Consider the following 56,530-nt stretch of genomic DNA (forward strand, 5'->3'; position numbering starts at 1 on the left):
CTGGGCGGCGTCCGGGATCCGGGAGACGAAGCCGGAGTCCACCAGGCCGATCAGCATGATGAACAGGCCGATACCGATCGAGATCGCCTTGCGCAGACCGAACGGGACGGCGTTCATCACGCGCTCCCGCAGGCCCGTGGCGACCAGCAGCATCACCACGAAACCGGCCAGCACGACCATGCCCATGGCGTCCGGCCAGGACATCCGGGGGGCGAGCTGGAGCGCGACGACCGAGTTCACGCCCAGGCCGGCGGCGAGCGCGATCGGCACGTTGCCGATGACACCCATCAGCAGCGTGGTGAACGCCGCCGTCAGCGCCGTCGCGGTGACCAGCTGACCGTTGTCGAGCTGGTTGCCGTACATGTCCTTCGCGCTGCCCAGGATGATCGGGTTCAGCACGATGATGTAGGCCATCGCGAAGAAGGTGGCGAAGCCACCGCGAATCTCGCGCGGCAGGGTGCTGCCACGCTCGGAGATCTTGAAGAAACGGTCGAGGGCACCGTAGGCGGGCTTGGCTCCCGGCTCAGGGGCGGGGACCTTGGCGGGGGCCGAGGTGGACATGTATTTGGTGTTTCCTACGAAGAGAAGTGGCCAGACATAAACAGTTTCAGTATGAACATATGAGAGCGGGATCGGCCATCTCCGCGCGTAGATACGTCCACCTCGTAAGCTGTCCCCCATGGCGAAGTGGACACCGAAGCACGAGGCGCCGGAGCCCCTGGAGGGCCCCGTCGTCGCCACCATCACGGGCGGCACGATCCTCTGGTTCGTCCTCTTCCTGGTCCAGCTCCCGTTCTACGGCTGGTTCGACGACCACGGGCACCTGTGGTGGCTGTGGACCTGCCTGGCCGGCGGCGGACTCGGCCTGATCGGCATCTGGTACGTCCGCAAGCGGGACGCGGCGATCAAGCGCGGGGCCGCGGCACCGCAGTAGGGCTCACCTACAACCACGGCACCACTTCGCCCCGTTGTCCGTCCTCCCCAGGTCGGATCTTCCGCGCACTCGGCGGGTGAAGCCCCAAATCCGCACGTACCGTCGAAGGCATGACGCACATCGACGCGGGCACCGAAGTCGATCCCGGCCATCCCCTGCCCGCCCCGGTGAACACGGGCGGTCTGACCGCCGCGGAGGTGGCCGAGCGGGTCACCCGGGGGCAGGTCAACGACATCCCGGTGCGCAGCAGCCGGTCCACCGTCGAGATCGTCCGCGCCAACGTCTTCACCCGGTTCAACGCGATCATCGGCGTGCTCTGGCTGATCATGCTGATCGTCGCGCCGATCCAGGACAGCCTGTTCGGCTTCGTCATCCTCGCCAACACCGGTATCGGCATCGTCCAGGAGTGGCGGGCGAAGAAGACCCTGGACTCGCTCGCCGTCATCGGCGAGGCCCGCCCCACCGTCCGCCGTGACGGGGCCGCCACCGAGGTGACCACCGCGGAGATCGTGCTGGACGACCTGATCGAGATCGGGCCGGGCGACAAGGCCGTCGTGGACGGCGTGTGCGTCGAGGCCGACGGCCTGGAGATCGACGAGTCCCTGCTCACCGGCGAGGCCGACCCGGTCGTCAAACGGCCCGGGGACCAGGTCCTGTCCGGCTCCTTCGTGGTGGCGGGCGGCGGCGCCTTCCAGGCCACCAAGGTCGGCCGCGAGGCCTACGCCGCCCAGCTCGCCGAGGAGGCCTCCCGCTTCACCCTCGTCCACTCCGAGCTGCGCTCCGGCATCTCCACCATCCTCAAGTACGTGACCTGGATGATGATCCCGGCCGCGCTCGGCCTGGTCGCCACCCAGTTGTTCGTGAAGAACAAGGACCTCGACGACTCGATCGCCCGGACCGTCGGCGGCATCGTCCCGATGGTCCCGGAAGGCCTGGTGCTCCTCACCTCCGTCGCCTTCGCCATCGGCGTCATCCGGCTTGGCCGGAAACAGTGCCTCGTCCAGGAACTCCCGGCCATCGAGGGCCTCGCCCGCGTCGACGTCGTCTGCCTCGACAAGACCGGCACCCTCACCGAGGGCGGCATGGACGTGACGGAACTGCGGCCCCTGAACGGCAGCGATGAGGCGTACGTCCGCCAGGTGCTCGGCGCCCTCGGGGAGTCCGACCCCCGCCCCAACGCCTCCCTCCAGGCCATCATCGACGCCTACCCCGAGACCGACGGCTGGCGCTGCACCGAGTCCCTCCCCTTCTCCTCCGCCCGCAAGTACAGCGGCGCCTCCTTCAGCGAGGGCGACGGCGAATCCAGTACGTGGCTGCTGGGGGCGCCCGACGTACTGCTCGCCCCGGACGACCCCGCCCTCACCGAGACCGAGCGGCTCAACGAACAGGGCCTGCGCGTCCTCCTCCTCACCCGCGCCGGACGCGATCTGAGCGACCCCGAGGTGGCCGCGGGCGCCAAGCCGACCGCGCTGGTCGTCCTGGAGCAGCGGCTGCGGCCCGACGCGGCCGACACCCTGCGCTACTTCGCCGAGCAGAACGTCAGCGCCAAGGTCATCTCCGGCGACAACGCGGTCTCCGTGCGCGCGGTCGCGGGCAAGCTGGGGCTGGAGGGCAGGACGGTCGACGCCCGGCTGCTGCCGCGCGACACGGACGGCATGGCCGAGGCGCTCGACTCGGGCACGGTGTTCGGGCGGGTCACTCCGCAGCAGAAGCGGGACATGGTGGGGGCGCTCCAGTCCCACGGGCACACGGTCGCGATGACCGGGGACGGGGTGAACGACGTCCTCGCCCTGAAGGACGCCGACATCGGGGTGTCCATGGGCTCCGGCTCGGAGGCCACCCGGGCCGTCGCGCAGATCGTGCTGCTCAACAACAGCTTCGCCACACTGCCCTCGGTGGTCGCCGAGGGGCGGCGGGTGATCGGGAACATCACGCGGGTCGCCACGCTGTTCCTGGTGAAGACCGTGTACTCGGTGCTGCTGGCGGTGCTGGTGGTGTGCTGGCAGGTGGAGTACCCCTTCCTGCCGCGGCACTTGACCCTGCTCTCCACCCTGACCATCGGAGTCCCGGCCTTCTTCCTCGCCCTCGCGCCCAACAAGGAACGGGCGAAACCGCATTTCGTGCGGCGGGTGATGCGGTACTCGATCCCGGGTGGCGTGCTGGCCGCGGTCGCGACCTTCGTGACCTATCTGATCGCCCGTCACCACTACACGGGCGAGGGCGCCTTGGACGCCGAGACCAGCGCCGCGACCCTGACCCTGTTCCTGATCTCGATGTGGGTTCTGGCGATCATCGCGCGGCCGTACACATGGTGGCGGGTGGCGCTGGTCGCCTCGATGGGCCTGGGCTTCGTGCTCGTCCTGGTCGTGCCGTGGCTCCAGGAGTTCTTCGCCCTGAAGCTCGTGGGCGTCACGATGCCGTGGATCGCGGTGGGCATATCGGTGGTGGCGGCGGCCGCCCTGGAGTTCACGTGGAGATGGGTCGACCGCCGCTTTCCCGCGTGAGCGGGGAGAGCCGAGGGGTTTGCCCTACTGCACGTCTACGAAGTCGCCCTTGGCCGAGACGCCCGCGGTGCTCGTGATGCCCGCGTACGTGAAGCGGTAGTAGCCGTCCTTCGTGGCCGTGGTCGTCGTCTTCAGGGAACCGTCGGTGGCGGTCTTGATGCCCTTGACGTTGACGTAGGCCGAGCTGCCCGACTCGCGGTACTGAAGGGTGACCTTCTGGCCCGCGGGCAGGCCCACGTACTTGTTGCTCTCCCAGCTGGCGCGGGTCAGCTTGCCCTTGATCGTGAGGGTCTTGCCCGCCTTCACCGGCTCCGGCGTGGCGTCGACCGTCAGCTTGGCCAGGCGCTGGACCACCGTGCTGCCGAGGTCGCCCTGGTCGGCGTAACCGACCTTGGTGATGTCGTAGTTCTCGCCCAGCGGGTCCTGGCCGTTCTGCGCGAGCGCGAGGGCCGCGCCCTTCCAGCTGCCGGCGTCGGAGTTCAGCAGCTCACTCTCGGACGGGTAGGCGTCGATCTTGCCCGTGCAGGTGGCCGTGGTGGCCGAAGTGGCCGTGCAGGACGCCGGGTTGTTGCCGAACATCATGTTGTCCGGGGCCGTGTAAGAGCCCTTGTAGAGGTACGGGCCGGTGGCGAAGTCGTCGGCCTTGATGTCGATGTCCGCGGCGTGGGTCATCGTGTAGGTGACCGACGTCGAGTAGCGGCCGGTCGCACCGACCTTGAACGTCTTGGCGATCTTGAAGTCCGAGAACGTGACGTCCATGTCGTACGGGCCGTCCGCGCGCGTGCCCTCGCCGAACTGCGCGCGGATCTTCGCGACATCGGCCCGCTGGGCGGACGAGGCGTCGGCGGCCTGGGCGGCCGGCACGACGAAGGCGGACAGGGCCAGGGCGCCGGTCACGGCGGCCACGGTGGCGCGTATGCGCATGCTTTCCCCAAGTGGTCGTATGAGGAGCGCGAGTGCTCCAAGTGATCAGATGGAGCGAGCGGGGTTTCGGTTGCCCGGGGGACCTCCCGAAAACACGGACGCCCGGCCCCGGACGGCTTCCGGGACCGGACGTTCGGGCTGGATCAGTGCTTACTGCACGTCGACGAAGTCACCGGCGGCCGTGGCGGGCGCGGTGCTCGTGATGCCGTTGTAGACGAAGCGGTAGTAGCCGTCGACGGAGGCCGTGGTCGTGGTCTTCAGGGCACCGCCCGAGGTGGTCTTGATGCCCTTGACGTTGCTGTACGTCGTGGAGCCCTTCTTGCGGAACTGGAGGATCACGCTCTGGCCGCTGGGGATGCCGACGTACTCGTTGGTGTCCCAGCTGGCGCGGGTCAGCTTCCCGGTGACCGTGATGGTCTTGCCCTTCTTCACGGGCTCCGGGGAGGCGTTGACCGTCAGCTTGGCGAGGCGCTGGAGGTTGAAGGCGTTGGTGTTGTCCTTGACCGCGACACCGACGTTGTCCAGGTTCAGGTTCGGGTCCTCCGGGTCCTCACCGTTGAAGGCGACCGCGAAGGCGGCGGCCTTCCAGGCGCCCGCGTCCTCGTTCAGCAGCAAGAACGGGTCGACCGGGACGGTGGCCTTGCAGGAGGCGACGGTGGCGGAGGTGTCCGTGCAGGTCGCGTCGGTGCTGTCGAACCACCAGATGGAGTTCTCGAACGACGTGCCGCGGTAGAGCTCGACGGCCGCGACGAAGTCGGACGCGTGGATGTCGACGTCCGCGCCGTGCGTGAGGGTGAAGGAGACCGGCACGTTCACCGTGTTGCTGATGCCGACCACGATGTTCTTGCCGCTGTTGACCTTGACGTTCGAGAACGAGGCGTCGAGAGCGTAGGGGGTGCCGTCCTCGGCGGTGGCGTAGGCGGACTTGCCGGTGGCCGCGTGGGCGGCCTCGCTCGCGGCACTGCGCTCGGCGGGAACCCGCGAGTCGTCGGCCTGCGCGAGCGGCGCGGCGACGGCGGAGAGAACGAGGGCGCCGGAGACGGCGGCCACGGTGGCGCGAATACGCATGTGTTCCCCAGTTGGAGAGGGGCCCCGACGCTGGTCGTTCCCTACGGCTCGTCGTCGGCCGGGGCCCAAAGTGATCGTGGAGCCTGTTGGCTCGCATGATCAGATCCGTGACACGTGCGAATGGTTGTACGTCGTACGAAAATTCTGTGCGGAAGTTCCGCAGGCCCCGTGCGCCTCAGTCGAACCAGCGGTCCCGCGCCAGCTCCCGCGTCCGTGACGGATCCTCCAGCAGCGCCGCCACCTCGAACCGCCGCGGCCACTGCCCGGCCGCCCAGGCCAGGCCCGCCGCCACGCCCTCCAGGGTGGCCGCGTGCAGGACGCCGTCGTCGGTGAGCCGCCAGTCGATCTCCACGCCGTCCACGACGAGTTCCTCGTGCTCGACATAGGAGGACGGGGTCCGCGGGCCCAGCAGCACCCGGACCGACTCTGGTACGTCGTGCTCGGTGCCCTCGGAGTCGACGGACCCGGTGACGGACTCGCTCAGCCGCCGCACCTGGAACAGTTCGGCCAGTTCGGCGGCGCGCGAGGGCCGTACCGGCAGCAGTGCCACGCCCTCGGTGAAGGGCAGCAGGTCGGGCGAGTCGACGACCACCGCGTCGGCCGCGTCCACGACCTCCACCCGGCCGTCGACCACGGCCCGCAGCTCGTCCGGCAGGGTCACCTGCTCGGGGTCGAGGTCGGCCAGGGCACCGTAGAGGGCGTGCAGTTGGGCTCCGGTGACCTCGCGGTCGGGGTCGGCGAGCCGGTCCAGCAGCTCCGCCGCGCCGCCCGGCTCGTCGAGCAGCGCCGCCACCGACGTCCGCACGCCCAGCGCCCGCAGCACCTGTTCGTCGTCGAAGCCGGTCGCGTCGGCCTCGTCGTACAGGCCGCGCAGCAACGGGTCGCCGCCGGAGGCGAGGAGTCCGGCGGGGCGGCGGCCGTCGAGCACCGGGTGCCCGCGCAGCCACCAGGCGGTGTAGGGCCGTACGACCTCGTGCGTGCCGTCGGGGAGCAGGATCCGCACCTGCTGGGTGAGGGCGTCGCGGAGCGGCGGCCGGGCGAGGAGCGTGAGGGCCTGGGGCCACTTGTCGTCGTCGACCAGGTCCAGGTCGCGCACGGCGACGAGCTCGGTGGCGACGGGCGGCACCGGGGTGTCCGGGAAGCGGTCGAGGATGTCCTCGGACCACACGTCCACGGCGTCCAGCAGCCCGGCGTCGTCGGGTTCGGCGAAGTCGCCCTCGCGGGGCTCCAGTTCGTCGGGGTCGAGGACGACGTCGGTGGCGCGGACGAGCGCGAAGTTCGCGAGCACCCCGCAGGCGGCGAGCGGCTGTTCGCCCCACTTCTCGGCCAGTTCGGCGTCGACGGCGGCGAGTTCACCCTCCCGCATGACCTGGTGGAAGGGGCTGCCGGGCAGGACCAGTTCACCCGCGGGCGCCGGCTCGCCCTCCTCGTCGGGCAGGGCGAGCGCCCCGAGCCAGGGCTCGTCGCCCGGCTCCAGGTCGGCGTCCCGTACCAGCGCGAGCACGGTGTCGGCCAGTTCCTCGGCGTCGAGCCCGTCCCGCTCCCAGTCGAGGCTTCCGTCGTCCTCCAGGGAGCCCGCGACGGCGGCCCGGACCTGCGGGGTGGTCAGCACGGCCCGCGGGGTGGCGGGCAGCGCGCCGAGCTTCTCCAGCAGGGGGTGGGCGGCGTCCGGATGGGCGACCTTCAGCCCGAGCCGGGCCAGCACCTCCGGGTCCAGGGCCGCGTCCGCGGTGGGCAGCAGGACCTGCCGGGGGCCGATGGTGGTACGGCCGTCGGCGAGCGGCACCGGCAGCCCGGAGAGCCGGTCGGGGTCGACCCCGGCGAGGCTGTCGTACAGCCGCCGCCACCAGTCCGGCTCCTTCTCCAGCCCGGCCAGCCGGTCGACGGCGTCGGTCAGCGGCAGCCGCGCGACGCCCAACGTCCGCAGCTCCACGCGCCGTTCGAGCCCGGCGGGCAGCAGCGTGGGCAGCACCTCGGCGAGGACCCGTACGGTGTCGGCGCCCGCGCTCTCCACGACCTCGGCGTCCCGGGGCCGCAGCGATTCGGGCAGATCCTCGGTCGGCTCCAGCGCGGGCGGCAGGAAGGAGGTCCGCGGCAGCCGCTCCAGGATGGCCGCCCGCAGCGCCCCGTCCAGCTCGCCCTTGCCGAGCGGTCCGGGCACGAGGTCGATGATCCCGGCGGTCACCGGCCGCCACTCGGCGAGCAGCCCGGCGTAGGCGTCGGCGGCCCGTTCGACGAGGAAGTCGGTCAGCGGGCCGGGGGCCGCGTGCCGTCGGGTGGTGTCCAGCGGGAAGGAGGCGATGAGCAGGGCGGGCACACCGAGCGGCTCGTCGCTGGGGGTGGGGGCGTGCACGAAAGGGCTGGTGCGGGGATGCGCCGGGGAGCCGTCGGCCTCGACCGGCACGGCCCAGGTCACGGACCAGTGGGGCCGCAGCCGCTCCTCGACCGGCCGGTCGGCCAGCAGCTCGGCCTCGACCGCCCCGTGCGCGGAGGTGGTACGCCAGTGGGTGATCCCGTCCCGGGAGTCCTCCACCACGGTGAAGGCGCCGTCGGTGCGCCGGGTGAGGGTGCGCACGGTGTCGGTCTCGATGACGACCTCGGTGAGACCGGGCAGGGCGAGGAGCAGGGCGTCGTCCACGGCACCCAGCAGCCGCTCGGCGAGGTCGGAGGCGGCGGCGTCGCGCAGCGGCAGGATGACGACGGTGTCGTAGGGGTCGGGAGCGGTCCCCTCGGCGGCGAAGGGCAGCCGGAGCAGGGGCACATGCCCGTCCCGGCGCCGCATCTCGTCCCCGAGCCCGGGGCTGTGCCGGGCGGTGTCGGCGGCCTGCTCCCTGCCCTCGGCGAGGGACCAGCGCACACCACCGTGCCGTCCGACGACGGCGGGCTCGTCGGTGACGGCGAGGACGGCGGCGAACCCGACGCCGTACCGCCCGACGGAGGGCGTGTCGCGCTTGGCGGAGGCCCGGAGCGTGGAGAGCGACTCGACACCGGCGGCGTCGAGGGGAGCGCCGGTGTTGGCGGCGACGAGGACGCCGTCCCGCAGGGTGAGCCGGAGCCGTCCGGGCACGCCCGCACGCGCGGCGGCGTCGGCGGCGTTCTGCGCGAGCTCGACGACGAGCCGGTCCCGGTACCCGCCGAGGACGAGGTCCTCCTCGGCGTTGGCGTCCTCCCGGAACCGGGCGGGGCTGGTCGCCCAGGCGTCCAGTACCCCACGCCGCAGCCGGGCGGTCCCGAACGGATCCGCTCCCTCGACGGCCGGCCGCACGAACTTGCTCACGATCACTCCACTCATCGGCGTGACGATGAAGGTACCGCGAGCCGGGGCACCCCTGACTACGGCCGGATGGCCGACAGAGGACTAGGAGTGACCCAGGTCCGCCGCGTCCTCGTCCGAGACCGCCGGGACCGAGCCGGAGTCCGAGGCGGGGCGGAGCGGGAAGGGGTCGACCTTGGTCTCGTCGATGACCGGCGGGGCCGGCTGGGGCGGCTTGGGCATGACCGCGGCCTCCGAGTGGCCGCCGCAGCCGTAGGTCAGGGAGACGACGCGGCCGTCGGCCGGGGAGAACTCGTTGGCGCAGACACCGAAGGCCTGGCCCAGGGATCCGCCGAGGCGCATCAGGAAGCCGCAGCTGACGCAGGCGGCGGGGGCCGCCTGGGCCATCGGGGTCTTCGCGCCGAACGACTCCTCCCAGCGGTCCGCGGCGACATGGAGGCCGTAGCGGGACAGCACCCGCGCCCGGCGCATGCCCAGCTCCTCGGCGACCGAGGCGATCGAGCCCCGGGTGGGGACCACCGGGAGGTTGGCGGGAGTGCCGCCGGTGACCTCGGCGTCCTCGGCCTCCACCAGCTCGGCCATCTCGTGCGAGACGGGGGAGCTCGGCATCGGCTCGTCCTCGCCGGTCCAGCCGGGCTCCAGCCGCAGGTCCTCGGCGTCGGTGGGGAGCAGATCGCCGGGGCCCATGTCGCCGGGGCGCAGCCGCTCGCTCCACGGCACCCACTCGGGGGCCAGCAGCGCGTCGGGTCCGGGCAGCAGGACGACCTCGTCCAGGGTCACGATCTTCGCGCGGGACGCCCGCGCCACCGTGACGGCCCAGCGCCAGCCGCGGTAGCCCAGTTCCTTGCACTCGAAGAAGTGCGTGACGACGCGGTCGCCCTCGGAGACCAGGCCCGCGTGCTCCCCGACGACGCCGGGCGCGGCGGCCTCCTCGGCTGCGGTGCGGGCGAGGTCGGTCGCCTCGGCGCACAGGCGGTCGGGGGTGCGGCTTCGCGTGGTCGCTGCGCTCACAGGTATCGCTTCTCTCCTACGCCGTCTCTCGGGTGCGGCTGCCTGAAGGCGGCGGGGCGGGCGGACGGAGCGGACCGAAGGACCGCGTCGACGTCCGCGCCCCCTCGCACTCGGGCGCACCTGTCACCATCCATTCTGCGGGATGGCCGAGATACGCACGCTACCTGCTCACCGGCGCTCGGCCTACACCGACGGTCGCAAACCACTGACAAAGCCGCGCCCATACGCGCGGTAACCGCACTACGCACGGCCATCTCGGGGCACTATGACGTCGTGGCAGCCGCGCGGACGCCTCAGGGAGCCACCGGAGTGGGTGGGGACAGGGGCCGCAGCAAGGGCGGCGGTTCGGGCCGGGTCGGCGGCGCCGTCCGCTCCGTCGGACGTGCCCTGCACTTTCCGGTCACCGGCACCGCCCGCGGCATCCGCAAGGCGACCCACGCGCAGGGCGCCGGCGAGTCGGGCCTCGGCAAGCTGATCGAACTGCACGCGGTGAACGGCGCCGGCGACATGATGATCACCGTCGCCCTCGCGTCCACCGTCTTCTTCTCCGTCCCGACCGACGAGGCCCGTGGCCGGGTCGCGCTCTACCTCGGCATCACCATGGCGCCGTTCGCTCTCCTCGCGCCCGTGATCGGCCCCCTCCTGGACCGGGTCCCGCACGGCCGCCGGGCGGCGATGGCGAGCGCCATGCTGGCGCGCGCCTTCCTGGCCCTGATCCTCGCCGGGGCCGTCAGCACCGGCAGCATCGAGCTGTATCCGGCGGCCCTCGGCGTACTGGTGTCCTCCAAGGCGTACGGCGTGGTCAGGAGCGCGGTCGTGCCCCGCCTGCTCCCACCCCGCTTCTCCCTGGTCAAGGCGAACTCACGGGTCACCCTCGGCGGGCTGCTGGCGACCGGGGTGGCCGCGCCGGTCGGCGCCGGACTCCAGGCGCTCGGCGACCGCTGGCCGCTCTACGGCGCCTTCGTGCTGTTCCTGGTGGGGACGTTCCTGTCGTTCACGCTGCCGCCGAAGGTCGACTCGGCCAAGGGCGAGGACACGGCGCTGCTGGCGGCGGACGAGGCGCATCTGCACGGACCGCATCTGAAGCCGGTCAAACGGCCCGGCCTGCGCACGGTCGGCATCGCCGTCACCCATGCGCTGGGCGCCAACGCCGCCCTGCGCTGTCTGTCCGGCTTCCTGATCTTCTTCCTCGCCTTCCTGCTGCGCGAGCATCCGCTGGCCGGCCAGAGCGCCGCGGTGTCGCTGGGGATAGTGGCCGTCTCGGCCGGGGTGGGCAACGCCCTCGGCACGGCGGTCGGGGCGTGGCTGCGCTCGCGCGCCCCGGAGATCATCATCGTGACCGTCGTGGCCTGTGTGATGACGGCGGCGATCACCGCCGCCGCCTTCTTCAGCGCCGCCCTGGTGGCCTGTCTCGCGGCGGTCGCCGGGTTCTCCCAGGCGCTGGCCAAGCTGTCCCTGGACGCGCTGATCCAGCGGGACGTGCCGGAGCTGGTGCGGACCTCCGCCTTCGCCCGCTCCGAGACACTGCTGCAGATGTCCTGGGTGCTGGGCGGCGCCATCGGCATCGTGCTGCCGCTGAACGGCACCCTCGGCATGGCGGTGGGCGCCACCATCGTCGCCGCGGGCTGGCTCACCACGGTGCACGGGCTCATCGTCTCGGCCCGGCACGGCGGCGGCCCGCGCACGAGGGTGGCATAAGACACGGCACGACCCCCACGTAAAGAGAGCGTGAGACGCGCCCGATAGCCTTCGCCCATGACCACGCTGCCCCGCGGCGAAGCCGCTGATGTACCACGTGCTGTGCGACGCCGCCGCGCCGTCGCCGCCGCCGGCGCCGTTTCCGCCGGACTGCTCGTTCTGTCGGCCTGTGACAAGCCGACGCCGATGGCCACCGTCACCGTCGGTTCGTCCTCGGTCAGCGAGGAGGCCACCTGCGGTGGCGAGGGCGACACCCTGAAGAGCGCGGACCTGACGAAGTGCCTGAAGGACACCGACATCAAGTCGATCACCGTGGACCCGGACGAGACCGTCCGCTTCGGTGTCGACCCGGAGATCGCCGACAAGCGCTGGACGATCCTGATGAACGGTCAGCCGCTCACCGAGGACAGCGACAAGACCTACCGCACGATCCCGGGCAGCGTGTTCTTCAACGCCCAGTACGGCGCCCAGGGCAGCTCCACCCTCGTCTCCATCAAGGCGGGCGACGGCAAGGAGCAGAGCCAGAAGGTCACCGGACTGTGGTCCTTCAAGCTGAAGAAGGACGACTGACCACGCCTGCCGTACGCGTCCTCGTCGCCACCGCCGTCCCCGCCGAACGGGACGCGGTGGCCCGCGCGTTCACCGGGTTCCCGGGTGACGTGCTGGCCGTCGGGGTCGGCCCGGCCCGCGCCGCCGCCCACACCGCCACGGCCCTCGCGAGCTCCCGGTACGACCTGGTGATCTCCGCCGGGATCGGCGGCGGCTTCGCCCCGCACGCCCCCGTCGGCTCCCTCGTCGTCGCCGACGAGATCACCGCCGCCGACCTGGGCGCCGAGACGCCCGAGGGCTTCCTGCCGGTCACCGAGCTGGGCTTCGGCACCGTCACCCACCGTCCGCCCGAAGCACTCGTACGGGAGACCGCGGCCGCGACCGGTGCCCTGACCGGAGCGGTGCTCACCGTCTCCACGGTCACCGGCACCGCCGCCCGCGCCACCGCCCTGCGCGACCGCCACCCCACCGCCCTCGCCGAGGCCATGGAGGGCTTCGGGGTCGCCGAGGCGGCCGCGGCGCACCGGGTGCCCGTGCTGGAGATCCGGGCCGTCTCCAACCCGGTGGGCCCGCGCGACCGGGCCGCCTGGCGGATCCCCGAGGCGCTTCGGGCCCTCACCGAGGGCTTCGGGAAGCTCACCCCCGTACTGGAGAGTTGGAAGTCGGCATGAGCCTGCAGATCGCGTACTCCCCCTGCCCGAACGACACCTTCGTCTTCGACGCCCTCGCCCACGGCCGGATCCCCGGCGCGCCCGGGCTGGACGTCACCTTCGCGGACATCGACGTCACCAACGGCATGGCGGAGCGCGGCGAGTTCGACGTGCTGAAGGTGTCGTACGCCGTGCTGCCGTACGTCCTGGACCAGTACGCGCTGCTGCCCTGCGGGGGCGCGCTGGGCCGGGGCTGCGGGCCGCTGGTGCTGACCCGGGAGCCGGGGCTCGACCTCACGGGCCGCACGGTCGCGGTGCCGAGCGAGCGGTCGACGGCGTATCTGCTGTTCCGGCTGTGGGCCGCGGACACCCTGAAGGGCGGGGTGGGCGAGATCGTCGTCATGCCGTTCCACGAGATCATGCCGGCCGTGCGGGACGGGAAGGTCGACGCGGGGCTCGTCATCCACGAGGCGCGGTTCACGTACCAGAACTACGGTCTGCACAATCTCGCCGACATGGGCGAGCACTGGGAGCACACCACCGGGCTGCCGATCCCGCTCGGCGCGATCATCGCGAAGCGGTCGCTGGGCGCCGGGACGCTGACCCGGCTCGCGGAGTCGGTCCGCGCCTCGGTGCTGGCCGCCTGGGACGACCCGGAGGTCTCCCGCCCGTACGTCATGGAGCACGCCCAGGAGATGGACCCGGCCGTCGCCGACCAGCACATCGGCCTGTACGTCAACGAGTTCACGGCCGGCCTCGGCGATGACGGCTACGCGGCGGTCAGGGGTCTGCTCACACGGGCCGCGGCTGAAGGACTGGTTCCAGCCCTCAAGCCCGAGGCGCTCGCCTTCCCCTGACGCGTGCGGCGGCCGAGGGACTGTTGCCGGCCCTCGGCCCGGACGCGCTCGAAATTCCTGTGATGCCGGCTACACGTCGAGCTGGTCGGCGACCGCCCGCAGCAGGCCGGCGATCTTCTTGCCGGAGGCCTTGTCGGGGTAACGGCCCTTCTCCAGCATCGGCGTGATGTTCTCCAGCAGGGTCGTCAGGTCCTGCACGATCGAGGCCAGCTCGTCGGGCTTCTTGCGCTGTGCCGCCGCGACCGAGGGGGTCGGGTCGAGGATCACCACGGAGAGGGCCTGGTCGCCGCGCTGACCGGCGACGACCCCGAACTCCACTCGCTGGCCCGGCTTGAGGGCCTCGACTCCGGCGGGGAGGACCGAGGAATGGACGAAGACGTCACCGCCGTCGTCGCGGGAGAGAAAGCCGAAGCCCTTCTCGCTGTTGAACCACTTGACCTTGCCGGTAGGCACGTCTGTCCTCGTCCTCGTACTCGTCGGAAAACTGCTTCGGAAAACGGCTCTTGATAGCACTCGGGCGGGTCGACCTCGACCCGCCGGTACCAAGGCTAATGGTCTTCCGGCGGGTGACAAGACGTCCCCCGGTTGTTCCTTCGGGCAGGGAACTACCCTGGTCCGGTGCGTGACAAAACCCAAACGAATTCCGCCGCGCCCGGTGACCGACTGATCCGAGTCGGAGGGGTCGTGTTCATCATCGGTGCCGTGGCCACAGTGGTCACGGTGGCCCCGCTGCTGCTCGGAACGACGCCATTTCCGACGTACATGTTCGGATTGAGCATGCTCATGGGCGTCGGATTCCTGATCGCGGGCGTGGGCGTGTTCCAGTCGATCAGCGCGGGACGCCGTCAGGCGCGGGCGGGCCAGTAGTCCGTCAGCCACGCCGGGAAGTGCGTGAGGTCGGGCAGCACGACGTCGGCGCCGTACTCGCGCAATGCCTCTTCGCCGTAGGGTCCGGTGGCCACGGCGACGGCCAGCGCCTCCGCCGTGCGGGCGCCGCGGATGTCGCCGAGGTGGTCGCCGACGTAGACGGCGGCGCCGTGCTCGCGCAGGGCCTCCGCCTTGCGCTCGGCCCACAGGTCGCCGATCACCGCGTCCGGCTCCATACCGAGGTGGTCGAGGTGCAGCTTGGCGTTGGGCTCGTACTTGGCGGTGACGACGATCGCGCGGCCGCCGGCGGCTCGTACGGCCGCGATGGCCTCGGCGGCGCCGGGGAGGGCGGGGGTGGCCCCGACGGCGAGGTCCGGGTACATCGCCCGGTACATCTGGGCGATCTCCCTGACCCGCTCCGCCGGGAACCAGTTGGCTATCTCCTCCTCCAGCGGCGGCCCGAGCCGGGTGATCGCGAGGTCGGCGTCGACATGGGTCCCGGTGCGCTCGGCGAGGGCGGTCCAGCAGGCGTGGATGCCGGGGCGGGAGTCGATGAGGGTCATGTCGAGGTCGAAGCCGACGGTGAACCGGGGTGTGGAGGCCATATGGGCCATTGTGCCCGTCCGGTACGACAGCCCTACTTCCGCCTCTGGGACCGCCAGACCAGGTACAGCGCGGAGGCGACGGCGGCGCCGCGCACGACCCACGGCCACGTCTCCTGCAGCGCCTGGTTCATCTGCCCGTCGGTGATCGGCTCGCCCCAGCGGCCTTCGGTACGGCCCCACAGCCACACCACACCGGCGGTGACCGCGAGCCCGGGCAGCACGACGACGGCGCCCTTCTTCTCGGCGTCGGTGAGCCGGCGCGATCCGTAGGCGAGGAGCCAGCCGAGGACCAGGACGAGGAGGTTGCCGATGACGGCACCGGCGAGGAGGAGCGCGGCGGCCAGCAGGAGGAGGGGGTTGGACCACTTCTTGCCGGTCTGACCGGCCTGCCCGGCCTTCGCGGTCTTGCCGGAAAGGCGGAGCCGTGGGAAGCGCCGCCGGGGAGCGACGGCTTGCTCGACGGGCTCCCCTTCCCCGGCTTCCTCCCCGGCTTCCGCGGCGGCGGGATCCTCGGGAGTGCCCTTCCTCGGCTGCTGCGGATTCCTCGGCGGCGGGGGCTTGAGCAGCTCGGGGATCTCGACGCCCCCGACGAACCCGGGGACCGCCTCACCGGCCCCGAACGGGGTGGAGTCCACCCGCCACCAGTCGGGCTGGACGGCACTGTCGCCCAGTTCCTCCGCTCTGGCGAGGTGCGGCGGGGAGGGAGCGTCGGCCAGGGGCTCCTCGCCGCTCCGCCGCTGCAGCGGGACGGCGGCGGTCGGCGTCCGCGGGGTAGCGCCGCTGCCGCCGGCGGCGGTGACGACTTCGTCGGGGGTGCCGAGCCGGGCGATGATCCGGCGGACGGCGGCGGGGCTGTCGACGGGAGCCTTGGCGCGGCGCCGGTCGATCTCGTTGCGCAGCTCGGAGACCAGCCGCATCCGCGTACCGGACGGCAACTGCCGCTGCTGAGCCACGTCACCGACCCGGCTCAGATACTCAAAGACGACCTGATCGCTCTCAATCCCCACGAAGTCCCTCCGGGGGTCACCATATTGCAGGCCGAGCCGTTCCAGCCCGTCCGGCGTCTGAGGACGAGGCCCTTTCGGGGCCGACGGGGTCTGGGGGCGCAGCCCCCAGGGACGGGAACCCCGCACTCGCGGGAGACGACCCGCTAACGTGAGTCGGATGAGCGACCCGGCATCCTCGCCCCGTTCCCTCGCGGAAGCGCTCCGCGCGCGGGACGACGCCTCCCTGGCCGTACTCCTGCGCGCCCGCCCCGACCTCATCACCCCCGTCCCCACGGACCTCACCCAGCTCGCGACCAGGGCCGGAACACGCGCCTCCGTCGTCCGCGCGCTGGAGCGGCTCGACCGTTTCGCGCTGCAGACCGCCGAGGCGCTCGCCGTCGCCGCGGACCCCGCCCCCTACGACGAACTCCTCGCCCTGATGGCCGGCGACGACGGCGACCCCGCCGTCGAGGGCGCCCTCCCCCGGGCCGTCGCCCTCCTGCGCGAGCAGGCCCTCGTCTGGGGCGACAACGACCGGCTCCGCCTCGTGCGCACCGCCCGCGAGCTGCTCACCCCCACCCCGCAGCACCCGTCCCCGACCGGCCTCGGCCCGTCCGTACGGGAGGCCACCGCGGGCATGTCGCCGGGCCGTATCCAGGAGATCGTCACCACCGCCGGGCTGCCGTCCACCCACGACGCGGTCTCCGCGGTGACCGCGCTCGGCGGGCTCTTCACCGACCGCAAGCGGATGGCGGCCCTGCTCGCCGACGCCCCCGCCGAGTCGCTCGACATCCTGTCCCGCCTGGTCTGGGGCCCGCCGTACGGCCAGGTCACCGCCGATCCGGCGCCCCGCCTGCGCTGGCTGCTGGACCGCGGGCTGCTGCTGCCGACGGCGCCGGGGACCGTCGTACTCCCGCGCGAAGTGGCCCTGCACCTGCGCGGCGGCCACGCGCACCGCGCGACCGAGCCGCTGCCGCCCGCCGTGGAGGCCGCCGCCACGCACCGTCCACAGGTTGTGGACACGACGGCGGCCGGGCAGGCGTACACCGCGCTCGCGACCGTGGAGGAGCTGCTGAAGGACTGGCACGAGGGCGGTCCCGCGGTGCTGCGGGCGGGTGGTCTCAGCGTCCGCGACCTCAAGCGCACCGCGGTCGCCCTGGACGTCGCCGAGCCGGTCGCCGCGTTCTGGGTCGAGCTCGCCTACGCGGCGGGCCTGCTCGCCTCCGACGGCGAGGCCGATGAGCGGTACGCCGCGACCCCCGCCTACGACGAGTGGCTGGAGATGGCTCCGGACCTGCGCTGGGTCCAGCTGGCCCAGGCATGGCTGGCGGCGACCCGGACCGCGGGCCTGGTCGGTGGCCGGGACGCCAAGGACCGTACCCTCTCCACCCTCGGCCCGGGTCTGGACCGCTCCGCCGCCCCCGAGGTACGGCACCGGGTGCTGGCCCTGCTCGCCGGGCTGCCCGAGGGCGCCGCCCCGAGCACCGAGTCGGTGCTGGCCCGGCTGCGCTGGGAACGCCCGCTGCGCGGCTCGCAGCAGGACGACGACCCGCGCGGACAGCTCGCCGAGTGGACGCTGGCGGAGGCCGAGCGGCTCGGCGTCACCGGCCGCGGCGCCCTGTCGGCCCACGGCCGTGCGCTGCTCGGCCTGCCGGAGCACAAGCAGCGCCAGGAACCCGTCGGACCGGGCGACAAGCTCCCCGTCCACCACCGCGCGACGGTCACCCTGTCCGCACCGGAACAGGCCACCGCCTCCGCCGCGGCCGCCCGGCTCCTCGCCCCGCTGCTGCCCGAGCCCCTGGACCACGTGCTGCTCCAGGCGGACCTGACCGCGGTCGCCCCCGGCCCGCTGGAGCGCCCGCTGGCCGACATGCTCGGGATCCTCGCGGACGTGGAGTCCAAGGGCGGGGCGACGGTGTACCGCTTCACGCCCGGCTCGGTCCGCCGCGCCCTGGACTCCGGCCAGGCCGCCTCCGACCTGCACGCCTTCCTCGCGGCCCACTCCCGCACGCCGGTGCCGCAGCCGCTGACGTACCTGATCGACGACGTGGCCCGCAAGCACGGGCATCTCCGGGTGGGCGCGGCCTCCGCCTACGTCCGCTGCGACGACGACGCCGTGCTGAACGAGATCCTCGCCGACAAGCGGGCCGCCGGTCTGCGCCTGCGCCGCCTCGCCCCGACGGTCCTGGCCGCCCAGGCCGATCCGGCGGGCCTGCTGGACGGGCTGCGCGCGATGGGCTTCGCCCCGGCCGCCGAGTCCGCCGAGGGCGACGTCCTGGTCACCCGGGCCCTGGCCCACCGCACCCCGCCGCGCTCGGCCCCCGAGCCGGTGCCGGACGGACCCCCGGTGCCGGACGCGACCCTGCTGTCGGCGGCGATCCGCGCGATCAGGGCGGGCGACATGGCCTCCACGACGCCCCGCAAGCAAGCCCCGCTCGCGGGCGGCGAACTCCCCCGCACCAGCTCCGCCGAGACCCTGGCCACCATGCAGGCCGCCGTCCTGACCGGCGACGCCCTCTGGATCGGCTACGTCAACGCCGAGGGCGCCGCCAGCCAGCGGGTCATCGCCCCCATCCGCGTCGAGGGCGGCTTCGTCACGGCGTACGACCACACGGCGGACGAGGTCCGCACCTACCCCCTGCACCGGGTGACGGGAGTGGCCGAGCTGGCGGAGGACTGAGACGGCCCCCTTGATCGTCCGCCCGTCAGGCACACTGGAGGTTTGGACCAGTCCGGAGGGATGCGTACGTGAACGGACCGCTGATCGTCCAGTCCGACAAGACCCTGCTCCTGGAAGTCGACCACGAGCAGGCCGACGCGTGCCGTCGGGCCATCGCGCCGTTCGCGGAGCTGGAGCGGGCGCCGGAGCACATCCACACCTACCGGGTGACCCCGCTCGGGCTGTGGAACGCGCGCGCCGCCGGGCATGACGCCGAGCAGGTCGTGGACGCGCTCGTGCAGTACAGCCGGTACCCGGTGCCGCACGCGCTGCTCGTCGACGTCGCCGAGACCATGGACCGGTACGGCAGGCTGACGCTCAGCAAGCACCCCGCGCACGGTCTGGTGCTCACGACCACCGACCGGCCGGTGCTGGAGGAGGTGCTGCGCTCCAAGCGGATCGCTCCCCTCGTCGGCGCCCGGATCGACCCGGACACCGTCGTGGTCCACCCCTCCGAGCGCGGGCAGATCAAGCAGACGCTGCTGAAGCTGGGCTGGCCGGCCGAGGATCTCGCCGGGTACGTCGACGGCGAGGCGCACCCGATCGAGCTGGCCGAGGACGGCTGGGCGCTTCGGCCCTACCAGAAGCAGGCCGTGGAGAACTTCTGGCACGGCGGCAGCGGGGTCGTGGTGCTGCCCTGCGGAGCCGGCAAGACCCTCGTCGGCGCCGGGTCGATGGCGCAGGCGAAGTCCACGACGCTGATCCTCGTCACCAACACCGTCTCCGCCCGGCAGTGGAAGCACGAGCTGGTGAAGCGGACCTCGCTGACCGAGGACGAGATCGGCGAGTACAGCGGGACGCGGAAGGAGATCCGGCCCGTCACGATCGCCACGTACCAGGTGCTGACGACCAAGCGGAAGGGCGTCTACCCGCACCTGGAGCTGTTCGACTCCCGGGACTGGGGTCTGATCGTCTACGACGAGGTGCATCTGCTTCCCGCGCCGGTCTTCAAGTTCACCGCCGACCTCCAGGCCCGCCGCCGCCTGGGCCTGACGGCGACCCTGGTCCGTGAGGACGGCCGCGAGTCGGACGTCTTCTCGCTCATCGGCCCCAAGCGGTTCGACGCTCCCTGGAAGGAGATCGAGGCGCAGGGCTACATCGCGCCCGCGGACTGCGTCGAGGTGCGGGTGAACCTCACCGACTCCGAGCGGCTCGCGTACGCCACCGCCGAGCAGGAGGAGAAGTACCGCTTCTGCGCGACGACCGCGACCAAGCGCAAGGTGACCGAGGCGCTGGTACGGCGTTTCGCGGGCCAGCAGATCCTGGTGATCGGCCAGTACATCGACCAGCTCGACGAACTGGGCGAGCACCTGAACGCCCCCGTCATCAAGGGCGAGACCTCCAACGCCCAGCGCGAGAAGCTCTTCGACGCCTTCCGCGAGGGCGAGATCAGCGTGCTGGTCGTGTCCAAGGTCGCCAACTTCTCCATCGACCTGCCGGAGGCGACGGTCGCCATCCAGGTCTCGGGCACCTTCGGCTCCCGGCAGGAGGAGGCGCAGCGCCTCGGCCGGGTCCTGCGCCCGAAGGCCGACGGCCACCAGGCCCACTTCTACTCCGTCGTCGCCCGGGACACGATCGACCAGGACTTCGCCGCCCACCGCCAGCGCTTCCTGGCGGAACAGGGCTACGCGTACCGGATCGTCGACGCGGACGAGCTCCTCGCGGAGAGCTGAGCCGCTGGGCTCACTTGCGGCGGACGCCCGCTTCCTCGCCGTACTCGCCGAGGATGATCACGTCGAAGGCGGCGCCCGCGAAGACCTTCACGGCTCGCAGGGCGTCGCCGAGGCGGTGGTGGTGGCTGCCGAGCACCGGACTGGCTCCGGACGCCGGGGGGCGGCCGGGGGCTGGGGTGATGGTTGCTGCACTCATGTCTCCATGGTTGCTCGCGGGGGGTAAGGAGGGCGTCGGTCCGCCGGGCGAATCGCCGGAGGGGTCTCGTACGTCTGTGGGCCGACCCGTACCCCCCGGGGAGGAGGGGCTCGTCCCCTAGGGGACGACAAAACCATTCGCTTCCTCTTCTCCCGTTCACCTAGAATCTCCGCTCTTGCCCGCCTCCCTCCCCGGAGTGCCGCCGTCCGGCCGGAAACCGGACGGCATCTCGCAGCGTCCGCACTTTTCAGGCCCCCGGAGGCACCCCCATGTCCACGTCCACCGACGACCCCCTCTCCCGCGAGCGTTCCCACCTCGCCTCCTCCCGTGCCGCGCTGCGCGCCATGCGCGAGGACGTCGAGGCCCTCGACATCAAGGACGTCACCGCGAACTGGGTCAACGCCGAGGTGCTCGCCCGCCAGATCGACGACCGGATCAAGGCGCTGGCCGACCTCAGCGACACGCCCCTCTTCTTCGGCCGCCTCGACTACCTGCACGCGCCCGGCGCGGACCGCTCCGAGGGCGCCGAGGGCGAGCAGTTCTACATCGGCCGCCGGCATGTGCACGACGCGGTCGGCGACCCGATGGTGATCGACTGGCGGGCGCCGGTCTCGCAGCCGTTCTACCGGGCGTCCAAGAAGGACCCGATGGACGTGGCGCTGCGCCGCCGCTTCGGCTACACGGGCGGTGACCTGACCGCGTACGAGGACGAGCACCTGTCGGACCCGGCGGAGGCGGCGCGGACGAGCAAGCTGCTCCAGCAGGAGATCGAGCGCCCGCGCGTGGGCCCGATGCGGGACATCGTCGCCACGATCCAGCCCGAGCAGGACGAGATCGTACGGTCCGGGCTCGGCGGCACGGTGTGCGTGCAGGGAGGTCCGGGGACCGGGAAGACGGCGGTGGGCCTGCACCGGGTGGCGTATCTGCTGTACGCGCACCGCGAGCGGCTCGCCCGTACCGGGACGCTGGTCATCGGGCCGAACCGGTCCTTCCTGCACTACATCGAGCAGGTCCTGCCTGCGCTGGGCGAGCTGGCGGTGCGGCAGGCCACCGTCGACGACCTGGTCGGGCAGGCGGTGGAGGTGCGCGGCACGGACGACGCGGCGGCGGCGCTGGTGAAGGGCGACGCGCGGATGGCGGAGGTGTTGCGGCGGGCGCTGTACTCGCATGTGACGCTTCCGACGGAGGCGGTCGTGGTGGTGCGCGGGTCGCGGCGCTGGCGGGTGCCGGCGTACGAACTGGAGGAGATCGTCCGGGAGTTGCTGGACCGGGAGATCCGTTACGGCGCCGCCCGGGAGGCTCTTCCGCAGCGGATCGCGCACGCGGTGCTGGTGCAGATGGAGCGGTCCGGGGAGGCGCCGGACGACCGGGTGCAGGACGCGGTGGCGCGGAACACGGCGGTGAAGGCGGCGGTGAAGGCGATCTGGCCGGCGGTCGAACCGGCGAAGCTGGTGCTGCGGCTGCTGACGGACGAGGAGTTCCTGGCAGAGCACGCGGACGGCGTGCTCGACGAGGACGAGCGCAAGACGATCCTGTGGGCGCGGCCCGTGCGGTCGGTGAAGTCGGCGAAGTGGTCGGCGGCGGACGCGGTGCTGATCGACGAGGCGACGGACCTGGTCCGGCGGACGCACTCGCTGGGGCATGTGGTGCTGGACGAGGCGCAGGATCTGTCGCCGATGCAGTACCGGGCGGTGGGGCGGCGCTGTACGACGGGGTCGGCGACGGTGCTGGGGGATCTCGCGCAGGGTACGACGCCGTGGGCGACGCGGAGTTGGGCGGAGGCGCTGGCGCACCTGGGCAAGGCCGACGGGGTGGTGGAGGAGCTGACGGCGGGCTTCCGCGTCCCGACGGACGTGATCACGTACGCCTCCCGGCTGCTCCCGCACATCGCTCCGGGCCTGACACCGGTGGCCTCGGTCCGGGAGAACCCGGGGTTCTTCGAGGTGCGGCCGGTGGGCGGTACGGCGGAGGTGGTGGCGGCGTGCGAGGAGCTGCTGCGCAACGAGGGCTCCACGGGCCTGATCGCGGCGGACGCGCGCGTGCCGGAACTGGCGGAGGCGCTGAGCGCGGCGGGTCTGTCGCACCTCTCGCCCGGCGAGGAGACCACGGCGGAGACCCGCCTCACCCTGGTCCCCGCGTCGCTGGCGAAGGGCCTGGAGTACGACTACGTGGTCCTGGACGAACCCCAGGCGGTGGTGGACGGCGAACCCGACGAGCGCACCGGCCTGCGCCGCCTGTACGTCACCCTGACCCGAGCGGTGTCGGGCCTGATCGTGACCCACGCGGCCCCGCTGCCGCCCCAGCTGACGTAGGGCGCCTCCCACCCCGGCCGCAGGGTCACTCGCCGTCCAGCACCCGCCGCCACTGCGCCACCGCCGACTCGGACACCGGGGCCTCCCAGCCGGAAGGCCTCGCCGCTCCGCCGATGTGGAAGGCGTCGATGCCGGCGGAGAGCAGGTACGGGACGTGTTCCAGGCGCAGGCCTCCGCCGACCAGCAGCCGTTGTTCGTAGCCCGGCTCTCCCGACCGTGCCGCCTCCGCGAGCAGGGTCGGGAGGCCCTCGTCGACGCCCGCCGCCGAGCCTGCCGTCAGGTAGGTGTCCAGGCCGGGCACGCCGTCCAGCGCCTTGCGCAGCGCGTCCCGGTCCGCCGCGCGGTCGATCGCCCGGTGGAACGTCCACCGGCAGCCTTCCAGCGCCCCGGCCACCCGCTCCACCGCGTCCAGGTCGACACCCCCGTGCGCGTCGAGGAACCCGAGCACGAACTCCGTCGCCCCGACACCGCGCATCTCCTCGGCAACGCCGACCAGCCGGTCGACGTCCCCCGCCGCGAACCCGTCCGCCAGCCGCACCATCACCCGCACCGGAATGTCGACGGCGGCCCGGATCCGCGCCACGGTCGCGGCCGACGGAGTCAGCCCGTCGGCCGCGATCTCGGTGACCAGTTCGAGACGGTCCGCGCCTCCGGCCTGGGCGGCCACCGCGTCCTCGGCGTCGAGGGCGATCACCTCCAGGACTGCACGCTCACTCATGGGGCCCCATTCGTCGACTACAGGTGCTACAGGTCTAGTCCAATTCTGCTCCAAGACTACGCCTGCCACACCCACCGATCACCCCCACGCGCTCACCCGAAGATGTTGAGTTCCCCTTCGTCCGCCCCGGCCAGCTCGTACGCCGCCCCGTCCAGCGGTCGCCCCGAGTACAGCCGTACGAGAGTCGCCGCGTCGCCGATGAACCGCGCCGGCGTCCGCTCCCCGGAGTCCGCGCCCAGCTTCAGCGGCTCGTCCACGTCGTCCAGGTCCGCCTGGAGCGCCAGGTGGCCGCGGGAGTGGGTCACCCAGGCCAGCAGCGACAGGGCGTGCGGAAGACCCGCCCCCGCGTACGCCTCGGGCTCGCCCCACGCCTCCCGTACGTCCCCGGCGTGCACCCACTCGCCGAGCGCGATCTTGTCCAGCGCCCCGCCCGCCTTCGCCATCAGCGGACCGGCATCGCTCATCCCGCGCTCCAGCTCGTCCACGATCCGCGCGGCCGGCCACCCGGCCCGCTCGGCGATGTCCCGGTCGTTGGACGCGGGCGAGAACACCCCCTCCTCGAACCGGCTCTCCACCACGCGCGTCAGCGCGGCCGAGCAGTGCGCCAGCACATCCCGCACCGACCAGCCGGGGCAGGCCCCGACCGCCGTCGCGAAGTCATCCTCGGACCGGCCCCTCAGCAGCGGTACCAGCGCGTCCCGTTCCACGGTCAGCAGTCGTCCGGGCAGCTCCGGATCCCGTACCCACTTCTCAGTCATGGGCCCCACGCTAGGGGGCGCCCCGGCCGGGCGCACCGGGCTTCGTTGTCAGTGGTGGGCCGTAGGATCCTTCGTGTGATTACGGGCGAGCTGAAGAGCAAGGTGGACCGCGTCTGGGACGCGTTCTGGTCGGGTGGGATCTCCAACCCGCTGGAGGTCATGGAGCAGATCACCTATCTGCTCTTCGTCCGCCGCCTCGACGAGCTCCAGACCGTCAAGGACCGGATGGCCCGCCGCGGCTTCGAGGACACCAGCCCGTTCTTCGGACCGAAGCAGCAGGACCTGCGCTGGCAGAACTTCAAGAACGCCGAGCCGGCGAAGATGTTCGCCACCGTCGCGGACGAGGTCTTCCCCTACCTGCGCGCGCTCGGCGGCGAGCACTCCACGTACTCGCACCACATGAAGGACGCCCGCTTCACGATCCCCACGCCCAACCTGCTGTCCAAGGTCGTCCTCCTCCTGGAGGGCATCCCGATGCACGACAAGGACACCAAGGGCGATCTGTACGAGTACATGCTCGGCAAGATCGCGACGGCTGGGCAGAACGGCCAGTTCCGCACGCCTCGGCACATCATCCAGCTGATGGTCGAGATGACCGAGCCGAACCCGCGCGACGAGATCTGCGACCCCGCCTGCGGCACGGCCGGCTTCCTGGTCGGCGCCTCCGAGTACGTCCAGCGGGTGCACCGGGACGACCTGGTCGAGGCCGACCACCAGCAGCACTTCAACAGCAGCATGTTCCACGGCTTCGACTTCGACTCGACCATGCTCCGCATCGGCTCGATGAACATGCTCCAGCACGATGTCGCGAGCCCGGACATCCGCTACCGCGACTCGCTGTCGCAGAGCGCGGGCGAGGAGACCGACCGCTATTCGCTGATCCTCGCCAACCCGCCGTTCGCCGGCAGCCTCGACTTCGAGACGACCTCCGACGAACTGCTGAAGGTCGTCCGGACGAAGAAGACCGAGCTGCTGTTCCTGGCGCTCTTCCTCAAGCTGCTCAGGCCGGGCGGCCGGGCCGCGGTGATCGTCCCGGACGGTGTGCTGTTCGGCCCGTCCAAGGCGCACAAGGAGATGCGCCGGATCCTGGTGGAGGACCAGAAGCTCGACGCCGTGGTCAAACTCCCCTCCGGGGTGTTCAAGCCGTACGCCGGAGTCTCCACCGCCATCCTCTTCTTCACGAAGACGGACTCCGGCGGCACCGACGACGTCTGGTTCTACGACGTCCGCGCGGACGGCTTCAGCCTCGACGACAAGCGGACCCCGCAGCTGCCCGAGGACCGCTTGGGAGTGCGCGCCGCCGACCTGACGGCCGAGGAGCACGCGAAGAACAACCTCCCGGACATCCTGGCCCGCTGGAAGCGCCGCACCACCGACGAGCGCGCCCGCGCCCGCACGGAACAGAGCTTCTGCGTCCCGAAGTCCGAGATCGCCGCGCAGGACTACGACCTCTCCCTGAACCGCTACAAGCAGGTCGTCCACGAGGAGCTGGTGACCCGGCCGCCGCTGGAGATCCTGGACGAGCTGGAGCGGCTGGACAAGGAGATCGAGGCGGGGACGGCGAAGCTGAGGGAGATGCTGGGCAAGTGACCTGGGAGAGCGTTTCCTTCCTGGAGGCCGTGGCGGACGTCTCGTCGGGGAACACCAAGGTCCCGAAGTCTAAGTACGCGACCGCGGGGGAACTGGCGGTCGTCGATCAGGGGCAGGGGCTGATCGCGGGCTACGTCGGCGACACCGCGCTCGCGCACCGGAGCGCGGCGCCGGTCATCGTCTTCGGGGACCACACCCGCAACCTCAAGTTCGTGGACTTCCCGTTCGCCATGGGCGCCGACGGCGTCAAGGTGCTGTCGCCGCGCCCGGGCTTCGATCCGAAGTACCTGTACTGGTATCTGACTTCGGTGCGGATCCCGAATGCCGGGTACTCCCGCCACTTCAAGTTCCTGAAGGACGTCACGGTGGTCAAGCCGCCGCTGGCGGAACAGCGGCGCATCGCCGCCGCCCTGGACCAGGCCGACGCCCTGCGCGTCAAGCGGCGCCGGGCGATCGAACTCCTCGACGATCTCACCGAGTCGGTCTTCCTCGACATGTTCGGCGACCCGGTGGCCAACCCGCGGGGCCTGGACCAGGTCCCCCTCACCGAGGCCTGCGCCGCCTACAGCGGCGGCACCCCGTCGAAGGCGAACCCGGCGAACTGGCAGGGGGACGTCCCCTGGTTCAGCGCCAAGGACCTGAAGCAGCCGGACCTCTTCCGCTCCGAGGACACGATCAGCGCCGAGGTGCCGAAGACCACCACGCTCAAGCTGCTGCCCGCCGACACCGTGGCCATCGTCGTGCGCGGAATGATCCTCGCGCACAGCTTCCCGGTGTGCGTGCTGCGGGTGCCGGCCACCATCAACCAGGACCTCAAGGCCCTGCTGCCGAAGGCCGAGCTGGACGCCCAGTTCCTCGCGCACTGTCTGCGGGCCCAGCGGGGCCACGCGCTGCAGCAGGTCTCCCAGGCCGCCCACGGCACGACCCGGCTGGACGCGCAGGGCCTGGCCAACCTCCAGGTGCTCCTCCCGGACCCGGAGCGGCAGCGGGAGTTCGCCCGCCGCGTCTCGGCGGTCCGGGCGCTGAAGGCCGAGCAGGAAACCCACCTCGCCGACCTCGACGAGCTCTTCCTCTCGCTCCGGCAGCGCGCCTTCACGGGCAGCCTCTGGGAGCCCGACGCCGCTTAGTCACACCGCTCGGTCCAGTCACACACAGGGGGGACGGCTCCGCCATGGTCGACGACGGAAACAGCCGGGAGGAGAAGCGCACGGGGGAAGCCTCCGGCGCCGGGGAAAGCCGTAGCCCGGAAGAGGCCAGGAGTGTCGCCGCCGCCCGCAACCTCGGGCAGCCGCCGAGCAACTTCGGCTTCCTGCGCGAGGAGTGGCCCGCCCTCTACGACGAGGCCCGCCGCGCCGAGCGCCTCGCCCACGCCGACCCGCGCACCTCCTGCTTCTATGCCCGCCGGGTGCTCGAGCTCGCCGTGCACTGGATGTACGACCACGACGCGGCGCTGCGTGCGCCGTACCGCAACGAGCTGAGCGCGCTGCTCAACGAGCCGAGCCTGCGGAATCTGGTCACCCCCGCTCTCAGCGCGAAGATGGACCTCGTCCGGCGCCAGGGCAACCACGCCGTGCACCGCCCGGCGCCGGTGCAGGCGAGGGACGCGGTGCGGACGGTCGCCGAACTGTTCCACGTCCTCTACTGGTTCGCCCGTACCTACGCCCCCACCCCCGAGGCCGCTCCGGCCGCGGGCCTCTCGTTCGACAGCGCGCGCATCCCGCGCCCGGTGCCCGCCGAGGTCCGGCTGCGCCGCCAGGCCGAGCTGAAGAAGCAGGCCGAGGAGGACCAGGCACGCTGGGACGCCCAGGCCGAGGAGCTGGCCGAGGAGCGCGCCAAGGGCGTACGGCTGGCCTCGGAGGTGGCCCGGCTGCGGGCTCGCGTGACCGAGTTGCGCAAGGCCAACGAGGCCCGGCCCGACACCCACGACTACGACGAGGCCGCCACCCGCGACCTGTTCATCGACCTGCTGCTGAAGGAGGCGGGCTGGGATCTCGCCGAGGAGCGCGACCGGGAGTTCCCGGTCCAGGGCGAGCCGGGCGTCCTCGGCACGTCCGGCAAGGGATACGTGGACTACGTCCTGTGGGGCGACGACGACCGGCCCCTCGCCGTCGTGGAGGCCAAGCGCACCCGCGTCGACGCCCGCGCGGGACGGCAGCAGGCCCAGCTCTACGCCGACGCGCTGGAGGCCGCGTACGGCCTGCGGCCGGTGATCTTCTGCACCAACGGCTACGAGACGTATCTGTGGGACGAGGGCAACGGCTATCCGCCGCGCCGGGTGCGGGGCTTCCGCACCAAGGACGAGCTGCACTGGCTGATCCGCCAGCGGGCCGGCCGGCTCGCCCTGAAGTCCTCCAACGTCAACGACGGCATCGCGGGCCGCGACTACCAGCGCGCTGCCATCCAGCGCGTCGGCGAGAGCTTCGAGCGGGAGCGCCGCCGGCGGGCCCTGCTCGTCATGGCGACCGGCACGGGCAAGACCCGTACCACCGTGGCCCTGGTCGAACTCCTCCAGCGGGCGGGCTGGGCGCGCCGCGTCCTCTTCCTCGCCGACCGCCAGGCGCTGGTCACCCAGGCCGTGCGGGCGTTCAAGGAGCATCTGCCGAACAGCGTGACGGTCAACCTCCTCACCGAGAAGAAGACCGACGCGCACATCTACGTCTCGACGTACCCGACGATGATGAACGCCGTCGACGAGCTGACCGAGGACGGCCGCCGCCGCTTCGGGCCCGGCTTCTTCGACCTGGTCGTCATCGACGAGGCGCACCGCTCGGTCTACGACAAGTACGGCGAGCTCTTCGAGTACTTCGACAGCCTCCTGCTGGGCCTGACGGCGACGCCCAAGGACGACGTCGACCACAACACCTACCAGCTGTTCCAGCTGATCGACGGCGTCCCCACCGACTCCTACAGCCTCGACCAGGCGGCCACGGACGGCTTCCTGGTGAAGCCGCACGTCGTGGACGTGCCCTTCGACTCGCTGCGCCGCGGCTTCCGCTACGACGACCTCACCGAGGAGCAGCGGGAGGCCTGGGACAACCTGGAGTGGACCGAGGACGGCCAGGTCCCGGACGAGGTCTCCGCCGACGAGGTCAACCGCTTCCTGTTCAACGCCCCCACCGTCGACAAGGCGCTGGAGGTGCTGATGCGGCACGGACTGCGCGTGGAGGGCGGGGACCGGCTCGGCAAGACGATCGTCTTCGCGAAGAACAACCAGCACGCGCTGTTCATCGAGGAGCGCTTCAACCTCCACTACCCGCGGGGCGCCGGGCGCGACGCCCGGGTCATCACCTACCGGGAGAAGAACCCCCAGCAGCTCATCGACGACTTCTCCGACCCGGCCAAGGCGCCGGACATCGCGATCTCCGTCGACATGCTGGACACCGGCATCGACGTGCCCGAGGTGCTGAACCTCGTCCTGTTCAAGCCGGTGTACTCGCGCACCAAGTTCTGGCAGATGATCGGCCGCGGCACCCGGCTGTGCCCGGACGTCTACGGTCCCGGCCGGGACAAGGACGGCTTCCACGTCTTCGACCTGTGCGGGAACGCCGAGTTCTTCAACCAGGAGCTGGACCGCGCCCAGGCCCGGCGGGCGCCCTCGCTCACCGAGAAGCTCCGCCTGCGCCAGCTCGACCTGCTGCGCGCGCTGGACCGCCGGCACACCCCCGACCCGGCGCAGGACGGCGGCCCGGACGCCGTCGACACCGAGGCCGCGCTGCGCTGGGCGGCGGCCCACCGGCTGCACCGGACCGTGCGGGGCATGAACCTGGACAACTTCCTCGTACGGCCGCACCGCCGCCATGTCGAGGAGTTCGGCGGGGACTTCGCCGCCTGGCACCGCGTCGACGACGACGCGGCCCACGCCCTGGCCGAGGACGTCCTCGGCCTGCCCTCCGACTACTGGCCCGAGGGCGAGGACAAGAGCGAGGAGGCCAAGCGCTTCGACCTGCTCGCCTACCGCCTCCAGCTGGCGGCCCTGGAGGGCGGCCCCGACTACGGCCGGCTGCGCGCCCGGCTCCGGGAACTGGCCGAGGTCCTCCTCGGCAAGCGGAACATCCCGGACGTCCGGGACCGGGCGGCCCTGCTGGAGGCGGTCGCCGACGAGGCGTGGTGGCAGGACGTGACGGTCCCGATGCTGGAGCACGTCCGGCGGCGGCTGCGCGGACTCGCGCACCTGATCGACACTCCGGCCGGCCGGAGGATCGTCTTCACGGACATAGCGGAGGACCACGGGGACCTGTCGGAGATCGAGCTCAGGGGCCTGCCCGTCGGCACGGACGAGGAGCGGTTCAAGCAGAAGGCGCGCGCCTATCTCCAGGGCCACCGCGAGCAGGAGCCGGTGCGCAGGCTGTGGCGGAACGAGCAGGTCACGGCCGCGGACCTGGCCGCCCTGGAGAAGGCCTTCCTCGCCGAGGGGGTCGCCTCCGCCGAGGACCTGGAGCAGCAGCGGGCGGCCGACGGCGGGCTCGGGGTCTTCCTGCGCCGGATCGGCGGCCTGGACCGGAGCGCGGCACAGGCGGTCTTCGCCGGCTTCCTCGCCGCCCCCGGCCTGACCGCGGTCCAGGTCGACCTGGTCGGGCTGATGGTCCGGTACGTGGCGGCGAACGGGCTCGTCGGGATCCGCGAGCTGTACGAGAACAGCCTGTTCAACAACCGCGGGATCATCGACGACCACTTCACGGACGACGAGATCGACGCGCTGGAGGCGGTGTTCGGAGAGCTGCGGGCCCGGGCGATTCCCGGTGCGGAGGACGGGGGGTGAGCCGGAGAATGGGCGCATGGCCGATCTCGACGCTCTGCGCTCCCGTTTCGTTCACGCCCTCGACGCGGTCCGCGGCCCCGGCGGCGGGCCCGAGGCGGCGGTGTACGCCGAGAACCTGCTCGCCCGCTGGCAGGAGCCGCAGCGGCGGTACCACACCGTCGACCATCTGACGGCGGTCCTCGACCAGGTCGACGTCCTGGCGGAGTACGCCGCCGACGCGGACGTGGTGCGTCTCGCCGCCTGGTTCCACGATGCCGTCTACCACCCGGACCGTTCCGAGAACGAGGAGCGGTCCGCGCGGCTCGCCGAACGCGCCCTGGCCGAGGCCGGGGTCCCGGAGCCGCGGGCCGGACAGGTCGCCCGCCTGGTCCGGCTCACCGTCACGCACGACCCCGCCGACGACGACCCCGACGGCCAGGTGCTGTGCGACGCCGACCTCGCGATACTGGCGGCGCCGCCCACCGCGTACGCCGCCTACACGGCCGCGGTCCGCGAGGAGTACCACTTCGTGCCGGGCGACGCCTTCCGCGCGGGCCGGTCCGCGGTCCTGCGCCAGCTCCTCGATCTGCCACGGCTGTTCAGGACGCCGTACGGGCAGGAGAAGTGGGAGGCCACCGCGCGTTACAACCTCGCCTCCGAACTGGAAATGCTGTCGCTCCCCTCCGCGCCGTCCGCATAGCCTGCCCCCATGGAACACAGGGGCGGGGAACGCGTACAGGAAGCGGTGGCGGGCTCGGTGGCCCTGCTGCGGACGGCGGCCGGGCAGGACTGGGACGCGGTCAAGGCCGCGCGCTCGACCTGGACGTGCCGCGAGGCAGCCGTCCACATCGCCTACGACCTCATCGTCTACGCCGGCCGTCTGGCGGCCCGGGGCCGCACCCGGCACGTCCCCTTCCAGATCACCCCCGACGAGAGCACGGGCAACGAAGGGCTGCTCCACATCATCGAGATGACCGGCGCGTTGCTCACCGCCACGGTCGACACCACCCCCCGCCACCTGCGCGCCCCGCACCCCTGCCCCTACGGCACCGCCAACCCCGAGGGCTTCGCCGCCCTGGGCGTCGGCGAGGTGCTGCTGCACACGTACGACATCGCCGAGGCCCTGGGTCTGACCTACGAACCGTCCGCCGAACTGGCCGAGTTCGCGCTCACCCGGCTCCTGCCGCAGGTCCAGCCGGGGCCCACCCCGTGGAGCACCCTGCTGTGGGCCACCGGCCGCGGTGAGCTGCCGGGCCGCCCGCCCGTCACCGACTGGCACTGGGTCAACAACCTCGTCGTCCCCGCCGAGCGGCTCACCCTGGAGAGCGTGACCCCCGCGGTCGCCGCCGACCTCGCCGCCGGCGGCGACGGAGGCTTCACCTGGGTCGGGGGCGGCCCGTTCGAGGGCACCCGCGAGGCCTCCGGGATGCTGCTCAAGGCGTACGAAGCGGGCGTGCACCGGCCGGACTTCAGCGTCTTCGTCCTGGTCCGGCACGAGGACGACCGTGCCGTCGGCGCCCTCGGCTTCCACGGCGCCCCGGACGAGGAGGGCCGCGTCGAGATCGGCTACGACCTCGCGGAGTCGGCCCGCGGCAACGGCTACGCCACGGAGGCGCTCCGGGCCCTGTCGGAATGGGCGCTGGCCAGGGACGACGTACACACCCTGCTGGCGACGATAGACGAGGCCAACCTGCCGTCGCAGGGGGTGGTGACACGGGCGGGGTTCACCCGGGCCACGCTGGAGGAGGAGCGGGCGATGGGAGAGCGCAGAGAGGCGAACGGCCCGCTCCAGGTGTACCTCCGTACCGCCTAGGCTCTGCCCTTCGGCCTGCGCAGGCCCGAGCCGTTCAGCAACCGCACGACCTCCCGGCTGCTCACCTCGACGGCTCCCGCGGCCACCACGTCCGCGTACCGGTGCGACGGTATGTCGTAGTGGTCCCGTTCGAACGCGCGCCTGGGTACGCCGAGCCGTTCCGCGAACGCGTGCAGCTCGGCGTAGGAGACATCGCTGACCATGTGGGACCACATCCGGCCGTGACCGGGCCAGGTCGGCGGGTCGATGTAGACCGTCACGGCGCCGCGGGCCCGCCCGAGCACGACCCCAGTGAGCCGACCGAGGCCACCCTCACTCCCGCCTTGTGGCACACCCACTGCGGATCGGGCCCGAGTTCCGGTTCCACGTCCAGCGCGTGCGGATCGCCGGTCCCGCACACCGGGCACAGCGGCCAGCGTCCGTACCGCTCCAGCAGGGCGTCCTGGACGTCCTGCGCGACCAGTCCGGCGACGAACTCGGCACCGTCCGGCCACTGCTCCACCCACCAGCGGCGCTGGGTGACGGAGTCCTCGACCAGCGAGACCACGTCCGCCTCGGCGACCTGGCCCGCGACCAGATCGGCGAGTACGAGCGCGCGGGCGGCGTGCAGGGCCTGTTCAAGCGGACCGATCGACTCCATGCTGCCATTGTGCGCGCTCTTGACCTCGGCCCGGCACCGAAAATATCTTTCACATGTGCCCCAGGAAGTGAAGGAAATTTTCGGCGGTGCTCTCGCCGCGAAAGTCCGCACACTGGCCCCGTCGATGACGCGCTCCATGCAGCGGGTCGCCGAGGCCGTCGCGAGCGACCCCGCCGGCTGCGCCGCCCTCACCGTCACCGGCCTCGCGGAACTCACGGGTACGAGCGAGGCCACGGTCGTCCGGACGGCCCGGCTGCTGGGCTACCCCGGCTACCGCGACCTGCGGCTCGCCCTCGCCGGACTCGCCGCCCAGCAGCAGTCCGGGCAGGCGCCCTCGATCACCACGGACATCGCGGTCGACGACCCGATCGCCGACGTCGTCGCCAAACTCGCCTACGACGAGCAGCAGACCCTCGCCGACACCGCCGCCGGACTCGACACCGTCCAGCTCGGCGCGGCGGTCACGGCGGCCGCCGCGGCCCGGCGGATCGACGTCTACGGCGTGGGGGCGAGCGGCCTCGTCGCCCAGGACCTCACCCAGAAGCTGCTGCGCATAGGGCTGATAGCCCACGCGCACAGCGACCCGCACCTCGCCGTGACCAACGCGGTCCAGCTGCGCGGCGGTGACGTGGCGATCGCCATCACGCACTCCGGTTCGACCGGGGACGTGATCGAGCCGCTGCGGGTGGCCTTCGAGCACGGCGCCACGACCGTGGCGATCACCGGGCGCCCCGACGGCCCGGTCGCCCAGTACGCCGACCACGTACTGACGACCTCCACGGCCCGCGAGAGCGAGCTGCGCCCCGCCGCCATGTCCTCCCGGACCAGTCAACTGCTGGTCGTCGACTGTCTGTTCGTGGGGGTCGCGCAGCGGACCTACGAGACCGCGGCGCCCGCGCTCGCGGCCTCCTACGAGGCACTGGCCCACCGGCACCGGCGCTAGGGCGGGCCGCGCGGCCATCGGTCGACCCCACCAGTTCCCGTACGTGGAAAGAGCCCATGACCTCTGCATCCAACCCCCGTGAGCTGCGCGCCGAGTTGGAGTCCCTCACCACCGAGGCCTTCCGCCCCGAACTCGCCGACATCGACCGGCTGCCCACCCTCGACATCGCCCGCCTGATGAACGGCGAGGACACCTCCGTGCCCGCCGCGGTCGCCGCGCGGCTCCCCGAGATCGCCGCCGCCATCGACGCCGTGGCGGACCGGATGGCGCGCGGCGGACGGCTGGTCTACGCGGGCGCGGGCACCGCGGGCCGGCTGGGCGTCCTCGACGCCTCCGAGTGCCCGCCCACCTTCAACACCGACCCGACCCAGGTCGTCGGCCTGATCGCGGGCGGCCCCGAGGCCATGGTGACCTCGGTGGAGGGCGCCGAGGACTCCAAGGAGCTGGCCCGCGCCGACCTGGACGCCCTCGCACTCACGCCCCTCGACACGGTGGTCGGCGTCTCGGCCTCCGGCCGCACCCCGTACGCGATCGGCGCGGTCGAACACGCCCGAGCCCTCGGCGCCCTGACGGTGGGCCTGTCCTGCAACGCGGACAGCGCCCTCGCGGCCGCCGCCGACCACGGCATCGAGATCGTCGTGGGCCCGGAGCTGCTCACCGGCTCCACCCGGCTGAAGTCCGGCACGGCACAGAAGCTCGTGCTCAACATGATCTCGACGATCACGATGATCCGGCTGGGCAAGACGTACGGGAACCTGATGGTCGACGTACGCGCCTCCAACGACAAGCTGCGCGCCCGCTCGCGCCGGATCGTCGCGCTGGCGACGGGCGCGGACGAGGAGGAGATCGAGCGGGCGCTGGCGGCGACCGACGGAGAGGTGAAGAACGCCGTCCTGGTCCTGCTGGCGGAGGTGGACGGCAAGACGGCCGCCCGCCTTCTGGAGGAGTCCGGCGGCCATCTGCGTGCCGCGCTGGCGGCGGCGGGCGGCTGAACCCCAGTCTCGGGTGGTGACCACCTCGTACGACACCACCGCGGCCGCGATCCTCCCCCTGGTGGGCGGCCCCTCGAACGTCACCTCCGTCGCCCACTGCATGACCCGCCTGCGCCTGGGCCTGGCCGACCGCTCCCTGGTCGACGAGGAGGCGCTGAGGGCGGTGCCCGGGGTCCTCGGGGTGGTGGAGGACGACACCTGCCAGATCGTGCTGGGGCCGGGGGTGGTGGCGCGGGTGACGGCGGAGTTCGAGGCGCTCCGCCGGAAGGGGGCACAGCAGGAGCGGAACGCGACCCCGGTGAAGCTGGCGCTGCGGCGGGTGGCGAACGTCTTCGTGCCGCTGATCCCCGCGCTGATCGGCTGCGGGATCCTGGCGGGCCTGAACGGCCTGCTGCTGAACCTGGGCCTGCTGCCGGCCCTCACCCCGGCCCTGTCGGTCCTGGCCGGCGCCTTCATGTCCCTGATCGCGGTGTTCGTCGGCTGGAACACCGCGAAGGAGTTCGGCGGAACGCCGGTGCTGGGCGGGGCGGTGGCGGCGGTCGTGGTCTACCCCGGGGTGGCGAAGGTGACGGCGTTCGGCATGACCCTCGCCCCCGGCCAGGGAGGCGTGCTGGGCGCGCTGGCGGCGGCGCTGCTGGGGACGTACGTGGAGAAGGCGTGCCGCAGCAGACTGCCGGGGACCCTCGACGTCCTGCTGACCCCCACGCTGACGGTGCTGCTGGCGGGCCTGACCACGCTCTACGGCCTCATGTACGCGGCCGGCGAGATCTCCACGGCCATCGGCACGGCCGCGAACTGGCTCCTGTCGACGACCGGCGCGCTGGCGGGCCTGGTGCTGGGCGGCCTGTTCCTCCCGCTCGTGATGCTGGGCCTGCACCAGGCCCTGATCCCCATCCACACCACGCTGATCGAACAACAGGGCCACACGGTCCTGCTGCCGATCCTGGCGATGGCGGGCGCGGGGCAGGTGGGCGCGGCGCTGGCGGTGTACGTCCGCCTGCGCCACGACACCTCCCTGCGGACCACGATCAGGTCGGCGCTCCCGGCGGGCCTGCTGGGCGTGGGCGAGCCGCTGATCTACGGCGTGTCCCTGCGCCTGGGCCGCCCCTTCCTCACGGCGTGCGTGGGCGGGGCGGCCGGCGGCGCGTTCGTGGGCGGCTTCGCGATGCTCGGGGACTCGGTGGGCTCGACGGCGATCGGACCGTCGGGCTGGGCCCTGTTCCCCCTGCTCGCGGGGAGCGGCGGCCTGTGGTGGACGGCGGGGATCTACGCGGGCGGCCTGCTGACGGGGTACCTGGTCGGATTCGCCACCACGTACCTCTTCGGCCTGCCCAGCGCCCGCCGACGCCCCGGTCCCGGTTAGCCGACCAGCAGCTCCGACTTCAGCTCGCGCAGGTCGCGGGCGTCGATGCCGAGGCCCTCGCGCAGGTAGGAGTCGAAGGAGCCGTACTCCTCCCGGACCTCGTCGTAGCCGGAGTTCAGGTACTCGGGGCGGACGTCCAGCAGCGGCTTGTAGATCTTGGCCTGGGCGGCGGGCAGCGAGGACAGGACCGCCTCGTTGGCCGCGGCCCGGTAGGTGTTGCTGGCCAGGTAGTCGGCCATGACCGTCTCCCGCGGCACGCCGAGCGCCGTGAGCAGGGCCGCGCTGGACCAGCCCGTACGGTCCTTGCCGGCCGTGCAGTGGTACAGGACCCCGTGCCGCGACTCGTCGGCCACACCGGCGTACACCGCGCTGTACGCCGTACGCGCCGAGTCCGCGCTGACGAAGACCTTCTCGCCCTCGACCATCATCGCGACCGCTTCGGCCTCGGACTCGGGCATGGTCGTGAAGGTGCCGGACGCGCCGATGACGTCGGCCACGGTGTACGTCGCGCCGGCCGGGACACGGTCGGGGTCGGCGGTGCGCTCGGACTGCATCCGCAGGTCGAACACCGCCCGGATGCCGAGCCGCTCCAGCTTGGCCACGTCGGCGTCGCTGAGGTGGTTCAGGGCGTCGGAGCGGTAGACCTCACCCATCCTCACCCACTGGCCGTCCTTGGTCCGGTAGCCGCCGGCGTCACGGAAGTTGACCGCGCCGTCGAGCCGGATCAGCCGGTCCGCGAGGTGCAGCGAGCCGCCGCGCTCGGGCACCAGGTCGAACCACTGGCGGTCGGCGGCGGCCAGCCCGCGCACGGTGACATCGCCCTTCGCCCCGCCCTTCGCGACGACCTTGCCGCCTGCCTTCACGGTGACCTTCCGCACCCCGGGCGCCGTCCAGACGATCCGGTACGAGCCGTCGTCGCCCGCGGTCACGGTGGCCGTGGTGAAGGGGATGCGGGCGCTTGCGTGGTGGGAGCTGTGGGCGGTGGCCGGGACGGCCGTGGCGGAGGCGGCGAGCGCGGTGACCGCGAGGGCGACAGCGGTGCGGGTGAGGTTCTTCATGAGGCGGATGCTGTGTGCACACATCGACATCCCGGTGAACGCGAGCCGACTGGCAGCTTCTGCCGTGATGGCAGTTTGTGCCACCCCATGGCGAGGGCCCGCCGGTCGTCGCGGCACGACGATCGGCGGGCCCGGTCACGAGCCGGGTGCTCAGGACTTCGCCGTCGCCTCCGCCGGGGCCGGGGTGCCTTCCGGCGCCGCGGACAGGGCGGCGGCGGGGCGCTGGCGGGGGATGAAGGAGGCGACCACGAAGGCGAGGAGGGCCGCTCCCGCGCCCACGGCCAGGACCACCTTGAAGCCGTTCTCGGAGGGCAGCGCGTAGCCGCCGAAGTCCGTTGTCAGCTGGGCCAGGATGACGCCCGCGATGGCGCTCGCCGAGGACGTTCCGATGGACCGCATCAGCGTGTTGAGGCTGTTCGCGGCGGCCGTCTCGGAGGCGGGGACGGCCCCCATGATCAGCGCGGGCATCGAGCCGTAGGTGAAGCCGATACCGGCGCCGATGACACAGGACACCAGCACGAAGTGCCAGACCTCGGACATGAGGAGGATGTTGAGGACGTAGCCGCAAGCCACGATCAGCGCACCGATCATCAGCGTGACCTTGGGTCCCCTGGCCTTGGAGACGGCGGCCGAGACGGGGGCGGTGGCCATCATGACCAGCCCGGACGGCGCCATGACGAGGCCCGCGACCAGCATCGACCTGCCGAGGCCGTACCCGGTCTGCTCGGGCAGCTGAAGGAGCTGCGGCAGGACGAGGGACATCGCGAACATCGCGAAGCCGACGGCGATCGAGGCGAGGTTGGTGACCAGCACCTGACGGCGGGCGGTGGTGCGCAGGTCGACCAGCGGCTGCTCCACCCGCAGCTCCCACCAGCCCCAGGCCGGCAGGACGGCCACGGCCGCGACGAAGAGGCCCAGCGTGGTGCCGCTCGTCCAGCCCCAGTCGGCGCCCTTGGAGATGGCGAGCAGCAGACAGACCAGGCCCGTCGCCATGCCCAGGCCGCCGACCAGGTCGAACCGGCCGCCGGTGCGGACCTTGGACTCCGGCACGAAGAGCACGACGAGCACGGTGGCGACGGCACCGAGGGCGGCCGAGGTCCAGAACAGCGCGTGCCAGTCGAAGTTGTCGGCGATCAGCGCGGCGGCGGGCAGACCGAGGGCGCCGCCGATGCCGAGGGAGGCGCTCATCAGCGCGGTGGCGGAGGCGAGCCGTTCGGCAGGGAGTTCGTCGCGCATGATGCTGATGCCGAGCGGGATCACACCGGAGGCCAGACCCTGGAGCACCCGCCCGACGACCATCGGGATCAGCGAGTCGCTGAGCGCGCACACCAGCGACCCGGCGACCAGCAGCGCGGCGCTGACCAGCAGCATGCGCCGCTTGCCGAACATGTCGCCGAGCCGGCCGACCACCGGGGTGGCGACGGCGGCGGCGAGCAGGGTGGCGGTGACCGCCCAGGCGGTGTCGGAGGCCGGGGCGTCCAGGAGCTTCGGCAGCTCCGGGACGATCGGGATGACCAGGGTCTGCATCAGCGAGACGACGATGCCGGCCAGGGCCAGCACCGCCACCACGACATTCGTCCGCGGTGGGGCGGAACCCCCCGCCGGGGCGGGCTGGGCGAGGGAGTCGGACATGGGGAGGCCTCCGTCGGATGAAGAACTTGACTGAGGCAACCTTAAGTCAGTTGCTTGACTTACTCAAGAACGCAGATCAGGGCCCCGAGGACCAGCCTCGGGGCCCCGGCCGGCCCGCAGGACTCAGCTCAAGGTCTGGAGCGACGCCGGGTCGTACGGGGTCAGCTCCGCCACCCGGCCCGCCAGCACCTTCTGCGCCCAGTGCGGGTCCTGGAGCAGCGCGCGGCCGACGGCCACCAGGTCGAACTCGTCGCGCTCCAGGCGGTCCAGCAGGTTGTCGAGGCTGCCGATCCCGGCCCCCTCGCCCTGGAAGGCCTTGATGAAGTCGCCGTCCAGACCGACGGAGCCGACGGTGATGGTGGGCTTGCCGGTCAGCTTCTTCGTCCAGCCGGCCAGGTTGAGGTCCGAGCCCTCGAACTCGGGGAGCCAGTAGCGGCGCGTGGAGGCGTGGAAGGCGTCGACGCCGGCCGCCGCGAGCGGGGCGAGGACGGCGTCCAGCTCCTCCGGGGTCTCGGCGAGGCGGACGTCGTAGGCGTCCTGCTTCCACTGCGAGTAGCGGAAGATCACCGGGAAGTCGGCGGAGACGGCCGCGCGTACGGCGGCCACGATCTCCGCGCCGAACCTCGCGCGGGCCACCGGGTCGCCGCCGTAGGCGTCGGTGCGGCGGTTGGTGCCCGCCCACAGGAACTGGTCGATCAGGTAGCCGTGCGCGCCGTGGATCTCGACACCGTCGAACCCGATCCGCTCGGCCGCGCCGGCCGCCTCCGCGAACGCGCCGATGACGTCGTCGAGGTCCTGCCGGGTCATCACCTTGCCGGTCGGCTCGTCGGCGCCGATGCGCAGACCGGAGGGGCCGACGGGCGGGGCGTCGGCGAACGGCGGCTGACCCTGCTGGCGCACCATCCCGATGTGCCACAACTGCGGCACGATACGGCCGCCCGCCGCGTGCACCGCGTCGGCGACCTTCGTCCACCCCGCGAGCTGCTCCGCGCCGTGGAAGCGCGGGACCCGGTCGCTCTGCCCGGCCGAGTCGTGTCCGACGTACGTCCCCTCGGTGACGATCAGACCGACACCGGCGGCGGCCCGGCGGGCGTAGTACGAGACCACGTCCTCGCCGGGGATGCCGCCCGGCGAGAACATGCGGGTCATCGGCGCCATGGCGATGCGGTTGGGCACGGTCAGCCCGTTGATCGAGGTCGGGCGGGACAGGATCTCGGCGGCGCGCGAGGCGGCCTCGGAGGCGGCGACGGTCATGTGGGGGCTCCTTGGGTCGGCAATGATGTATGCGCATACATCTACTGGCCTCAACGACAACGGCCCCGCTCCCGGCCGCATTCCGGGAACCCCCCTGTGACGCCGGACACGCCCGAGGGCGGCACCCCCCGCAGAACAGGGAGTGCCGCCCTCGGCCTTTGGTACTGCGATGAACTCGCGATCCTCGGGAGGATCAGAAGTCCATGTCACCGCCCGGCATGCCGCCCGGAGCGGCCGCGGCGGCCTTCTCCGGCTTGTCGGCGATGACGGCCTCGGTGGTGAGGAACAGCGCGGCGATCGACGCGGCGTTCTGCAGCGCGGAACGCGTCACCTTCGCCGGGTCGATGATGCCCTCGGCGATCATGTCGACGTACTCGCCGGTCGCGGCGTTCAGGCCGTGGCCGACCTGGAGACCGCGGACCTTCTCCACGACGACGCCACCCTCGAGACCGCCGTTGACCGCGATCTGCTTGAGCGGGGCCTCCAGCGCGAGCTTCACGGCGTTGGCGCCGGTCGCCTCGTCACCCTCGAGCTCCAGCTTCTCGAACACCTGGGAGGCCTGGAGCAGGGCCACGCCACCACCGGCGACGATGCCCTCCTCGACGGCCGCCTTCGCGTTGCGAACGGCGTCCTCGATGCGGTGCTTGCGCTCCTTGAGCTCGACCTCGGTCGCGGCACCGGCCTTGATGACGGCCACGCCGCCCGCGAGCTTGGCCAGGCGCTCCTGGAGCTTCTCGCGGTCGTAGTCCGAGTCGCTGTTCTCGATCTCGGCGCGGATCTGGTTGACCCGGCCCTGGACCTGGTCGGAGGAGCCGGCACCGTCGACGATGGTGGTCTCGTCCTTGGTGATGACGACCTTGCGGGCCTTGCCGAGCAGGTCGAGGGTCGTGTTCTCGAGCTTGAGACCGACCTCCTCGGAGATGACCTCGCCACCGGTGAGGATGGCGATGTCGTTCAGCATCGCCTTGCGGCGGTCGCCGAAGCCCGGGGCCTTGACGGCGACGGACTTGAAGGTGCCGCGGATCTTGTTGACGACCAGGGTCGACAGGGCCTCGCCCTCGACGTCCTCGGCGATGATCAGCAGCGGCTTGCCCGACTGCATGACCTTCTCCAGCAGCGGGAGCAGGTCCTTGACGGAGCCGATCTTGGAGTTGGCGATCAGGATGTACGGGTCGTCCAGGGACGCCTCCATACGCTCCATGTCGGTGGCGAAGTACGCCGAGATGTAGCCCTTGTCGAAGCGCATACCCTCGGTGAGCTCCAGCTCCAGACCGAAGGTCTGGGACTCCTCGACGGTGATGACGCCTTCCTTGCCGACCTTGTCCATGGCCTCGGCGATGAGCTCGCCGATCTGGGTGTCGGCGGCGGAGATGGAGGCCGTGGAGGCGATCTGCTCCTTGGTCTCGACGTCCTTCGCCTGCTCCAGCAGGGCGGCGGAGACGGCCTCGACGGCCTTCTCGATACCGCGCTTCAGGGCCATCGGGTTGGCGCCGGCGGCGACGTTGCGCAGGCCCTCGCGGACCAGCGCCTGGGCGAGAACGGTCGCGGTGGTCGTACCGTCACCGGCGACGTCGTCCGTCTTCTTGGCGACTTCCTTGACCAGCTCGGCGCCGATCTTCTCGTACGGGTCCTCGAGCTCGATCTCCTTGGCGATGGAGACACCGTCGTTGGTGATCGTGGGGGCGCCCCACTTCTTCTCGAGGACGACGTTGCGGCCCTTGGGGCCGAGCGTCACCTTCACGGCGTCCGCGAGCTGGTTCATGCCGCGCTCGAGGCCGCGCCGCGCCTCCTCGTCGAACGCGATGATCTTGGCCATGTGAAGTGGTCCCTCCAGGACTGGGGGTGATTCCTTCGGACCGCGCCCGCGCCCGCGACGGACGGCCTGCCTGCCTCGTGGTTCCTTGCCCCACCCGGCCTGCGGCCTCACCGACCCGGTCCTTCGTTGTCACTCTCACCTTCAGAGTGCTAACGCAATGATTAGCACTCGACCCATGCGAGTGCAAGCGGCTCTCGGGGATCGGGCGGGGGCGTCAGCCCTCAGCGAAGCGGGATCCGGCGGGGCGGTCAGCCCCTGGGCGAAGCGGGCACGCGGAAGGGCTCGCACCCAGGGGGTTGGGTCCCCTCGGTGCGAGCCCTTCAGCAGAAGACGTCGCTTGCCGTTCGTTGGTCGCGCGTTCAGGCAGTGACGCGAACCATGTCGGCCTGCGGGCCCTTCTGGCCCTGCGAGATCTCGAACTCGACCCGCTGGCCCTCTTCCAGGGTGCGGTACCCGTCCATCTGGATCGCGCTGTAGTGGACGAAAACATCCGCACCACCGTCGACCGCGATGAAGCCGTACCCCTTCTCCGCGTTGAACCACTTGACGGTGCCCTGAGCCATGCCTAACTCCCCTATTACTGGCCCTTGCACAGATCCGCACTTCGCGGATCCGGGTCAGACCTCACCCCCCACGGTTTGGGGGCGTGCGCCGGAACGCGTCGACCGCGGCTGAATGTATCTGTCCAACTGCCGTCTGCAACAGGTCAATCGGACGAGAATTCTGGACGCAACGGGTCCGGAATGTAGTGAGAATTCGCCCGAATTCAGGGCAAGTCGGGCCCCACAAAAGGAGCACATGTCGCAAAAGGGCCGCACACTTTGGCTGTTTCTCGTCGCATGCGCACTCGGTACTCATATGCGTCCGGCATGGGAAGAGAAGCGGGTTCCCCAACTGTACCGCGCTCAACCATGCAGAATTGCCCCCTCCGTTTGTCTTACGGAGAGGGCAATTCGATGAACTCTCGGTGACGCACCTTACCGACGGTAACGATCAGCCGCCGGCGACGGCCGGAATGATGGAAACTCCGGCGCCGTCGGGGGTCGCCGTCTCCAGGCCCTGCTCGAAGCGGACGTCGTCGTCATTGACGTAGACATTCACGAAACGGCGCAGCTTGCCCTGGTCGTCCAGAACGCGGGCCGCGATCCCGGTGTGGTTCTTCTCCAGGTCGGCGATGACCTCGGAGAGCGTCCCGCCCTCAGCGGCGACCTCGGCCTGGCCGCCGGTGTAGGTGCGCAGGATGGTGGGGATGCGAACGGTCACGCTCATGCGAGGCCAGCCTCTCGGAAGGAGTCCAGGTTCGGACGGATGGTGGCGGTGAGGCCGGTGCCGGCCACCGCGTCAAGGGTCTTGAGGCCGTCGCCGGTGTTGAGGACGACCGTGGTGAGCGACGGGTCCAGCAGGCCGTTGTCGATCAGCTTCTTCGTCACGCCGACCGTCACCCCGCCCGCCGTCTCCGCGAAGATGCCCTCGGTCTGGGCGAGCAGCCGGATCGCGTCGACGACCTGCTCGTCGGTCACGTCCTCCACCGCACCGCCCGTGCGGCGCGCGATGTCCAGGACGTACGGCCCGTCCGCCGGGTTGCCGATGGCCAGCGACTTGGCGATGGTGTTCGGCTTCTGCGGGCGGACGACGTCGTGGCCCTCCTTGAAGGCCGTCGACACCGGCGAGCAGCCGAGCGCCTGCGCACCGAAGATCTTGTACGGCTTGTCCTCGACGAGCCCGAGCTTGATCAGCTCCTGCAGACCCTTGTCGATCTTCGTGAGCTGCGAGCCGGAGGCGATCGGCACGACCAGCTGGTCCGGCAGCCGCCAGCCGAGCTGCTCGCAGATCTCGTACGCCAGGGTCTTGGACCCCTCCGCGTAGTACGGCCGCAGGTTGACGTTGACGAAGCCCCAGCCCTCGCCGGCCGGGTCACCGATCAGCTCGGAGCAGAAACGGTTCACATCGTCGTAGTTGCCCTCGATCCCGACGAGCTCACCGCCGTAGACCGCGGCCATGACGACCTTGCCCTGCTCCAGGTCGTGCGGGATGAACACGCAGGAACGGAAGCCGGCGCGGGCGGCGGCGGCGCCGACGGCACCGGCCAGGTTGCCCGTGGAGGAGCAGCTCAGCGTCGTGAAGCCGAAGGCGCGCGCGGCCTCGAGGGCCTGGGCGACGACGCGGTCCTTGAAGGAGTGCGTCGGGTTGCCGGAGTCGTCCTTCACATACAACCCGCCGGTCACACCGAGCTCGCGGGCCAGGTTGTCGGCCTTGACGAGCTTGGTCCAGCCGGGGTTGAGGTTGGGCTTGTCGGCCACGTCCGCGGGGACGGGCAGCAGCGGCGCGTAGCGCCAGATGTTCGCGGGTCCCGCTTCGATGCGCTTGCGGAGCTCCTCGGTGTCGTAGTCCGAGAAGTCGTAGGCGATCTCCAGCGGGCCGAAACACTCCTCGCACGCGAAGACCGGTCCGAGGGGTACCCGGTGACCACACTCGCGGCAGCTCAGGGCGGCGGCGGGACCGAGGTCGACGGTGGGATTCGAGGTGGTTGCGACAGTCTGCACAGCCATGTGAGGCGAGGCCCTTTCTCCTCATCTTCCTCACGACGCATCTCGCCGTGAGACGGATTTGGCACCTTCCCTAGCCGGGAGCCTCGCGAGGACGATCGACAGTGATCGCTACGAGAACCGACTGGAGGGTTGCCGGGGCTTCATCGGGCCGTATCCCTCTGCCCCTCTGGATGAGCGGTATGTAGTTGTATACGCAAACGACCCCCGACATGCGATGGTCATCAGCGTTGCTCAAGACTGTAACCGAAGGCCAGGACAGTGGAGAGTGCCGTCCGAACCGCGAGACACGTGAGGAGCCGCAGACTGTGCTGGAAGAAGTCGAGCGCTGGCTGAGCACCCGCTCCTGGTCCGTGTGTGATCGGCCGCTGCACCAGATCCTCGCCGCGAAGCGCGGATCGGGCCAGTCGGTCTCCGTCGTGCTGCCCGCGCTCAACGAGGAGGAGACGGTCGGCGACATCGTCGCCGTGATCCGGCACGACCTGATGCAGCAGGTCCCGCTGGTCGACGAGATCGTCGTCGTCGACTCCGGCTCCACCGACCGCACCGCCGAGGTCGCCGCGGCGGCCGGGGCGACGGTCGTGCACCGGGACGCGATCCTCCCCCGGATCCCCGCCGTGCCCGGCAAGGGCGAGGTGCTGTGGCGCTCGCTGCTGGTCACGCGCGGCGACATCGTCTGCTTCGTCGACGCGGACCTGAAGGATTTCTCCTCGGACTTCGTCTCCGGGATCGTCGGCCCGCTGCTCACCGACCCGGGGGTGCAGCTGGTCAAGGCGATGTACGACCGCCCGCTCGGGCAGGCGGCCGGGCAGGGCGGCCGGGTCACCGAGCTGATGGCCCGCCCGCTGCTGAACATGCACTGGCCGCAGCTCGCCGGGTTCGTCCAGCCGCTCGGCGGGGAGTACGCGGCCCGCCGCTCCCTGCTGGAACAGCTCCCCTTCCCGGTCGGCTACGGCGTGGAGCTCGGCATGCTGGTCGACGCGCTGCACCTGGTGGGCCTGGACGCGCTGGCCCAGGTGGACGTCGGGGTGCGCAAGCACCGGCACCAGGACGGGCAGGCACTCGGCCGGATGTCCGCCGCGATCTACCGCACCGCACAGCTCCGGCTGGCCCGGGGCCATCTCGTCCGGCCCGCGCTCACCCAGTTCGAGCGCGGCGAGGACGGTTTCGAGCCGCGCACCTACTCGGTGGACACCGAGGAACGGCCACCGATGGTGGAGATCGCGGAGTACGCCTCGCGCAAGGTGGCGTAACCCACGCCCCGGCGCGCCGCTCGTACGTTTGAGCGTTTCCGGCACGGGCTAGGTTGGAGCACATGGCTTCCACGTACGGTGCCGCTGAAGTGCTGGTCGCGTCGAATCGCGGCCCGGTCTCCTACGAAGTGCGGTCGGACGGCTCGCTGCGCGCCAAGCGCGGGGGCGGTGGACTGGTGTCGGGCCTCTCGGCCATCGGCCCGGACGCCGGTGCCCTGTGGGTGTGCTCCGCGCTGTCCGACGGCGACCGCGAGGCGGTCGCGCGCGGGGTGGGCGAGGACGGCGTACGGATGCTCGCCATCCCGGCCGAGGTGCACGCCGACGCGTACAACGGCATCGCCAACTCCGTGCTCTGGTTCGTCCACCACATGCTGTACCAGACGCCACTGGAACCGGTGTTCGACGCGGAGTTCCGGCGGCAGTGGGCGTCGTACGAGACCTACAACCGCGCCTTCGCCGAGGCGCTGGCCGAGGAGGCGGCGGAGGGCGCCGCGGTGCTGGTGCAGGACTACCACCTGTGCCTGGTGCCGGGGATGCTCCGCGAACTCCGCCCGGACCTGCGCATCGGCCACTTCTCGCACACGCCGTGGGCACCGCACGAGTACTTCCGGATGCTGCCGGACGACATCCGCTCGCAGCTGGTGTGGGGGATGCTCGGCGCGGACCGGCTGGGCTTCCTCACCAACCGGTGGGCGCACACCTTCATGGCCTGCGCGAACGAGATCGACGGTGAGCGGATCACCGCCTACTCGCCGGTCCCCAGCAAGCCGAAGTCGATCGAGCACACGGCGACCGGCCGGCCGCCGCTGTCGACCACCTGGATCGGCGTGCACGGCCTCGGGGCCGACGCCGAGTTCCTGCGCGCCCGCTCGCACGAGGCCGACGTCGAGGAACGGATGGCGGCGCTCCGGACGGAGATCGGCACGGGGCCCGACGGGGAGCCGCGCAAGACGATCGTCCGGGTGGACCGGACCGAGCTGTCGAAGAACATCGTGCGCGGGCTGCTGTCCTACCGGCAGCTCCTCGACGAGCACCCCGAGTGGCGCGAGCGGGTCGTGCACGTGGCCTTCGCCTACCCCTCCCGGCAGGACCTGGCGGTGTACCGGGAGTACACGGCGGAGGTCCAGCGGCTCGCGGACGAGATCAACTCGGCGTACGGCACCCCGGGTTGGACACCGGTCGTGCTGCACGTCAAGGACGACTTCGCGCGCTCGCTCGCCGCGTACCGGATCGCCGACGTGGCCCTGGTCAACCCCGTCCGGGACGGCATGAACCTGGTCGCCAAGGAGGTGCCGGTCGTCTCCGACGAGGGGTGCGCGCTGGTGCTGTCCCGGGAGGCGGGGGCGTACGAGGAGCTGCGCGAGGACGCGATCGTGGTGAACCCCTACGACGTGCTGGGCACCGCGAGCGCCCTGCACGAGGCGCTCACGATGCCGGCCCATGAGCGGGCCGAGCGGACGAAGCGCCTCGCCGCGGCGGCGACGGCGCTGCCGCCCGCCCAGTGGTTCCTGGAGCAGTTGCGGGCGCTGACGGCGAACTAGGCCCTGGTGCCGGACACCGCGCGACAGACAGACCCTAGGTCCCGTCCCGGTCCAGCCGTGCCGCGAGGCTCCGGAGCAGGCCCACCACCCCCGCCGGGCCCTTGACCACCAGGTCCGCGCGCTTCTCCAGCTCCGGGACCTCCTCGCTGCCGCTGCAGACCAGGAGGCCCGGGGTGCCTTCGGTGCGGAGTCTGTCGACGGCGGCGAAGGCGGGGAGGTCACCGAGGTCGTCACCGGCGTAGAGGACCGCGGTCGCGTCGATCTCGCGGACGTACTCCAGCAGGGCGACGCCCTTGTCCATGCCGGGCGGGCGCAGTTCCAGGACCATCCGGCCCGGTTCGACGATCAGGCCGTGCCGGGCGGCGAGTTCGGTGAGGGGTTCGCGCAGCGCCTCGAAGGCGGCCTGCGGGTCGGCGGCACGGCGGGTGTGCACGGCGACCGCGCGGCCCTTCTCCTCGATCCAGGTGCCGCGCCAGGCGCCGACGCCGTCGAGGACGCCGGGCAGTTCGGCGCGGACGGCGGCGACTCCGGGGTCGGGGGCGGGGGCGCTGACGGTGCCGGTGACGGCGTCCCAGCGTTCGGCGCCGTAATGGCCGAGGACGACGAGGTGCTCCAGGCCGGGGACGCCGGCGAAACCGCCGTAGCGCACGGCTACGCCGGCCGGGCGGCCGGTGACGACCGCGACGGCGGCGAGTTTCGGCGCGAGTCCGGCCAGTACGGGGGCCGCGTCCGGGTGGGCGCGGGCCTGCTCGGGGTCCGGGACGATCGGCGCGAGCGTCCCGTCGAAGTCAAGCGCGATCACCGCGCGCCCCGGCTCCCGGAGGATCGCGTCGAGCCCCGCCTGCCCGGCAGGGGTGGCGGGGGTCGGCAGAGGGGTCGAGTCCATGTGGCTGCCCATACCGGCGACCCTATCCAGGCCCACCCCCGTCGGTCAGCAGGGCCTCACCGCTCAGCCCGCCGGGACTCGCGTATCCGGCGCAGCCGGTTCACCGTGACCGGGTCGTGGGCCAGGGCCCGCTCGTCGTCCAGGAGGGCGTTCAGCAACTGGTAGTAGCGCACGGGCGCCAGGCCGAGCTCCTCGCGTATGGCGCGTTCCTTCGCGCCCGGGCCCGGGAAGCCGCGGCGTTCCAGGGCGAGGACGGCCTGCTCCCTGCGGTTCAGCGGCTCCCGTTCCATACCCGCACCGTAGCTGTCGGCACTGACAGTGCGGCTACTCCGCGCTCTCCTCGGCCGCCGCCGTCGCCTGGAGCTCGCGCAGCACGGTCGCCGGGTCGCCGCTGGAGGAGACCGCCTTGCCGATCTTCTTCTTCACCGCCGCGCTGACCGCCGCCCAGGACGTCCGGCCCACCGGGTACAGCTCGGAGGAGGGCAGCGCCTTCAGGAACGGCTTCAGGTCGGCGTCCTGCTTCGCCGTGCTCATGACGTCGGAGACCGCGTTCGTCACGGGCAGCAGGTCGTACTCGCGGGAGAAGGCGAGCACGTTCTTCTCCTCGTAGACGAAGTCGAGGAAGTCGCCGACCTCCTCCGCGTGCCCGTTCTGCTTGAACGCCATCATCCAGTCGGCGACGCCCATGGAGACCTCGCTCGGCCCGTCGGCGCCGGGCATCGGCACCATGCCGAAGTCCACGCCCTTGGCCTTGGCCGCCTTCATCAGCGAGGGGTGCCCGTTGAGCATGCCGACCTCGCCGTCCGTGAACGCCTCGAAGGCGTCCGCGCGGTTCAGCGTGGCGGGCGGGACCGGACCGGTCAGACCCTGGCCGACCAGCTCGTCGTTCAGCCAGTCGAACGTGGCGATGTTCTCCGCCGAGTCGATGTTGTAGGTCCCGGCGTCGGTGTCGGTGTAGCCGCCCCCGCCGCTGAGCAGCCACTGCATGGTCTCGGCCTGCGCCTCCTCCGGCCCGAGCGGCAGCGCGTACGGGTACTTCACCCCGTCCGCCTTGAGCGCCTCGGCGTCCGCCGCCAGCTCCTGCCAGGTCTGCGGGGCGGATATCCCGGCCTTCTCGAAGAGGCTCTTGTTGTAGAACAGCAGCCGCGTGGAGGAGGCGAACGGCATCCCGTACTGGATGCCGTTGACCGCGCCCGCCGAGGCGAACTGCGGGAGGAAGTCGGCCTGGGTGGTGATCGAGAGCAGCTCGCTCGCGGTGTACAGCTTCCCGGCCTTCGCGTAGTCCGCGTACGCCCCGATCTGCGCCAGGTCGGGCGCCTTCCCGGCGTCGACCAGCTCCTTGACCTCCCGGTCCACGTCGGTCCAGGAGTAGACGCTGACCTCGACGTTCACATCGGGGTGGTCCTTCTCGTACGCGTCGACCAGCGCGTCCCAGTACTTCTTGGAGCTGTTGGCCGCGCTGTCGCCGTAGTCCGCCGCGACGAGTCGCAGTGTCACCTCGTCCGATCCCCCGGTCAGGCCGCAGCCGCCGAGCGCCGCCGTCATCCCGAGGGCGGACACCGCCGCGATCATTGCCGTCCTACGCCGCTGCACTGCCTATGTCCCCAACCCGAAGCGAAAACTTTCGAAACAACGTCATAAGGTCTACACCACCTTAGTGGACTAGACCTCTCACGGGTAGACGGGCCACACTGTCCCCCGTGAGACATGTCATCGCCCTCGACGTGGGCGGCACCGGGATGAAGGCCGCCCTGATCGGGGCGGACGGCGCGCTGCTGCACCAGACCCGCAGGGCGACCGGACGCGAGCGCGGACCCGACGCGGTCGTCGCGAACATCCTCGACTTCACCGCCGAACTGCGGGCCCACGGCGAGCGGACCCTCGGCGAACCGGCCGCCGCGGCCGGCGTCGCCGTCCCCGGCATCGTCGACGAGGCGTCCGGCGTGGCCGCCTACGCGGCCAACCTGGGCTGGCGGGACGTCCCCCTGCGCGAGCTGATCGGCGCCGAGCTGGGCATCCCGGTCGCCCTCGGCCACGACGTGCGCACCGGCGGCCTCGCCGAGGGCCGGGTCGGCGCGGGCCGGGGTGCGGACCGGTTCCTGTTCGTGGCCCTCGGCACCGGCATCGCGGGCGCGATCGGCGTGGACGGCCGGGTGGAGGCGGGGGCGCACGGTTTCGCGGGCGAGATCGGCCATGTAGTCGTACGCCCCGGAGGCACCCCCTGCCCCTGCGGGCAGCGCGGCTGTCTGGAACGGTTCGCGTCCGCGGCGGCGGTCAGCGAGGCCTGGGCGGCGGCCGGCGGGGACCCCGAAGCCGACGCGGCCGACTGCGCGAAGGCCGTCACGTCCGGCGACCCGAACGCCGTACGAGTCTGGACCGACGCCGTCGACGCCCTCGCCGACGGCCTGGTCACCGCCCTCACCCTGCTGGACCCCCGCACCCTGATCATCGGTGGCGGCCTGGCGGAGGCGGGGGAAACCTTGTTCACACCACTGCGGGACGCCGTCCGGCAGAGGGTCACGTTCCAGAAGCTGCCGTCGATCGTCCCAGCGGCACTGGGGGACGCGGCGGGATGCATCGGCGCCGGGCTACTGGCCTGGGATCTTCTCGACACTACTGACGGCACGGAGGTAACGACCTGATGGCAACTCCCCCAGGGGCGCGGGGAACTGCGCGATCGACTCCCACCGGCCCGCAGATGATCCTCAAGGGAGCCCACGTAGCCGTTCCCACAGGAGTCGTCGAGAAGGGCGAGGTGGTCATCGAGGGCGACCGCATCATCGCCACCGCCCGAGAGAACGCCCAGGTCATCGACGTAACCGGCCACTACGTAGTCCCCGGCTTCGTGGACATCCACAACCACGGAGGGGGCGGCGCCAGTTTCACCTCCGGCACCGTCGACGACGTGCTCAAGGGCATCGAGACCCACCGCAGACACGGCACCACCACCCTCGTCGCCTCCACCGTCACCGGCGACATGGACTTCCTCGCCCAGCGCGCCGGCCTCCTGTCCGAACTCGCCGAGCAGGGCGACATCGCCGGGATCCACTTCGAGGGCCCGTTCATCTCCCCCTGCCGCAAGGGCGCCCACTCCGAGGAACTGCTGCGCGACCCCGACCCCGCCGAGGTCCGCAAGCTGATCGACGCCGCGCGCGGCCGGGCCAGGATGGTCACCCTCGCCACCGAACTCCCCGGCGGCCTCGACTCCGTGCGGCTGCTCGCCGAACACGGCGTCATCGCGGCGATCGGGCACACGGACGCGACGTACGAGCAGACCGTGCAGGCGATCGACGCGGGCGCCACCGTGGCCACGCACCTGTTCAACGCGATGCCCGCCCTCGGCCACCGCGCCCCCGGCCCGATCGCGGCCCTCCTGGAGGACGACCGGATCACCGTCGAGCTGATCAACGACGGTACGCATCTGCACCCCGCCTCCCTCCAGCTGGCGTTCCATCACGCGGGCGCGGGCCGGGTCGCGTTCATCACCGACGCGATGGACGCGGCCGGCTTCGGGGACGGTCGCTACATGCTCGGCCCGCTGGAGGTCGAGGTCGCCGACGGCGTCGCCCGTCTGGTGGAGGGCGGCTCGATCGCGGGCTCCACGCTCACCCTGGACCGGGCCTTCAAGCGCGCGGTGACGATCGACGGGCTCTCGGTGGCGGACGCGGTGACGGCCCTGTCCGCCAACCCGGCCCGCCTGCTCGGGATGTCGGACGAGATCGGCTCGCTGGAGCCGGGCAAGTACGCCGACCTGGTCCTCCTGGACGCCTCCTTCGACCTCAAGGGCGTGCTGCGCCGGGGCGAATGGGTCGTAGATCCCCAACTGGGCTGATCCGTCCGGGCCCAGCGCGACGGCGGCCGTTCCGAGGGCTGGGACGACCGCCGTCTGTTTGGCATGATCGGGACCGGAAGAGACGGCACCACTTACTTCGGGGGAGGTCGGCCCGGGTGATCCTCACGGTCACGCTGAACACCGCTCTCGACATCACGTACCGCGTACGGGCCCTGCGCCCGCACACCTCGCACCGGGTCTCCGAGGTCCTCGAACGCCCCGGCGGCAAGGGCCTGAACGTGGCACGGGTGCTGGCGGCCCTCGGTCACGAGGTGACCGTCACCGGTTTCGTGGGCGGCGCCACGGGCCGCGTGGTGCGCGAGCAACTGACCGCCGTCGAAGGGGTGCGCGACGCGCTCGTCCCGCTCACCGGCCCAACGCGCCGCACGATAGCGATAGTCGACGAACTGACCGGCGACACCACACAGCTCAACGAGGCGGGCCCGCTCGTCACCCCCGCCGAGTGGTCGGCCTTCCAGCGGTCCTACGACGAACTGCTCGCCGCCGCCGACGCGGTGGCCCTGTGCGGCAGCCTGCCGCCGGGCGTGCCGGTGGGCGCGTACGCGGGGCTGGTCCGCGCGGCACGTGCGGCGGGCGTCCCGGTCCTCCTGGACACCAGCGGCGAACCGCTGCGCCGGGCCGTCGCCGCCCGCCCCGACATCATCAAGCCCAACGCCGACGAGCTGGCCGAACTGACCGGTTCCCACGAGCCGTTGCGCGCCACCCAGGACGCCCGCCGACGCGGGGCCCACGCGGTGGTCGCCTCCCTGGGCGCCGGGGGCCTGCTCGCCCACACGCCGGAGGGCCGCTGGCGCGCGACCCCACCAGCCACCCTGCACGGCAACCCGACAGGCGCGGGCGACGCGGCGGTCGCGGGCCTCCTGTCGGGCCTGGTCGAAAACCTCCCCTGGCCGACCCGCCTGACCCGCGCGACGGCCCTGTCGACGGCGAGCGTACTGGCACCGGTGGCGGGGGAGTTCGACCGCCGGGCCTACGAGGACCTGCTGGGCCGGGTGGCCGTCGCTCAGGAGGCCAGCGCGGCCTGAACTAGCCCTTGACCTGGCCTTCCTTGATCCACAGCTGGTCCAGCAGGACGTTGCACTTGTCACCGTCACCGCAGGAGATCGCGATGGTGTTAGTGCCCTTGTTGAGGGTGGGCCAGGCGTAGGTCTCGGTCCAGCCCTTGGAGAAGTCGCCGCCCTTGGTGTGGGTGAAGTTGCCCAGGTTCAGCTTGCTGCCGAAGGGCTTGCCGTTGACGGTCAGCGTCATCGACTGGTCCTCGTCGGTGGTGCTGAAGCGCGTGAACAGCGTGTAGGTGCCGTCCTTCGGGATGCCGTCGACCGTCCAGGTGACCGAGGCGCCGGGCTGGTTGAGGCCGGTGACGTAGGAGCCCGCGTTGGCGCCCTGCACGTCCGAGGCCACGGTCACTCCGGCCGAGAGGCGCAGCGCCTTCGCGTCCGACTCCGGCAGATCCGCCTCTTCCTCCGCGCTGCTGCCCTGCGAAGGGGTCGGGTCCGTGCTCTCCGTCTGGGTCGGGGTGGAGTCGGCCTGGTTGTCGGTGCCGCCCTCGCCGTCGTCGCCGCCCGCCATCGCGACCGCGATGCCGATGACGACCGCGGCGACCACCGCGACGGCGCCGATCAGCAGGCCCTTGGTGTTCGGGCCGCGCCCGCGGCCACCGCCGCCGCCGTTGTAGGACGGGCTCGGCGACACGGTGGTCTGGGCGCCGCCCGGGAAGGTCTCCGGAGCCGCGTAGTGCGTGTTCGGCTGGCCGTACGCGCCCTGCTGCTGCGGCACCTGCGGAGCCGTCTGCTGGCCGTACTGCCGCTGGCCGACCGAGCGCACCCGGTTCACCGAGTTCGGGTAGCCGTAGCCACCGGACGGCGGCTGGGCCCCATTGGCCTGCCCGTCGGCGTAGAGGTAGCCGAACGGGTCGTCGTCCTCGGGCGTGGTGCCGCCGTTGTTGCCGGACGTCATCCCTTGGTCTCCTCACCAGGTGCGGGGCTGTTGCGGTACGTGTGACGAAGGGCGAGCCTACCCGCTCCGGCTGACCCAAACGGGTGACTCAGACCGCATCAACTCACTGACCTGGCATTCATCCCGCGCGTCTGTGCTGTTTGGGACGAGATCGTTTCTCTACGTACATCCGCTCGTCGGCGGACTTCAGCACCTCGTCCGCGGTCATGCCGCAGTGTGCCCACCCGATCCCGAAGCTGGCCCCCACCCGCATGGCGCGGCCGTCGACCCGGATCGGCTGGATGATCTCGTTGCGCAGGCGTACGGCCAGGTCCTGGGCGTCGGCACGGCCGAGTCCGTCGGCCAGCACCACGAACTCGTCACCGCCGAGCCGGGCCACCGTGTCGCCGTCCCGGACGCCCCGGGAGAGCCGCCGGGCGACCTCGATGAGGACCGCGTCACCCGCGTTGTGCCCGAACCGGTCGTTGATCGACTTGAAGCCGTCGAGGTCGCAGAAGAGCACCGCGAGCCCCTTGGTGCCGTCGTCATGTTCACTCTCGGGGGCGACGGTGTGCACATGGTGGTCGTAGCCGTCGAAGGACTCGGCGCCGGGCCGGAAGTCGAAGCCGTGGCCGTTGACGTCGAAGGCGGGGTGGCCGAAGGCCGCGTCGACCGACTCCAGGGCGCCCGCCTGGGTGGACCGCTGGCACAGCCGCGAGGACAGGCGGGAGCGCAGCTCGGCGGAGTTCGGCAGGCCGGTGAGGGAGTCGTGGGAGGCGCGGTGGGCGAGCTGGAGCTCGCGCCGCTTGCGCTCCTCTATGTCCTCGACGTGGGTGAGCAGGAACCGCGGTCCGTCGGCCGCGTCGGCGACGACGCTGTTGCGCAGGGACACCCACACATAGGTGCCGTCGCGGCGGCCCAGGCGGAGCTCCGCGCGCCCGCCCTCCGCCGACGTCCGCAGCAGCGTCCCGATGTCCTCGGGGTGGACCAGGTCGGAGAAGGAGTAGCGGCGCATCGCGGAGGCGGGGCGGCCGAGGAGGCGGCACAGGGCGTCGTTGGTCCGCAGGATGCGGCCGTGCTGGTCGCCGCCCATCTCGGCGATGGCCATGCCGGAGGGGGCGTACTCGAAGGCCTGCCTGAAGCTTTCCTCGCTGGCCCGCAGCGCCTGCTGGTCCCGCTCCAGCCTGACCAGTGCCCGCTGCATATTCGCACGTAGACGCGCGTTGCTGATCGCGATGGCGGCCTGGAAGGCGTACATCTGCAGGGCCTCGCGCCCCCACGCGCCCGGCAGCCTGCCGTTGCGCGGCCGGTCCACGGACAGGACGCCGATCAGCTCGCCGCTGGCGCCGCCGTGCACACCCGGGGTGTACATGGGCGCGAAGAGCCGGTCCGAGGGGTGCCACTCGTCCTCGAAGCGGGGCGCGGGTCCGTCGGTGTACCACTGCGGGACGTCGTCGTCGTCGAGGACCCAGCCCTCGGTGTGCGGTATGAACACCAGGTCGCCCCAGTGCTCGCCCATGGCGAGCCGGCGCTCCCAGGACTCGCGGGAGCCGGTGCGGCCGGTGATCAGGGCCTCGGCGGCGGGGTTGCCGGCGAGGGCGGCGACGACGAGGTCGCCGTCGGGCCGGACCAGGTTGACGCACGCCAGCTCGTAGCCCAGGCCGGTGACGACGCCGTCGGCGACGGTCTGCAGTGTGTCCGCCAGGCTGCGCGCGGTGTTCATGTCCGCCATGACCTGGTGCAGTTGTCGCAGGGTCGCAAGACGGACGTACGGCTCCGACTCGGTCTCCATGTCGCCCTCCCCCCGAGACCTCGCAGCGAATCAAGGGTTGTTCTTCGGCGTCTTTTCCTTCGGGTGCCCTTGCCGTTCTTGATGAAGGTTCCCCGCCACTGAATCACAGCGCGCTGCCCACTCGGTACACAGGGTCAACAATTACTGCCCCTTGTGACTCAAGTCACAGCGAAAGATGAACAATTGAGCGGTGTTTCTGCGTTTTTCCTGTGCGTTTACTGAACGCAAACTTTGTGCATCGGGCGAAGGATCACGCAAGGGTGCCACAGAGTCCGCCGAAGGTCCTAGGTCCCTCCTCGGACCCGGGCCCGATGCGGCGGCCGCGCGGCGGAGATTAGCGTTTCCCGCGTGCCGAACATTCCCCCCGCCCCGCCCGCCCCGATCACCGCGCCGCCCCTCGCCGGGCATGCTGAGGGGGTGAGCAACGACGAGTTCCGCGCCGCCATGTCCCGGCTGGCCGCGGGCGTGGTCCTGGTGACCGCCTTCGAGCCCCCGCTGGCGGCGGACGGGCCGAAGGGCGAGGACGTCGGCATGACGGCCACGGCGTTCATGTCGGTCTCCCTCGACCCGCCCCTGGTCCTG

General features: G+C 71.6%; 49 protein-coding genes and 1 riboswitch (2 of these 50 running past the window's edge). Of the genes, 24 read left to right on the forward strand and 25 right to left on the reverse strand.

The annotated features are described in order from the left end of the window. On the reverse strand, window positions 1–561 hold the 5' portion of the coding sequence (locus AC068Z_RS14510) for an NCS2 family permease (protein ID WP_478554962.1). It extends 888 nt beyond the left edge of the window; 561 of the gene's 1,449 nt are visible here — the first part of the coding sequence; it begins with the start codon at window positions 559–561; the stop codon falls past the left edge of the window. A 118-nt stretch (window positions 562–679) separates the two neighbouring features. Between AC068Z_RS14510 and AC068Z_RS14515 the strand changes: the two genes are divergently transcribed. Then, window positions 680–934: a DUF2530 domain-containing protein gene (locus tag AC068Z_RS14515; protein WP_478554964.1), complete on the forward strand. Its 255-nt coding sequence runs from the start codon at window positions 680–682 to the stop codon at window positions 932–934. 110 nt (window positions 935–1,044) lie between these two features. Further along, window positions 1,045–3,438, forward strand: a complete 2,394-nt coding sequence (locus tag AC068Z_RS14520) for a cation-translocating P-type ATPase (RefSeq protein WP_478554966.1) — start codon at window positions 1,045–1,047, stop codon at window positions 3,436–3,438. 24 nt (window positions 3,439–3,462) lie between these two features. Here the strand turns inward: AC068Z_RS14520 and AC068Z_RS14525 are convergent, their stop codons facing one another. The 4 genes from AC068Z_RS14525 to AC068Z_RS14540 all read right to left on the reverse strand — a co-directional run bounded on the left by AC068Z_RS14525 (window position 3,463) and on the right by AC068Z_RS14540 (window position 9,715). Continuing rightward, the gene (locus tag AC068Z_RS14525; protein WP_478554968.1) at window positions 3,463–4,362 is read right to left on the reverse strand and encodes a hypothetical protein; all 900 of its coding nucleotides are present in this window, start codon (window positions 4,360–4,362) and stop codon (window positions 3,463–3,465) included. 150 nt (window positions 4,363–4,512) lie between these two features. Next, window positions 4,513–5,430 carry a hypothetical protein gene (locus AC068Z_RS14530; protein ID WP_478554970.1) on the reverse strand — a complete coding sequence of 306 codons (918 nt, stop codon included), beginning with the start codon at window positions 5,428–5,430 and terminating at the stop codon, window positions 4,513–4,515. Between the two features lie 175 nt (window positions 5,431–5,605). After that, the gene (locus AC068Z_RS14535) at window positions 5,606–8,722 is read right to left on the reverse strand and encodes a sacsin N-terminal ATP-binding-like domain-containing protein (protein ID WP_478554972.1); all 3,117 of its coding nucleotides are present in this window, start codon (window positions 8,720–8,722) and stop codon (window positions 5,606–5,608) included. Between the two features lie 66 nt (window positions 8,723–8,788). After that, complete coding sequence (locus AC068Z_RS14540) at window positions 8,789–9,715, reverse strand: DUF3027 domain-containing protein (RefSeq protein WP_478554974.1); 927 nt, start codon at window positions 9,713–9,715, stop codon at window positions 8,789–8,791. Between the two features lie 273 nt (window positions 9,716–9,988). Between AC068Z_RS14540 and AC068Z_RS14545 the strand changes: the two genes are divergently transcribed. From AC068Z_RS14545 to AC068Z_RS14560, 4 genes are read left to right on the forward strand one after another with little or no spacing between them, the layout of a single operon-like run. Next, entirely contained in the window at window positions 9,989–11,413 is a 1,425-nt protein-coding gene (locus AC068Z_RS14545) for an MFS transporter (RefSeq protein ID WP_478554976.1), read from the forward strand. A 57-nt stretch (window positions 11,414–11,470) separates the two neighbouring features. Continuing rightward, a complete protein-coding gene (locus tag AC068Z_RS14550) occupies window positions 11,471–11,983 on the forward strand; it encodes a DUF2771 domain-containing protein (protein WP_478554978.1) in 513 nt (170 codons plus the stop codon). Next, on the forward strand, window positions 11,953–12,633 hold the full coding sequence (locus AC068Z_RS14555) for a futalosine hydrolase (RefSeq protein ID WP_478554980.1): 681 nt from the start codon (window positions 11,953–11,955) through the stop codon (window positions 12,631–12,633). Before AC068Z_RS14550 ends, AC068Z_RS14555 begins: the two co-directional genes overlap by 31 nt. Continuing rightward, window positions 12,630–13,469 carry a 1,4-dihydroxy-6-naphthoate synthase gene (locus tag AC068Z_RS14560; RefSeq protein WP_478554982.1) on the forward strand — a complete coding sequence of 280 codons (840 nt, stop codon included), beginning with the start codon at window positions 12,630–12,632 and terminating at the stop codon, window positions 13,467–13,469. Before AC068Z_RS14555 ends, AC068Z_RS14560 begins: the two co-directional genes overlap by 4 nt. Window positions 13,470–13,538: 69 nt before the next feature. Here the strand turns inward: AC068Z_RS14560 and AC068Z_RS14565 are convergent, their stop codons facing one another. Then, window positions 13,539–13,922, reverse strand: coding sequence for a cold-shock protein (locus AC068Z_RS14565; protein WP_478554984.1), 384 nt, complete (start codon window positions 13,920–13,922; stop codon window positions 13,539–13,541). A gap of 165 nt (window positions 13,923–14,087) precedes the next feature. Between AC068Z_RS14565 and AC068Z_RS14570 the strand changes: the two genes are divergently transcribed. Beyond that, on the forward strand, window positions 14,088–14,336 hold the full coding sequence (locus AC068Z_RS14570) for a hypothetical protein (RefSeq protein ID WP_451719098.1): 249 nt from the start codon (window positions 14,088–14,090) through the stop codon (window positions 14,334–14,336). On the opposite strand, the gene AC068Z_RS14575 is transcribed toward AC068Z_RS14570, so the two are convergent. Both AC068Z_RS14575 and AC068Z_RS14580 read right to left on the reverse strand, forming a co-directional pair. Then, the gene (locus tag AC068Z_RS14575; RefSeq protein ID WP_478554986.1) at window positions 14,315–14,950 is read right to left on the reverse strand and encodes an HAD family hydrolase; all 636 of its coding nucleotides are present in this window, start codon (window positions 14,948–14,950) and stop codon (window positions 14,315–14,317) included. The two genes, AC068Z_RS14570 and AC068Z_RS14575, sit on opposite strands and share 22 nt — an antisense overlap. A gap of 23 nt (window positions 14,951–14,973) precedes the next feature. After that, window positions 14,974–15,948, reverse strand: coding sequence for a hypothetical protein (locus AC068Z_RS14580; RefSeq protein WP_478554988.1), 975 nt, complete (start codon window positions 15,946–15,948; stop codon window positions 14,974–14,976). A gap of 157 nt (window positions 15,949–16,105) precedes the next feature. On the opposite strand from AC068Z_RS14580, the gene AC068Z_RS14585 reads away from it, so the two are divergent. Next, window positions 16,106–18,607 (forward strand): helicase-associated domain-containing protein, encoded by a 2,502-nt coding sequence (locus tag AC068Z_RS14585; RefSeq protein WP_478554990.1) that lies wholly within the window; start codon window positions 16,106–16,108, stop codon window positions 18,605–18,607. Window positions 18,608–18,675: 68 nt separating this feature from the next. Next, complete coding sequence (locus AC068Z_RS14590) at window positions 18,676–20,319, forward strand: DNA repair helicase XPB (RefSeq protein ID WP_478554992.1); 1,644 nt, start codon at window positions 18,676–18,678, stop codon at window positions 20,317–20,319. A gap of 10 nt (window positions 20,320–20,329) precedes the next feature. Here AC068Z_RS14590 and AC068Z_RS14595 read toward each other — a convergent pair whose 3' ends face one another. Further along, complete coding sequence (locus tag AC068Z_RS14595) at window positions 20,330–20,515, reverse strand: hypothetical protein (RefSeq protein WP_478554994.1); 186 nt, start codon at window positions 20,513–20,515, stop codon at window positions 20,330–20,332. A gap of 269 nt (window positions 20,516–20,784) precedes the next feature. Here AC068Z_RS14595 and AC068Z_RS14600 point away from each other — a divergent pair, with 269 nt between their 5' ends. Continuing rightward, complete coding sequence (locus AC068Z_RS14600) at window positions 20,785–22,827, forward strand: HelD family protein (RefSeq protein WP_478554996.1); 2,043 nt, start codon at window positions 20,785–20,787, stop codon at window positions 22,825–22,827. A 25-nt stretch (window positions 22,828–22,852) separates the two neighbouring features. Here AC068Z_RS14600 and AC068Z_RS14605 read toward each other — a convergent pair whose 3' ends face one another. Beyond that, window positions 22,853–23,545 carry a copper homeostasis protein CutC gene (locus AC068Z_RS14605; protein WP_478554998.1) on the reverse strand — a complete coding sequence of 231 codons (693 nt, stop codon included), beginning with the start codon at window positions 23,543–23,545 and terminating at the stop codon, window positions 22,853–22,855. Window positions 23,546–23,637: 92 nt separating this feature from the next. Then, the gene (locus AC068Z_RS14610; protein WP_478555000.1) at window positions 23,638–24,303 is read right to left on the reverse strand and encodes a maleylpyruvate isomerase family mycothiol-dependent enzyme; all 666 of its coding nucleotides are present in this window, start codon (window positions 24,301–24,303) and stop codon (window positions 23,638–23,640) included. A 75-nt stretch (window positions 24,304–24,378) separates the two neighbouring features. Here AC068Z_RS14610 and AC068Z_RS14615 point away from each other — a divergent pair, with 75 nt between their 5' ends. Genes AC068Z_RS14615 through AC068Z_RS14635 form a run of 5 tightly spaced genes read left to right on the forward strand, consistent with a single transcriptional unit; the run spans window position 24,379 to window position 32,444 of the window. Further along, window positions 24,379–25,893 carry a type I restriction-modification system subunit M gene (locus AC068Z_RS14615; protein WP_478555002.1) on the forward strand — a complete coding sequence of 505 codons (1,515 nt, stop codon included), beginning with the start codon at window positions 24,379–24,381 and terminating at the stop codon, window positions 25,891–25,893. Then, window positions 25,890–27,020 carry a restriction endonuclease subunit S gene (locus AC068Z_RS14620; RefSeq protein ID WP_478555004.1) on the forward strand — a complete coding sequence of 377 codons (1,131 nt, stop codon included), beginning with the start codon at window positions 25,890–25,892 and terminating at the stop codon, window positions 27,018–27,020. Before AC068Z_RS14615 ends, AC068Z_RS14620 begins: the two co-directional genes overlap by 4 nt. Before the next feature lie 44 nt (window positions 27,021–27,064). Beyond that, window positions 27,065–30,652, forward strand: coding sequence for a DEAD/DEAH box helicase family protein (locus AC068Z_RS14625; RefSeq protein ID WP_478555006.1), 3,588 nt, complete (start codon window positions 27,065–27,067; stop codon window positions 30,650–30,652). A 16-nt stretch (window positions 30,653–30,668) separates the two neighbouring features. Beyond that, complete coding sequence (locus AC068Z_RS14630) at window positions 30,669–31,331, forward strand: HD domain-containing protein (protein WP_478555008.1); 663 nt, start codon at window positions 30,669–30,671, stop codon at window positions 31,329–31,331. Between the two features lie 9 nt (window positions 31,332–31,340). After that, the gene (locus tag AC068Z_RS14635; RefSeq protein WP_478555010.1) at window positions 31,341–32,444 is read left to right on the forward strand and encodes a GNAT family N-acetyltransferase; all 1,104 of its coding nucleotides are present in this window, start codon (window positions 31,341–31,343) and stop codon (window positions 32,442–32,444) included. Here AC068Z_RS14635 and AC068Z_RS14640 read toward each other — a convergent pair. Further along, entirely contained in the window at window positions 32,441–32,704 is a 264-nt protein-coding gene (locus AC068Z_RS14640; RefSeq protein WP_451719064.1) for a DUF4031 domain-containing protein, read from the reverse strand. The genes AC068Z_RS14635 and AC068Z_RS14640 overlap by 4 nt on opposite strands. Next, window positions 32,701–33,084 carry a hypothetical protein gene (locus AC068Z_RS14645; protein ID WP_478555012.1) on the reverse strand — a complete coding sequence of 128 codons (384 nt, stop codon included), beginning with the start codon at window positions 33,082–33,084 and terminating at the stop codon, window positions 32,701–32,703. The genes AC068Z_RS14640 and AC068Z_RS14645 overlap by 4 nt, the downstream gene beginning before the upstream one ends. A 55-nt stretch (window positions 33,085–33,139) precedes the next feature. Between AC068Z_RS14645 and AC068Z_RS14650 the strand changes: the two genes are divergently transcribed. From AC068Z_RS14650 to AC068Z_RS14660, 3 genes are read left to right on the forward strand one after another with little or no spacing between them, the layout of a single operon-like run. Then, entirely contained in the window at window positions 33,140–34,027 is an 888-nt protein-coding gene (locus AC068Z_RS14650; RefSeq protein WP_478555014.1) for a MurR/RpiR family transcriptional regulator, read from the forward strand. 56 nt (window positions 34,028–34,083) lie between these two features. Beyond that, window positions 34,084–35,019: an N-acetylmuramic acid 6-phosphate etherase gene (murQ, locus tag AC068Z_RS14655; protein ID WP_478555016.1), complete on the forward strand. Its 936-nt coding sequence runs from the start codon at window positions 34,084–34,086 to the stop codon at window positions 35,017–35,019. Between the two features lie 16 nt (window positions 35,020–35,035). Beyond that, window positions 35,036–36,382: a PTS transporter subunit EIIC gene (locus tag AC068Z_RS14660; RefSeq protein ID WP_478555018.1), complete on the forward strand. Its 1,347-nt coding sequence runs from the start codon at window positions 35,036–35,038 to the stop codon at window positions 36,380–36,382. Here the strand turns inward: AC068Z_RS14660 and AC068Z_RS14665 are convergent. From AC068Z_RS14665 to thrC, 7 genes are all read right to left on the reverse strand, one after another. Next, window positions 36,379–37,440 (reverse strand): tyrosine-protein phosphatase, encoded by a 1,062-nt coding sequence (locus tag AC068Z_RS14665; RefSeq protein WP_478555020.1) that lies wholly within the window; start codon window positions 37,438–37,440, stop codon window positions 36,379–36,381. The two genes, AC068Z_RS14660 and AC068Z_RS14665, sit on opposite strands and share 4 nt — an antisense overlap. A 150-nt stretch (window positions 37,441–37,590) precedes the next feature. Then, a complete protein-coding gene (locus AC068Z_RS14670; RefSeq protein ID WP_478555022.1) occupies window positions 37,591–39,072 on the reverse strand; it encodes an MFS transporter in 1,482 nt (493 codons plus the stop codon). 123 nt (window positions 39,073–39,195) lie between these two features. Then, complete coding sequence (locus AC068Z_RS14675; RefSeq protein WP_478555024.1) at window positions 39,196–40,326, reverse strand: NADH:flavin oxidoreductase; 1,131 nt, start codon at window positions 40,324–40,326, stop codon at window positions 39,196–39,198. A 193-nt stretch (window positions 40,327–40,519) separates the two neighbouring features. Then, window positions 40,520–42,142: a chaperonin GroEL gene (gene groL, locus AC068Z_RS14680; protein WP_478555025.1), complete on the reverse strand. Its 1,623-nt coding sequence runs from the start codon at window positions 42,140–42,142 to the stop codon at window positions 40,520–40,522. 359 nt (window positions 42,143–42,501) lie between these two features. Beyond that, entirely contained in the window at window positions 42,502–42,705 is a 204-nt protein-coding gene (locus tag AC068Z_RS14685) for a cold-shock protein (protein ID WP_004986573.1), read from the reverse strand. 430 nt (window positions 42,706–43,135) lie between these two features. Continuing rightward, on the reverse strand, window positions 43,136–43,411 hold the full coding sequence (locus tag AC068Z_RS14690; protein ID WP_451719045.1) for a MoaD/ThiS family protein: 276 nt from the start codon (window positions 43,409–43,411) through the stop codon (window positions 43,136–43,138). Continuing rightward, the gene (gene thrC, locus AC068Z_RS14695) at window positions 43,408–44,691 is read right to left on the reverse strand and encodes a threonine synthase (protein WP_478555027.1); all 1,284 of its coding nucleotides are present in this window, start codon (window positions 44,689–44,691) and stop codon (window positions 43,408–43,410) included. The genes AC068Z_RS14690 and thrC overlap by 4 nt, the downstream gene beginning before the upstream one ends. An 18-nt stretch (window positions 44,692–44,709) precedes the next feature. Further along, a riboswitch (SAM riboswitch) is annotated at window positions 44,710–44,868 on the reverse strand. Window positions 44,869–44,996: 128 nt separating this feature from the next. On the opposite strand from thrC, the gene AC068Z_RS14700 reads away from it, so the two are divergent. Next, complete coding sequence (locus AC068Z_RS14700) at window positions 44,997–45,941, forward strand: glucosyl-3-phosphoglycerate synthase (RefSeq protein WP_478555029.1); 945 nt, start codon at window positions 44,997–44,999, stop codon at window positions 45,939–45,941. A 62-nt stretch (window positions 45,942–46,003) separates the two neighbouring features. Continuing rightward, on the forward strand, window positions 46,004–47,482 hold the full coding sequence (locus tag AC068Z_RS14705; RefSeq protein ID WP_478555031.1) for an alpha,alpha-trehalose-phosphate synthase (UDP-forming): 1,479 nt from the start codon (window positions 46,004–46,006) through the stop codon (window positions 47,480–47,482). Window positions 47,483–47,516: 34 nt separating this feature from the next. Here the strand turns inward: AC068Z_RS14705 and otsB are convergent, their stop codons facing one another. From otsB to AC068Z_RS14720, 3 genes are read right to left on the reverse strand one after another with little or no spacing between them, the layout of a single operon-like run. Next, window positions 47,517–48,380 carry a trehalose-phosphatase gene (gene otsB / locus AC068Z_RS14710; RefSeq protein ID WP_478555033.1) on the reverse strand — a complete coding sequence of 288 codons (864 nt, stop codon included), beginning with the start codon at window positions 48,378–48,380 and terminating at the stop codon, window positions 47,517–47,519. 44 nt (window positions 48,381–48,424) lie between these two features. Next, window positions 48,425–48,658: a DUF3263 domain-containing protein gene (locus AC068Z_RS14715; protein WP_478555035.1), complete on the reverse strand. Its 234-nt coding sequence runs from the start codon at window positions 48,656–48,658 to the stop codon at window positions 48,425–48,427. Between the two features lie 34 nt (window positions 48,659–48,692). Then, complete coding sequence (locus AC068Z_RS14720; protein ID WP_478555037.1) at window positions 48,693–49,961, reverse strand: ABC transporter substrate-binding protein; 1,269 nt, start codon at window positions 49,959–49,961, stop codon at window positions 48,693–48,695. A 107-nt stretch (window positions 49,962–50,068) separates the two neighbouring features. Between AC068Z_RS14720 and AC068Z_RS14725 the strand changes: the two genes are divergently transcribed. The 3 genes from AC068Z_RS14725 to AC068Z_RS14735 all read left to right on the forward strand — a co-directional run bounded on the left by AC068Z_RS14725 (window position 50,069) and on the right by AC068Z_RS14735 (window position 53,246). Beyond that, complete coding sequence (locus AC068Z_RS14725) at window positions 50,069–51,010, forward strand: ROK family protein (RefSeq protein WP_478555039.1); 942 nt, start codon at window positions 50,069–50,071, stop codon at window positions 51,008–51,010. A 56-nt stretch (window positions 51,011–51,066) separates the two neighbouring features. After that, complete coding sequence (nagA, locus tag AC068Z_RS14730; protein WP_478555041.1) at window positions 51,067–52,200, forward strand: N-acetylglucosamine-6-phosphate deacetylase; 1,134 nt, start codon at window positions 51,067–51,069, stop codon at window positions 52,198–52,200. Window positions 52,201–52,316: 116 nt separating this feature from the next. Beyond that, on the forward strand, window positions 52,317–53,246 hold the full coding sequence (locus AC068Z_RS14735; protein WP_478555043.1) for a 1-phosphofructokinase family hexose kinase: 930 nt from the start codon (window positions 52,317–52,319) through the stop codon (window positions 53,244–53,246). Window position 53,247: 1 nt separating this feature from the next. Here the strand turns inward: AC068Z_RS14735 and AC068Z_RS14740 are convergent, their stop codons facing one another. Next, window positions 53,248–54,177 carry a carbohydrate-binding protein gene (locus AC068Z_RS14740; RefSeq protein ID WP_478555045.1) on the reverse strand — a complete coding sequence of 310 codons (930 nt, stop codon included), beginning with the start codon at window positions 54,175–54,177 and terminating at the stop codon, window positions 53,248–53,250. 118 nt (window positions 54,178–54,295) lie between these two features. Beyond that, window positions 54,296–55,948 carry a diguanylate cyclase CdgB gene (gene cdgB, locus AC068Z_RS14745; RefSeq protein ID WP_478555047.1) on the reverse strand — a complete coding sequence of 551 codons (1,653 nt, stop codon included), beginning with the start codon at window positions 55,946–55,948 and terminating at the stop codon, window positions 54,296–54,298. Window positions 55,949–56,296: 348 nt separating this feature from the next. On the opposite strand from cdgB, the gene AC068Z_RS14750 reads away from it, so the two are divergent. Then, window positions 56,297–56,530, forward strand: the 5' end (the start) of a protein-coding gene (locus tag AC068Z_RS14750; RefSeq protein ID WP_478555049.1) for a flavin reductase family protein. 345 nt of this gene lie beyond the right edge of the window; the window shows 234 of its 579 coding nt (coding positions 1–234); it begins with the start codon at window positions 56,297–56,299; the stop codon falls past the right edge of the window.

This window comes from Streptomyces sp. NPDC043726 (assembly GCF_056436565.1).

What these genes read in the sequence shown, in the direction of transcription:
- AC068Z_RS14515 (WP_478554964.1), top strand. Translation starts at nt 680, where the DNA reads ATGGCGAAGTGGACACCGAAGCACGAGGCGCCGGAGCCCCTGGAGGGC.
- AC068Z_RS14520 (WP_478554966.1), top strand. Translation starts at nt 1,045, where the DNA reads ATGACGCACATCGACGCGGGCACCGAAGTCGATCCCGGCCATCCCCTG.
- AC068Z_RS14525 (WP_478554968.1), bottom strand. Translation starts at nt 4,362, where the DNA reads ATGCGCATACGCGCCACCGTGGCCGCCGTGACCGGCGCCCTGGCCCTG.
- AC068Z_RS14530 (WP_478554970.1), bottom strand. Translation starts at nt 5,430, where the DNA reads ATGCGTATTCGCGCCACCGTGGCCGCCGTCTCCGGCGCCCTCGTTCTC.
- AC068Z_RS14535 (WP_478554972.1), bottom strand. Translation starts at nt 8,722, where the DNA reads ATGAGTGGAGTGATCGTGAGCAAGTTCGTGCGGCCGGCCGTCGAGGGA.
- AC068Z_RS14550 (WP_478554978.1), top strand. Translation starts at nt 11,471, where the DNA reads ATGACCACGCTGCCCCGCGGCGAAGCCGCTGATGTACCACGTGCTGTG.
- AC068Z_RS14560 (WP_478554982.1), top strand. Translation starts at nt 12,630, where the DNA reads ATGAGCCTGCAGATCGCGTACTCCCCCTGCCCGAACGACACCTTCGTC.
- AC068Z_RS14575 (WP_478554986.1), bottom strand. Translation starts at nt 14,950, where the DNA reads ATGGCCCATATGGCCTCCACACCCCGGTTCACCGTCGGCTTCGACCTC.
- AC068Z_RS14585 (WP_478554990.1), top strand. Translation starts at nt 16,106, where the DNA reads ATGAGCGACCCGGCATCCTCGCCCCGTTCCCTCGCGGAAGCGCTCCGC.
- AC068Z_RS14595 (WP_478554994.1), bottom strand. Translation starts at nt 20,515, where the DNA reads ATGAGTGCAGCAACCATCACCCCAGCCCCCGGCCGCCCCCCGGCGTCC.
- AC068Z_RS14600 (WP_478554996.1), top strand. Translation starts at nt 20,785, where the DNA reads ATGTCCACGTCCACCGACGACCCCCTCTCCCGCGAGCGTTCCCACCTC.
- AC068Z_RS14605 (WP_478554998.1), bottom strand. Translation starts at nt 23,545, where the DNA reads ATGAGTGAGCGTGCAGTCCTGGAGGTGATCGCCCTCGACGCCGAGGAC.
- AC068Z_RS14610 (WP_478555000.1), bottom strand. Translation starts at nt 24,303, where the DNA reads ATGACTGAGAAGTGGGTACGGGATCCGGAGCTGCCCGGACGACTGCTG.
- AC068Z_RS14625 (WP_478555006.1), top strand. Translation starts at nt 27,065, where the DNA reads ATGGTCGACGACGGAAACAGCCGGGAGGAGAAGCGCACGGGGGAAGCC.
- AC068Z_RS14630 (WP_478555008.1), top strand. Translation starts at nt 30,669, where the DNA reads ATGGCCGATCTCGACGCTCTGCGCTCCCGTTTCGTTCACGCCCTCGAC.
- AC068Z_RS14635 (WP_478555010.1), top strand. Translation starts at nt 31,341, where the DNA reads ATGGAACACAGGGGCGGGGAACGCGTACAGGAAGCGGTGGCGGGCTCG.
- AC068Z_RS14645 (WP_478555012.1), bottom strand. Translation starts at nt 33,084, where the DNA reads ATGGAGTCGATCGGTCCGCTTGAACAGGCCCTGCACGCCGCCCGCGCG.
- murQ (WP_478555016.1), top strand. Translation starts at nt 34,084, where the DNA reads ATGACCTCTGCATCCAACCCCCGTGAGCTGCGCGCCGAGTTGGAGTCC.
- AC068Z_RS14665 (WP_478555020.1), bottom strand. Translation starts at nt 37,440, where the DNA reads ATGAAGAACCTCACCCGCACCGCTGTCGCCCTCGCGGTCACCGCGCTC.
- AC068Z_RS14670 (WP_478555022.1), bottom strand. Translation starts at nt 39,072, where the DNA reads ATGTCCGACTCCCTCGCCCAGCCCGCCCCGGCGGGGGGTTCCGCCCCA.
- AC068Z_RS14675 (WP_478555024.1), bottom strand. Translation starts at nt 40,326, where the DNA reads ATGACCGTCGCCGCCTCCGAGGCCGCCTCGCGCGCCGCCGAGATCCTG.
- groL (WP_478555025.1), bottom strand. Translation starts at nt 42,142, where the DNA reads ATGGCCAAGATCATCGCGTTCGACGAGGAGGCGCGGCGCGGCCTCGAG.
- AC068Z_RS14685 (WP_004986573.1), bottom strand. Translation starts at nt 42,705, where the DNA reads ATGGCTCAGGGCACCGTCAAGTGGTTCAACGCGGAGAAGGGGTACGGC.
- AC068Z_RS14690 (WP_451719045.1), bottom strand. Translation starts at nt 43,411, where the DNA reads ATGAGCGTGACCGTTCGCATCCCCACCATCCTGCGCACCTACACCGGC.
- thrC (WP_478555027.1), bottom strand. Translation starts at nt 44,691, where the DNA reads ATGGCTGTGCAGACTGTCGCAACCACCTCGAATCCCACCGTCGACCTC.
- AC068Z_RS14705 (WP_478555031.1), top strand. Translation starts at nt 46,004, where the DNA reads ATGGCTTCCACGTACGGTGCCGCTGAAGTGCTGGTCGCGTCGAATCGC.
- otsB (WP_478555033.1), bottom strand. Translation starts at nt 48,380, where the DNA reads ATGGGCAGCCACATGGACTCGACCCCTCTGCCGACCCCCGCCACCCCT.
- AC068Z_RS14715 (WP_478555035.1), bottom strand. Translation starts at nt 48,658, where the DNA reads ATGGAACGGGAGCCGCTGAACCGCAGGGAGCAGGCCGTCCTCGCCCTG.
- nagA (WP_478555041.1), top strand. Translation starts at nt 51,067, where the DNA reads ATGATCCTCAAGGGAGCCCACGTAGCCGTTCCCACAGGAGTCGTCGAG.
- AC068Z_RS14740 (WP_478555045.1), bottom strand. Translation starts at nt 54,177, where the DNA reads ATGACGTCCGGCAACAACGGCGGCACCACGCCCGAGGACGACGACCCG.
- cdgB (WP_478555047.1), bottom strand. Translation starts at nt 55,948, where the DNA reads ATGGAGACCGAGTCGGAGCCGTACGTCCGTCTTGCGACCCTGCGACAA.